Genomic DNA, 57,671 nt, shown 5'->3' on the forward strand with positions numbered 1-57,671 from the left:
TGCAGACTATTACTTAGCACCTGTGTACGCTTGCTGTTTCCTTTAAGCCCTGTTACAGCAATATGACCGCTCGGCAACTCACGTACTGCGGCAATTTCTTTACCTGATCCCAAGTCCAGATGGATGTCACGGATATCGCGACCATATACATCTGCTTGTACCCCCACGGGACCATCTGAGCTGTTCAAAAGCGCATAATATCCATTGTGACTGCCGACCAGCCAACCCGAGGTCACTCCGGCCGTCGTTCGATTCCATTGTATATCGCCAGTTTCAGTGTATTTGAGTACAGTGAAGGACTGTTCCGCAAGGTTCAGATAGGAGACCAGGAAACCGCCATCCTCCAGTGGCTCCAAGCCAACCTGAGAATCCTCCCCATGAGATATCAAGCCATCTGTGGGTAATGTTTTGGACCACAAGGTGTTTCCATCCTCGTCCAATCGTGAAGCCTGCAACTCTCGTATTCCGTTCGGTTTTGTATATTCAATCAGAAACAGCAAGCCACCATCCGACGTCTCCCGCTGGACTCCCCTGCTGCTTGTTCCAGGCTGTACGTTCAGATCCTGCTGATGTTTCCATACAGCCTCCACAGAACTGTCCAGCTTGCCATATGTGACGTGTACTACACTTGCTTCTGTATCGTCCTCGACGTTCAGCGTTAAAAACCCACCATTTGCTGTGGGTTGAATGTAATTGTGAGCGTTTCCTAAATCCTTAATACTGCCAATGGCCGCACTTGTTTCGATTTCGGCTTGTTTGGGCACAAACGCCTCGGACACCTCGGAGGCATAGGACGGTGCAGCACTATATCCCATCAAGCATGCCGCCAAAGCAGCTCCTGCTGCCCATGTATACACACGTGTACGTAAAACTCTACTTTGCTTAACCTTCAAGCGTTCCAGCTCCCTTCATGACTTCCTCAGAGATGTTGTATGAACCTTAGATGTGATAAAACTAGAGACGGTTTCGCTTCAACTTGTAATGGTGTCACGTGGGCACGGAACTTTGTATGATGCTATGACGATTTATATATTTACCTCTTCAAGTCCGAACCTAAACATCCAAAACTCCAAAATTTAGAGACTACTCAGAGACTTTCTGTCGATGAATATACGTATAGATTTATTATCCCAGCGCTTGGTAAACTACGTGTCACATGCTTTAACGCAGGAATTTGATAAAAGTTTTCTTTTTTTACAAAAAAAATAAAGCCCTGCCAAGGCGAAGGCATAAATACAGTAGTTCGTATTCTGCCTTCCTGCCTGTGCAGGGCTTTTAAAGCGTACGTTAAACGATATCTATAGATCGACTGTCTGAAGCGCTTGGCTACGCTCTGTATCCCGTTCAAGGATCGGCTTTAAGTATCGACCTGTATAGGATTCTTCGACTTTCACGAGTTGCTCCGGTGTCCCGGTAGCCAAGATCGTTCCACCGCCACTTCCGCCTTCCGGTCCCAAATCAATCAGATAATCGGCTGTTTTAATCACATCCAGATTATGCTCAATGACCAGCACCGTCTCTCCTGAATCAACCAAACGATGCAGCACCGTCAATAATCGATCAATATCGTGAACATGCAGACCAGTTGTCGGCTCATCCAAAATATAAATGGTTTTGCCTGTGCTGCGACGATACAATTCGGAGGCCAACTTCACACGCTGTGCTTCACCGCCAGACAAGGTAGTCGCAGGCTGACCCAGCTTGATATACCCCAAACCTACATCCATCAGCGTCTGGATCTTGCGATGAATCTTCGGAATATTTTCAAAAAACTCCGTCGCATCCTCTACCGTCATCTCCAGCACATCGGCAATACTTTTTCCTTTGTATTTAACCTCCAGGGTCTCCCGGTTGTAACGCTTGCCTTTGCACACTTCACATGGAACATACACATCTGGCAGAAAATGCATCTCAATCTTGATGATGCCGTCGCCTCTACAAGCTTCACAACGACCTCCCTTAACGTTAAAGCTAAAGCGGCCTTTCTTGTAGCCTCGTACTTTGGCCTCGTTCGTCTGCGAGAATAAGTCACGGATATCATCAAATACACCAGTATACGTTGCAGGATTGGAACGCGGTGTACGGCCAATTGGCGATTGATCGATCTCAACAACCTTTTCGATATGCTCTAGCCCGCGAATTTCTTTGTGCTGCCCTGGACGCACTCTCGCCCGGTTCAGATCACGCGCCAACGTTTTGTACAAAATTTCGTTGACCAGCGTCGATTTTCCAGAGCCGGATACACCAGTAACAGCCGAGAAAACACCCAACGGAATTTTGACATTCACATTTTTGAGATTGTTCTCCTTAGCTCCGCGAATCTCCAGCCACTTATCAGCAGGCTTGCGCCGCTCGGTATTGACCGGAATGAACTTGCGTCCGCTCAAATACTGCCCGGTTAAGGAATTCGGGTCTTCCATAACTTCCTGCGGGGTCCCCTGCGACATAATCATCCCACCGTGGATTCCAGCTCCCGGCCCGATATCAATGATATAGTCCGCCGCCATCATCGTATCTTCATCATGCTCCACCACGATCAAGGTATTGCCAAGATTCCGCATATGCTCCAAAGCACTAATCAGACGATCATTATCTCGCTGATGCAGCCCGATACTAGGCTCGTCCAAAATATAAAGCACACCCATCAGACTGGACCCGATCTGTGTCGCCAATCGGATACGCTGTGCCTCACCGCCTGACAACGTGCCTGCCGCACGGCTTAAAGTCAGGTATTCCAGACCCACGTTAACGAGGAATCCCAGTCGGCTGTTAATTTCTTTTAAAATGAGATTGGCAATCGACTTCTCCTTCTCACTCAGCTCCAGTGTATGGAAAAAGTTTGAGGCTTCACCGATAGACAGGGCTGTTACATAAGCAATATTGCGCTCTTGAATGGTTACCGACAGGCTTTCTTTTTTCAGTCGATGTCCCTTACAGGTGTTACATGGCTTTGCACTCATAAAGCCTTCAATAAATTCACGTATGCCCTCAGAAGCCGTATCACGATACCGACGCTCCAAGTTGGGGATAATCCCCTCAAAGGTCACATAGGCTTCCTTACGTTGACCAAAATCATTTTCATAGCGGAAACGGATCTTCTGCTCACCCGTTCCATGTAAAATGAGGTTCATTTGTTCTGTCGTCAATTGACTAACAGGAATGTCCTGTGGAATACCGTAGTGCTCGCATACTGACTGTAAAAATTGAGGATAATAAGTGGAAGTTCCCCCACTCCAAGCCTGAAACGCCCCATCTTCCACACTTTTTTCAGGATCGGGAATGAGCAAATCAGGGTCAACCACCATTTTAACTCCTAACCCATCGCAATCCGGGCAAGCGCCGAACGGACTATTAAAGGAAAACATCCGCGGAGACAGTTCATCTATGCTGAATCCACAAATAGGACATGCAAAGTTGGAGCTGAACCGCAACTCCTCTTGCCCCATAATGTCTACAAGCAACTGCCCGCCTGAAAGATTCAATGCCGTCTCAATAGAGTCAGACAGACGCGCACGCACATCTTCCTTGACAACGATGCGGTCTACGACCACTTCAATCGAGTGCTTCTTATTCTTTTCCAACTCAATCTTCTCAGACAATTCACGCAGTTCGCCATTCACACGTACCCGCACAAAGCCCTGCTTGGCTATATCCGTAAACAGTGTTTTATGCTCACCTTTGCGACCCGATACCAATGGAGCTAGGATTTGCAGTCGTGTCTTCTCAGGATACTGCAAAATGCGGTCTACCATCTGTTCGACGGTCTGTGACGTGATTTCAATGCCATGTTCAGGACAATGAGGATGACCCACCCGGGCAAACAACAACCGCAGGTAGTCATAGATTTCGGTAACTGTTCCGACAGTAGAACGCGGATTCCGACTTGTTGTTTTTTGGTCAATGGAAATGGCAGGAGACAGACCGTCAATCGAATCAACGTCCGGCTTCTCCATTTGCCCGAGAAATTGACGGGCATACGCAGATAAAGATTCCACATACCTCCGCTGCCCTTCCGCATAGATCGTATCGAAAGCCAGCGACGATTTACCTGAGCCGCTAAGCCCTGTCAGGACGACGAACTTGTCCCGTGGAATCGTCACGTCAATATTTTTGAGATTATGCGCGCGTGCGCCTTTGATGATGATGCTTTCATTCGCCAAATGTTTCATCTCCTTAGCCGTAGTTCACGTCATGCTATATCGCATTGGATTATCCCATGGAAGTGATATATCGCAAAGAGAACGACCACATAGGCCGCCCTCACTATTTTTAAAAGCAAAGCAATCAAACATTTTATTTTCATATGTTTTGCTTCTAGCTTATTCTCAATGTTTAATCAGCTCGCAACTCCAGCAAAGCATCACGCAGCTCGGCTGCCCGCTCGAACTGTAGGTTCTTGGCGGCGTCTTTCATCTCTGCTTCCAGACGCTGAATGAGTGATTGGCGCTCCTTCTTGGAAAGTTTACCCGTCTCATTAGGAAGGTAATCATTCTTCGATTCTGCCACCTTAGTTGCTTCAATAACATCACGAATCTTTTTACGTATGGTTTGCGGGGTAATCCCATGTTCTTCATTATACTGAATTTGAATCGCACGCCGACGTTCCGTTTCCTTTATCGCTTTATCCATAGAATCGGTAATCTTATCGCCGTACATAATAACACGACCGTCACTGTTCCGTGCTGCCCGTCCGATTGTCTGTATCAGAGAGCGCTCAGAACGCAGGAAGCCTTCTTTGTCTGCATCCAAAATCGTGACCAGAGATACTTCCGGCAAATCAAGACCCTCCCGCAAAAGATTGATCCCGATTAGCACGTCGAAGGTCCCTAGACGAAGATCCCGCAAAATAGCCATCCGCTCCAACGTCTTAATCTCGGAGTGCATATACCGGACCTTGATGCCTACTTCTTTTAAATAGTCAGTCAAATCTTCGGACATCTTCTTCGTAAGTGTGGTCACCAGCACCCGTTCTTCACGTTCTATGCGAAGCCGTATTTCATTAATAAGATCGTCAATCTGCCCCTTGCTCGGACGCACCTCAATAATCGGATCAAGAAGCCCGGTAGGACGAATAATCTGCTGCACCATCGTTTCGCACTTCTCCATCTCATAGGGTCCTGGAGTAGCTGATACATAGATAATCTGACTTACCTTGTCCTCAAACTCTTCAAACTTCAACGGGCGATTATCCAATGCAGACGGCAAACGAAAACCATGATCCACCAGTACATTCTTACGTGCTTGGTCACCGTTATACATGGCACGAATCTGCGGCAATGTAACATGGGACTCGTCAATGACGATCAGCATATCATCCGGGAAATAATCCATTAGCGTATATGGTGTTGCTCCTCGCTCACGGAATGTCAGTGGACCTGAATAATTCTCGACACCGGAACAAAAACCAACCTCTTTCATCATCTCGATATCATAGCGGGTACGTTGCTCCAAACGTTGCGCTTCTAACAGCTTCCCTTGCTCCTTCAACTCTGCTAACCGCTCTTCAAGCTCACGTTCAATGTTGACCAATGCTACCTTCATCGTATCCTCATGAGTAACGAAGTGAGATGCCGGGAAAATAGCAATATGATCACGTTCACCGATCAATTCACCTGTAAGCACATTAATCTCGGTAATTCGTTCAATTTCATCCCCGAATAGTTCTACACGTATAGCATGTTCCCCATGGGAAGCCGGGAATATTTCAACAACATCCCCCCGTACACGGAAAGTACCCCGCACGAAGTTGATATCGTTCCGCTGATATTGAATATCGACCAAGCGGGACAAAATCTGATTGCGGGGTTTCTCCATGCCAACTCTAAGCGAAAGCAGCAGGCTTGAATATTCTTTCGGCGAACCCAAACCATAAATGCAGGAGACACTCGCTACAATAATAACGTCACGACGCTCAAACAGAGAGCTTGTCGCTGAGTGGCGAAGTTTATCAATCTCCTCATTGATGCTGGAATCCTTCTCAATATACGTATCGGAAGACGGGATATATGCTTCCGGTTGATAGTAATCATAGTAGCTGACAAAATAATCGACGGAGTTATTCGGAAAGAACTCTTTAAACTCACTCGCCAGTTGAGCAGCCAAAGTCTTATTATGTGCAATAACCAGCGTAGGCCGATTTAACTTGGCAATGGTTTGTGCGATGGTAAACGTCTTACCTGTTCCCGTAGCACCCAATAGCGTTTGATGCTTCTTTCCTTCTGCAATTCCCTCTACCAATTCAAAAATGGCCTGGGGCTGATCGCCTTGAGGTTGGAATTCCGACTGAATTTCAAAAGTCTTATCGCTAACAACGATATCACTCATTGCCCTGCATCACCCTTATCGTCTAAAATGGAAACATCATGATTTTACACCAGTCGAGCTTTAACGTCTTTACCTGTAACTCTATGTCGATATTTCCCGAGCAATGATACTTGGGAAATATGGTTAGATAAGAATGTTTGTTCCCGTATTATACCTCTTTCTTACCGCGGATGCAAACGATAAGTCTTGAATAGGAGTGAATTAAATTTTGGATATCACCATCGTATTGGGCATCATCGCAGGAATCATAGCATTAATCGGTGGCTTCTTATGGGAAGGCGGCGAATTTACCGGGCTGCTTCAAGGTACATCGGCTCTCATTGTATTTGGGGGAACTTTCGCCGCAGTTGTAATCAGCTACCCCGCTTCCAAGCTGAAGACGATCCCCACCGCTCTACGGATGGCATTTAGCCGTGAGGACAATCCTACGGAGCAATATATAGAAGATTTGGTTTCCATGGCTGCCACCTCACGCCGATCCGGTGTGCTTGCGCTAGAGCGTATTTCGTCAGAGCATCCGAATGCATTTTTGCGCGAAGGTCTTCAGTTGGTCATCGACGGCACCGAGCAGGAACAGATCAAACAGATTTTAGAGCTTGAGTTAGATGCCATTGAACACAAACATGAGGGGTACGCCAAAATATTTGAATCCGCAGGCGGTTATGCCCCTACGATGGGGATTATCGGTACTGTCATGGGCCTGATCCATGTACTGGGCAGCCTGACCGAGCCTACTGCGCTTGGTCCGTCCATTGCTGTTGCCTTTATCGCAACCCTATACGGCGTTGCTAGCGCCAATCTGATCTTTCTGCCCATCGCATCCAAAATAAGAGCAGCCAGTGAGAGTGAAATTATCACGATGGATTTACTGCTGCAAGGTATTCTGGCTATCCAAAACGGAGAGAATCCAAAGCTTGTACGCAAAAAGTTGGAGTTCTTTATCCGCTCAGAGCAAAATATAGATCGCAAACCGCCTCGTCGCTCACGCACTGAGGACGCATCTCCAAAGGAGGACTTCCATGAGAACGCGCGGTAAGCGCCGTGGGGGTCAAGGAGGCGGCGGAGACCATCGTGACCGCTGGATGATTACCTATGCCGATCTAATCACCCTGCTGCTCATATTTTTCGTTGTGATGTATGCCATGAGTAGTTTGGATGCTAAAAAATACGATGTCGTTGTTCAATCCCTTCAGGATACGTTCCACAAGGGAGATTCTATTTTGGAGCAAGGCTCGGGCATTACAGGTACTGCCGATCGTTATACCAGCAAGAATCCACCCACGACCAAGCAACCAGCAGCCGATAAAAAGGAAACTGGATCGACAAAGCTTACCGAACGTGAACAAGCATTCCGCACGCAGGAAAAAGAGCTGCAAAATTTAATGGGTGTCATTCAAGAATATATTACGGACAACAAACTGGAAAATCAGATTTTTGTGTCAGACCAGCCGCGTGGTATTGTCATTACGCTGAATGACCGCTTTTTATTCGATCAAGGTAGAGCTGCACTCAAGCAAGGCTCTGCCAACACACTATCCAAGTTGGCCAGTCTATTTCGAGATTTGAAAACACCGATTAGCATTGAGGGCCATACGGACAACATTCCGTTCACGCGCTCATCGAACTCATCGATGTATAAGGATAACTGGGAGCTTTCCGGCGCACGGGCACTGTCTGTACTCCGATTCTTTCTCGACCGAGAGCAACTTTCACCCTCAGGATTTCAGTATGCAGGTTATGCAGATACCCGACCGGTTGGTGACAATAGCACCGAAGCTGGACGACAAAAAAACCGCCGTGTCGAAATCACCGTACTACGCCAACTTCAACAGTAAAACCCAAAAACCTCCTGAGTCACGTAATAACGTGAATCGGGAGGTTTTTTTGATACATATTCATCATTAATACATGGCTTCCGCCTGATGTAGACGCAGAACAATAAACCGTACGAACAACGTGGATAAGAGCAGCGTACGAGATGCAATAGAGATTATTTTGTTTATTCTATATCCCACTATGTATTAGAAGCCCTGGTGAAGTTAGATTCTATCTTGTCATGATGCTTGAAGATTAATAAGATAGGACAAGCTCGTGTTGCTTCTCTTGTATTTGTGAACTTTGGGGGATGCTCTGTTGTCTACGATAGCTATATTTCCAGTCGCTGTATTTATTAAGAAGTCGATCTAACTCCATGGACTTGATTAACACCCGCCGATCCTTCAATCCCACCTCATTCGCCAAATCATTTAGTTCCTTCCGCTTTTCTTCGATGCATTCCTCCAATTGTTTCCATTTCACATCAATAAACCTCCTGTTCGGTGTGGTATTTACATTAGTTTACAAGCTGATACCTTCCCCACAGGTTAAAAATATAATAAAACCCAATTCATCCCTTTAACGGGATAAATCAAAAAAGCCAATCCATAGGAATTGGCTTCGAGAACGGTGGTTCTCTTCTATGAATTATACACATCTATACAAATTCAACCCATGCCATGATTAAATAATATAATTTCATTAGAACTTTCTACACTGCTTGGATTATAGAAAGGGAATATACTAAAAAATAGAATACCTAAGGCTAGTACCACTAAATAACCTTTTTTCATAGATATTCACCTCCTTAATTATATTTTCGTATCTCTTTGTTTGTTCATAAGTAGCAAATTCTCTGTAAACCTCAAACAACGCAACACATTGTTTAAAGTCACTATCATTCCGACTAATCAATGAAAGTGCAAGACAGTCTAGAACATAGTTTGTTCCTTTCTCCAAGCTATTACTTCTATACTCATAAATTGCCCTTTGATATAAAAAACAACAATAATAGTTTCTATTCTTTACATCATCAAGAAACTTGAACTGATCAATCTCTGCTGAAAAACTTTCAAGTACATAATCTACCGAGAAGTTATATTTGTTAGCTGATTCCAAGATAGTTAAAAGACCAGATAATTTTTCTTCCGGATGTTGATTGAGAAAAGAAATATATTCTACTAAAACATCTCTTTTTCCTAAAAGCATATCAAGTGTATAAGAGTTTGCCTTTGCCCAAAGGCTGAACATCTTTACATATTGCTCACCTTCTGAGTTAAGTCCTTTGAACCAACTTAAATCCGCGTAATATTTAATATAAGATTGTGCTTCCTCAAATTTCTCCATTTTTTGGAGAGCTGTAGATTTAGATAAATATCCGTAGCCGTAATAGAAAACAAGATTTTTCTCTGTTTTAAATTCGTCCTTAACACGTCTTTTAGTATTATTATTTTCATATCGATTTAAATAAACAGTTTTGGCGAGAGTACACAACTCATCTCCATACTTCTTAACGCTGTCCCATTTATGTAGATAAAAATATATATTGATAATTTTTAAAAGCCCATCTAGCTGATAACTCTCTGGTAAGCGATTACGATAAGGAATAAATCTCAGAACAGATTCCAAATTTTTCTCCAGATCTTGACCCACAGAAGCAACAAACAATTTATAATGGCTTATCGCCAATCTCTCAGAATGCTGATACTTTTCATTTTCAATGACACATTCATAGAAAGGAATTGCCTCTTGCAGCTTCCCCCCTTCGTATAACTCCTCTGCCAAAGCAAAGATCGTTGGAATGTGGTTAAGATCTTCCATTAAGCGTGAAAGCACTTTCTCAACACATCGCAAGTTCCCCACTTCAACACAACGAATCAGGAACGGCTTGACCCTTTTCCAATGTGGTCTTCCATCATAAAAACATTCATCCACATACAGGTCGTATAACCAGCCCTCTGGATAATTAAAGGCTTTGGTAATCAAGTCCATTTGTCTCACAGAAATAGGTTTAGGTGGATTTCCGTTAAGCATCGCACTAAATATGCCCCGGTTAAGCCCCGTAGCTTGTCCAAAACTATTAAACGTGTAGCCACCAAGTTTTAATTCTTTCTCAATTTCCGAACGAATCGTGGTTGCATTTTCCAATAAAAACACCCCCGGCATATTCAGATGATTTTAAAAAATCACCCTCCTCGATAATCAATTACAATATACTAGAAATTATATGAATAAATTGGATGATGGTCAACCCCTTTTCTACACTGTTTTATTATATTATGGTATTTGATGCTTTTTAAATAGTCCTCACAGAGACTAAATATATATTAATTTAGGCAATTTAATTACCTCCACGCCTGATCTAGCTTTGTCTACACTCATACTATAGGAGTGTGGAGGTCTATGGAAACGACGAAACTTATAGGAACGAAGATTCGCCAATTTCGAAAATTGCGTGATATTACTCAAGAACAACTGGCAGAAGCATCCGATTCAACAGGCTCCTACATAGGGAAGTTGGAACGCGGTGAAGTCAATGTACAGATTAAAACATTAGAGAAAATAGCAGAGGCGCTGAACACAAACGTATTTGCATTTTTTAACTTTAATTCATATGAAGAACTCAAAAGCCAGCCCTGGATATGGGGATGTATTCATATTCTTTCCCAGCAGAGTGAAGCGGAACAGAATAAAGCTTATCGCATTCTAAAGGAGCTTTTCTCGACAGAGAATGAGCTTTCTGAAAATAACTCTGATGATTCCAAAGGAAAAGGATAAGTTTAATATTGTTCTCTATTAGCCATCTAGGCTAAGAAAAATTAAAAAAGGCTACGCTGTTCTGCTCAATTAAGTAGCAAAATACGTAGCCTTTTTGTAGTTCAAGGAAGCATGTGTTTCGCATTATACTGTACTTCTTCAAGCAATTTTCCATATTCCTCCTGTTGTTCGTATGTGGAATGATCTTTATACTTTTCAAATAATAATGTAATAGACTTGATATAGTACGCTTTATCATTCAATTGAGAAGATGCTTTGAAGCTCTTCAGCATACCGTCCATAGCTTTCGAATAAGCTCCTGTATTGAAATAGTAGCGACTAAGCTCAAGAAAAAAACGAGAATAAGTGACCAGATTATAATTCGTATGATAGTAAGAAATATTTACATTTAGTTCTCTGAATTCATCAATTTTTTCAGCAAAGAGAATTAAAATATCATCTATTGGATAATTGTAAATATTAGCTGACTCAACAATAGTCAGTAGCCCATGTAATATCTCCTGGGAATTATCTCTAAGAAGCTCAACATAGGCAGGCAAGCTTTCCATATTCCCCATTAAGATTTCCATACTCAACTGATTTGCTTTTGCCCACACTTTAAATTTTTGTGCCTCTATTTTTCCTATATCGTCCAGTCCTTCAAAATCAGTTAAATCTGCATAGTAGGGGATAAATTCCATAGCTTTTTTATATTGCCCTTGTATCTCGTAGGCATTCCCTTTCAGTAAAAAGGACTGACCATAATAAACGATTAGACGTCTTTCTGTATTTAGAGGCTTAACTTCACGATTTTTTAATTTTCCTCTAACCTGCTGTTGATAGATACTCGTAGCTAGTACTCTTAGTTCTTCAGCATACTGTATAACCGTCTCACAATCATAAAGTTGAAAATAGGCATTAGCCAGTTTTAATAAAGCGTCTAATTGGTAATTTTCAGGAAGATTCCTTCGAAACGGGGCAAATTTTATAGCTGCTTGACGATTATTATCCAAATCAGTATTTAGAGAATAACAAAACAAACGATATTGGCTGATCGCCAGCCTCTCCGAGTGGTAATATCTTTCGTTCTCTACCACACATTCGTAAAAAGGGACAGCTTCTTTTTCCTTACCTGCTTCGTGTAGTTCTTCTGCAAGCTCAAATATCATCGACACATAGGACAAATCCTCGGTCAGTCTCGACAATACCTTTTGAATACAGTCTACCTTTCCTAACTCTACACAACGCAATAAAAAAGGCTTAATCCGTTTCCAGTGCCCTTTTCCCTCGTGAAAGCATTCATCTATGTATAACTCATACAACCAGCCTTCGGGATATCCTAATGCCTTAGTAATCAGGTCCATCTGCCGAACGGAGATTGGCTTGGGCGGGTTACTGTTCAGCATGGTACTGAATGTACCACGGTTAATACCAGATATTTTACTAAAGCTGCTAAATGTATATCCCCTTTGCTTGAGTTCGGTCTCTATCGTCGAGCGGATCGTAGGTGTATGTTTCATTTCAATCCCCCTCAATATAGTTGCAGTTATATCGTAAGTCATACTTAACATGTGATTTTGGTCGTAAAAACTTCATTTCATTACAAAATAATTAAAATAGTGAAATATATGGTCTATAAAGTCATTTTATTTTATGATGCCTTAGAAGGAAGCCTTTTTTTTACGAATTCCGTGATAATTGAAAAGTTGAATGAGGTACATCTGGAGAACCATTAAAAACAAACTTCAAGTTTTTTTATTTGAATGTCACAAACGCATACCTTTTTCAGTTATATAGGCAGAAAGGAGGGACGTTAATGGAAAAACTAAATACAGATAATCAAAACGCAGACATTAATCTTGTCATAGAGCAGATCCAAGCAGGCGACAAACAAGCATACACACATATCATACGGCGTTATCAACAACAGATCTTTTTATATTGCTACTATTTACTTAAAAATCGGGAAGAAGCGGAAGATGCTGCTCAAGAAATATTCATTAGAGGGCTAGAACATTTACATCATTTTGTACCTACCGTCTCTTTTTCAGCTTGGCTTTACAAAATCGCTCAAAATCATTGTACTGACCTATTAAAAAGAAACGCTAGAACATTCAAGTCCTTCATTCAGTACAGACTGAATCTAAAGCAACAGCCCATACATGAATATACAAATTTAATTCACGAGTTACTGGACCAGCTAACATTAAAAGATCGCCAGATTTTATTATTACGTTCGCTTGAGGATTACAACTACGAAGAGATTGCTACAATTATGGGACTGAAATCATCCACGATCCGAAAAAGATATGAGCGACTCCGTAAAAAGCTAATTAACTACAATGAAAAGGGAGGAAAACAAATTGAGCATTCATTTAAACCCGGAAGATAAAGAAATCGAGCACTTACAAAAGCTTATTCGGAATACTCCATTACAAGTGGATTTAATAGATAGAACTATGGAACGCTATAGCAATATGAAAACAAGACGTTATAAGCGCTCTAACTCTCGTTCAAAAAGAGTTCGCAATGCCTTTTTCGGAACCTCCGCTGCACTTGTAATGGCGTTTACACTTGTCGTTAGTACTGGATTCATTTCACCAACAATGGCTGCATCCTTAAAACAAGTTCCAGGTATGAATTCTATATTCCAGCTAGCTGGTGATCTTGGTTTACAAACAGCGGACGAAAAAGGGCTACTATCCAAACCAAATCTTAGTGACACTCACGATGGCCTGACTCTCAGCGTACCGGAGGTCATGTTTGATGGAACACGTGTATCCATTGCCCTAGAACGACAAACCACTGATAAAAGATTTACAAATGAAACGGTATCATCACTGATCAACGATGTAATACTTACTATTAATGGAGAAGAAATAAACTCCTATGCACCTGCTAACACTAGCAACTCCATTGATCCTTATACGATACCTGGGAAAAATTCTAATTCAACAATTATACAATTTTCAGATTTACGTAACCAGGGAGGGAAGCCTTTCCCAGATAAGTTTAATTTGACAGTCTCCATGCCTGTCTCCGGCATTAAGCAACCATTTAAAATAGAAATTCCTGTGGAAAAGAACACCAAGAATAACTTGGTTTTTACACCGTCTCTTAAGCGAAAGTATTCAAACATTGACTATACCCTAGAAAAAGTTGAGCTCACACCGATTACAACCAGCATCACTACTCGCATAAAGCTACCTACTAATTCGAAAATTTCGTCACTTCCTTTTTTGGAGTATGAAATTTACGATGATAAAGGAAAACAACTAAAATTTATAAGCAACAACGGTTGGAGTGCTACGGATGGAAACGTTCTGATAACTGATTCACGTTTTGAACCTTTCACCTCTCTCCCCAAATCAATTACTATAAAGGTCGACAAGGTTATCTTAAGAAAAGATGATAAGAGCAAATTTGAATTAGACAAAGATGGAAATCCAAAAATAGAGTATTTCCCTGATCTAGAGATTACTTACCCGATTAATCCATGATAATAAATAAGTGAAGGAAGTGAAGCGTACTTCACCTCCTTCACTGCATATAAGTACTATCTATCTTCTAACATCAAAAGTATAAACTCCAAGCTTGTCTCCATTAGATTTATATGCGGCTACTTGGGCTGTTCCATAACCGATCATCTTAGCTTTATTTCCATGAAGTTCGACAACATCACTTCCATACAAAATCATCCAGTTAGAACCTTCCATAGCATATGAGCTACCTATACCTAATTTAAGTGGGGGAGTATCTTGCTTTGTAATAGGTGGCTTTTCTCCATTGGCAGGACTAAAGGTTACGGTTACTTTTGCTGGAGCTCCAACAGATATTGTTGAACTTACTGGTGAAGCCGAAGCTACTCCCCCTAAAGATAAAGCTAACGCGGAAATTGATAGTGCTAAGATTGCTTTTTTCATTTGTCATTTCTCCTCTTTAATAGTCTTCTTTAAAAGTTCTTAAGCTACTAAACACCTTGCTTTATGTCTGTGGCTACGTTTCTGTTACATTTTCCAACCCCCTTCCTTCTAATTAATTCCATTCTAATTCTTGATATGTTACAAAAAGAATAGAAATAAACATATCATTTCATTTTTTACAAAATAATCATATAGATGGCTTCTCGTATAAAAAAATGAGCAGGTAGGATACAAATCCCCCTGCTCATTTCAGCGATAGTATTTATATCATTTTAATTAGCTGTCGGTTCGGTTCCCCAAACAAGTACCCCATTATGATACAACGTAGCTTTCGTATGATCGGCGAATGAAGTTTGCGTGCCTTTATACGAGTAATCGTCACTTTCGTTATAGTTCGACCAGTCTGTTTTATGAATACGAGTTTGAATTCCGCCCGTGCTTCCTCTAGGTGCTAACACGCCTGCATCTGAGTTGAAGCTGACTTCCAAATAATAATCAGCACCGGTTGCAGCCTTATCCATTTTAACCAGTTTACCATTCAGCTTTGAGCAGCTCAGCATTGCATAGTCGCAGTTGAATGTCTGCTCACGGTCACCGTCGATCGTGTAGTAGTAGCGAATTTTCAACTCGTTGATCGGTACGGAGGCTGTACCTTTGTTTACAATTTGGAAATGCGGGTTCAAGTGATTGTCGTTCACATTTGTATCCGCTGTGCGATACTGGAGCACCAGTCCCGTTGTCGGCTGCTGAGTATCCGCTTTCGGTGCTGCGCTAGCCGTGTTCGAAAGCGTTTGACCTGCATCGTTCTTCGCTACGACTTGGTAATAGTATATCGTGTCTGCCGTTACGGCTGTGTCGGTGTAGCTGCTTTCGTATACATCGCTCGCTACGGTGGCGAACGTACCGTTTTCAGCCGTCGAACGCTTCACTTCATAGCTTGCGGCATTCGCCGATGCTGTCCAGCTCAGCTTTACTTTCGCCGTTTCGCCCGCTGCGTTCAGCGTGAAGCTGCCCGGTACTGATGGTTGCTCGGTAATGCCATACGTTTTTAAGTTAGTCGGGAGCTTTTCAAGCGTAATGACGTTCGGATGATTATACACTTTTTTCAGATGCTCCAGACTGTTTTGTTTGCCGTCTCTCAGGAAATCCCCATACCATGTAGCGAACCAGCTCCAATGGGCTTGATACGCCTTCATCAGATCAGGGTCCGGGATAGGTCCGTTTTCGCTCATGGCAACTAACTTTTTGTCCTTGCCCAATGTAACAAGGTCTTCGTATTTTGCAATCTGCGGGCTGTAGTCGCCTGCTTGCGGATAAGAGTCAAAGCTCAAAATATCCACATACTCATCTCCCGGATACCAATCCGGAGCAACAGAATTCCATACCCAAATCAAATTGTTCAGTTTGTGCACATTCGTCAAACGGTCATGCATCAAAATATACAATTTTTTAACAGGCTCAGGGCCTTTGGCGCCCCACCAGAACCATTTGCCTTCCGCTTCGTGCAAAGGACGGAACAGCACAGGAACTTTCGCATCCTGCAACTTCTTCAATTGCCCCGCAATTACATCGATGTCGCGAATAAGCAATGTATAATCTTCGGACTCTGGATGATTCATCGCATATTCGATATCGAATGTAGTTGAATCGGCATAAAAGCCTCTCCACCATTCTTTTCCCTGCGTATCGATCAGACCTTTTGGCGCATTCCAATGCCATGCAAAGGTAACAATGCCCCCTTGCTTATCCCATGCAATCGCCTTTTCCGTCTCTGTGGAACTAAGACCGTGTTCCACTCTGCTTGGCGAATAGTCGATCAGGTCAAGCGCTGCAATTGCTGGTTTTTTACCTACCTTGGCTTGAAGCCAATCAATTTCGTTTATCTCCTCCTGACCAGAGAGCATATTCTTCCCGTATTGATCAACCAGGTAGTTCATCAATGCTCTTGCTTCTACCGTCGCATTCGGATTAATGAGCGTTTTGGTTACCGCATGCGGTGGACGGTCAGTAGCTGGCTCCAGCTTGACATAGTCGATATCATACCAACCCCAGCCTGTTTCAAAACCGATCGTATTGGCCCCTGCATTCAACAGAACCTTACCACCGGACGTCTCTTTAAAATCAGCCGTTTTCCAAAGTACCAGCTCGCCAGACGCTTTGCCGTTTAAAGAGAAGTTCGTGCGTTTGTCATCATGAGGAGAACGGTAGCCGATTGTAAGATTGTACAAGCCTACCGCCTCTGCCTGAATCGTCATCGTCAGGGAATCTCCCGGATTGTGGAAATTAGTTACATAACCAGTACCTGAGAAGCCAGTCCCGCTGGATTCCACAATGGTTCCCTTCAGCGTGCCCTCTTCGGCTTCATAGCGATTCGATCCGTCTACAGGCGCTCGAGGAACCGCTTTCAAAACATTGGATTCGCTCATTCCCGCCTTTGTTTTTGCGGTTATTTTATAATAATAAGAAGTGCCGTTCGTTACGTTGGTATCTGTATAAGACGTTTCGACCAAGTTGGATGCTACAGCAGTAAAAGGACCGTTTTCATACGTAGCCCGCTGTACACTGTACCCTACAGCTCTGCTGGAAGCGTCCCAGGATAAATAGACTTTCCCATCGCCAGCCTCAGCCCTCAGCGCAAAGCTTTCAGGACCTTCCACAGGTGGCACAGACGTATCATTGCCAGCAGTCAAGACGATATGATAAGCCGTCAATGGTGGTACTGTATAGGTAAAGCGGTTGCCTGAAATTTGCGTGATTGGTGCGGATTCCTTAATTTGCGAGCTATTTTTGTCGAAGCCCCATACTTTACCGGAACCGTAAGTCGTCTCGCCGGAAAGATCAAATTGGGCGTCGAATGCGCTGTCCATGCTTTTATTCATGACAACGAGGTGCAGTTCTTTGTAGGATGCATCTGTTACGGAAGCATGCACCGAGCTATTAACAATATCCGACGTTTGCGCGTTAACGCTGATATCACCGAAAGTAGAGCTTTTTCCGTCATAATTGCGATAAAGCTTGTAAGCGGCACTAACGTAGTTGTTGGCACCCTCCTTTAACTTCCAGTAGTTTGCCATATAAACGTCGTTTTTGCCCAAGATGCCCAACACATCGGCCATAGCGATACCGCCAGAAATATCATTTTCGCCGCCATAGCTATACTCAGTCAAAGCCAGCTTGGTTCCTGGATAATATTTATCCACCGACTGCTTTAATCGAGGCAATAAAGGCAAGAATTCACTGTTCCATTGAGCGATCCAGCTATCTTCCTTGTAGGTCGGATCCCACAAAGTACGAGGCGCCTGCATTCTGGCTTTCTTCGTTTCGTCATTGCCTACCTCATTCGTAATTCGTATGCCTCCGCCCATCGCTTCGGGATACCAGTGGACGTCGAAAACATCCAGCAATCTCTTGCCTTCGGCTTGCGAACTGAGGCGCATTTGATCCAGGTAATAGTCCACGAACCAGCTGTAGTTGCCTTTTACAGAGCTCCAATCAGGTGCGGTTTGAAGATCTGTATAGGCGCCAAAACCGTAAAGAACGGGCCCAAAAATTTCCGCACCCGCGTCAACCGCTTTAACAGCTTTGGATAAACTTACCGACCGCTCTACCAACTCTTTCGCTCCGACCTTTTCACCATGAATGCGCGGATGCGTATGCGACCAGAGAGCGGGTTCATTGTCGAGCGCATATCCTTTCACGCCCGTCTTTGCTGAAGAAACGCCGTACTTTTTCACTAAAAAGTTGACGAATTCATCCGCATAAACCTGATTGTCATTCAGATCGGGCTGTAGTTGGAACGGCGCATTTTTAGCGTTTACGACCTGATCCCAACGAGCAGAAGGAGCCTTTTCACTTTCCTGCACACTTCCGTTTCCATCCTTGGCCACATAACCGGCCATCGGCAGCGTAACTAAAGAATAAGTGCCTAGCTTCAGCGATTGATCATGGAACGAAGTCGTTACCGCCCCCGGCTTTTCACATTCTGCTTTTGTCAGACCGCCATTGCTGCATAAATAGTCATCGCTAGATTGCAGCCAATCGCTTCCTGCATTGGACATATTGTTTTCCCAGTTGTATCCGGTCATTCGATTGCCACCAAGTCGTCTGGCAGTCAGATTCTCATCGCCTGCCAATTCCTGATTCGTACCGTAAATATAAGGGCTAATCGGCTTACGATCCTTGGATGTATCGACTTTAATGGTAACGGTCTTTGCCGTTTGACCGTGAACTACGGTTGGAGTCGGTAGAGCGCCCCCTGCTATCATCGTGCATGCCATGACGACAGCCAGCCATTTGGAACGTTTGGACCAAATATTACTACTATTTTTCGCCTTCATGCCGCTTTCCTCCTTTAAGTTTGAAAAGAGCGGCACCCATACGAGTGCCGCTCTACAAGGCTTTAAGGCTCCTGATTCCAAACGAGTTTATCGTTCTGGTACAGCGTCATATCCCTGCTTGAAATGTTCCAGCCGAAGACAACACCCTCTTTCTTTGAAACTGGATTTATAATATTACCTTAACACAAAGGTATATTGACATTTTTAACTATTGTTTTAATTAGCTAGTATTAATTTCTTAAATAACCATATTGCTTGAGTATCCCAATAGCTCTTGCTTATCCACACTCGTCTTTCCTACCGTACTTTATCCTTTTGAATAAGCTTATAATAGATGCGCGCAGGCTCTGATTCTCCAGTGGATAAAATGTATTCTGCCAAAGGTGCGCACAGCTTTTGGAGGTAAAAGGAGTATAGTAGCTCGGCCGTGTCAAAATGAATTTTCAATACCTGCTTCATCAAACCTTCGAATTTGGAGTAATCCAGTTCTTCCGGGGTAATATCAAACGGGTACTCAGGAAAGGTTTTTTTCTGAATTTCAACAAACTGCTCCCTAAGCTTCGGTTGATTGCCTGAACGGGCAGCCGAGAAATTCATCATAAAAAAAGATACAAAGTCCGTCTCACGATCACTTAACTTATAGTACTCACACCAACGCATGAATATCAGTGGTTTTACCATATATAAATCTCCTTTAACAAAAGTTCAGATTTATCATGAATCTTACAAAAATCTAGTGGGTTCCATCTTATGTAATATATAGGTTAAGCCCCATTTTAAAATATGATTCCTTAAATGAATTTTGCTTTTTAACATATCCCCTTCTTATATATCTATGAAAGTGGACAACAAAAAAAGACCGTTTCAGTATCTTAATGACGCTGACCAAGTCTTCTCATAATCATCCGTATAATCGCATTCGTATTTATTCTAATCTTCTACATAGCTGCAAGGTTACAGGCTGCACGTGAACACATAAGCGGGCGGGACATTGCAGTTTACCTTTTTAATCTGAATGTCAGCAAAAAAGGTGCGGAAAAAATTGTGTTTGACCTTGCTGTACTGGAACGTAATAAATTTGCCTTCCTGGCCCAAAACCTCAGCCGTTTGTCCCAAAATAAGGCTAGATAACGCGCCTGGCAGGCTGGTGAAAGGGAGCCCTGATACGACATAATCCACTTTTGGAACCTCATACTGTCGTATATACTGCGCTACATGCTCAGCCGATCCATGAATGATGTGTACCTTCTCCAAGTGTCCGTACTTGCTTTGTAGCGTTTTGTAAAACGATTCATTAGCTTCAATCACTAAAAGTAGCGTTTCTGGACGCTTGTTCAAAATCAGCTCTTGCGTAAACACACCGGTCCCTGCACCATATTCAATAATGCACGATGCTTTGTCAAAGTAAATCGGTGTGGCAATTTGTTTGGCCAACTGTCTTGAGCTGGGTATAACAGCGCCTACGCTGCGTGGATGCCTGATGTACTCTCGAATAAAGTGAATCGCGTTCATCTTTTCCTCTCCCTGCTTGACACACATGATAGACATTCGGTTCATCGACGCTTCTTATTACATATTCATTGTATACCGATCAGAATATTGATTTCAAGCAGGCTACTGTCGGCATATAAAAAGAGCGTAGCCTTATTCGACTCTAATCAAATAATGACTACCCTCTTAGTGTAACATCTATTTGTTCATGGTATCCAACTGTGTACCCTCTGCCTGCGATGCCTGTCCAGCTTTACGTCGCCGTGCGCCTATATGCATGGCAACAATCCGATAGATGGAGGCCGGCTGTAGGGATACGGCCCAGCTCGCGTCTGCATCTGGTGCAAGCACGACCCCTAGCTGGTGATGATCGCCATCGTACATGCCTCGCTGCACAAACTTGCTCTCGCCTTGCAGATTGCGTACTTCCAGCTTGCAAAAGGCAGAATTGATCCGCAAGGCCTGGTGTAACTCGGCACGGGTATTCACAATAACTCCATTCACGCGGTAAATGGCCTCGCCCGGCAGTATGCCCATGGCTGTCGCCGGACTGTCTGGCAGCACAGCGAGCACACGCATCCCTTGCTCCGGATGGACAAACATCGGGCTAAGACGACTTTCCTCCATATTACCATACCAGATCAGTGCCTCATGAGCCAGAAAAGAGAATAACGCTGCTAACAATATCAGCGGACTCCACCATGCAGCCAGCAAGCTCAGCAGAAGTAAAGCCACACTGTACAGAAGCAAGCGGTTCGAAGTGAGTACCGCCTTCTGTCGTGGTAGCTGGCCTAGCGTCACGCTGCTGAAGCCCATCAGGACTGGTAAGGCTGCCAGCATATACCCGGTTCCGGCATCGCCGCCGAATAACGGTGTCCAGGGAAGCATGAATCCTCCCTGAGTGGGTACCAGCAATAACAACGGAATGGGCCAAAGGTCTTCCATACGATAACCGCCAACCAATCTCCCCCGTTTGCCCTCGACAAACAGTGGAGTGGCAGCTTTCCCCCCTTGCCAGCGAACCAACAGCGCCTCAGCCACATGCAGCACGGCGACCAACACCAACAGTGCTGGAATATCCAATCCGCGGATAGCCGTTACTGAAGTTCCAAGCGCTCCCACAGGTTGCCAGCCACTGGCCACATTTAGGAAAAATTGAACCACACCTAGCAGACCTACCGAATAAGCGAGACACAGGTAACGGACGCGTACCAGCATGAGCAGTAATGTTGCTACCCACAGGCACACGATGGAAGCCGGGTTCAGATGCACGCTGACGAACATTCCCAGAGCGGATAGCGCCATTCCAGCAAGCAAACCACTCCATACGACACGCCAGGTCTCTGAGGCCCAGCTATGCATTTTAGTATGAAATAGCTTGCGCTCCAGCAGCATTTGCCGACGATAACCAAGTGCGACAATGAGTATTGAGATATAATAAAACGGCTGCATAAGCAGGTATAAGCAAGCATTCAAGACGCTCCATCCCCATTGTAATGCCCATTCCAAGTCCATTCACACTCCCTTATGCCCCTGGCCCGCTGTATAGCGGATCACGTACACTTCATATCCATTTATTCTATATGAAATTGCCAACGTAGGGAAGACAAACCGACAGACTGCAAATAAATCCCAATATAAAAGGAGGCTGTTTCCAGCCCCCTTGTTGTAGCCTCACTATTATTTCGCTACGCTTGTCTTCATTTCCTTCCGAATCTCTTCAATCCCCTGCTTGAGTTGATTATCATTTTTCGGATCACGAATTTTCTCAATCAGCTTGGCTTCCATCGCTGCTGCTGTCTTCGCATCAATGATGCCACTAGCCGTCAGCTTCGCTTGTTTTTGAAAAGCAATAACAGAGCTTTCAGTTACTTTGTCAAAATAGCCATCCTCGCGACCTGGTTTGTAACCCAAACCTTGCAGAATGATTTGTGCATTTTTCACATCACTGCTATTCATATTGTATTTCAAGGACTTTTCCTTGTTCAGCGGTGCTGCTGTGAAGTATTCAGGCTGTTCCACCGCGATGTTCGGCTTAATCCCTTTTTTATGAATCCACGTTCCATTTGGCGTTAACCATTTGGCAATCGTGATTTTGAGCAGGCTACCGTCACCCATTTGCTTGTCATAGCTGGTTTGTACAGTACCTTTACCAAAGGAGTTTTCCCCGATCAACACAGCACCTGCTGATTGCTGGAGAGCACCTGCCAGAATTTCGGACGCACTTGCGCTACCTTTATTCATTAGCAAAGTCACAGGGTAATTTTTACGTGAACCTTTGGATTTCTCTTCTTCACGCTTCTGATTCTTGTCTTCCACTTGTACAATCGTTTTGCCGGAAGGTACAAATTGCTGCGCAATCTCAATGACAACGGAAAGCACGCCGCCCGGGTTATTACGCACGTCAATGACGAGCCCTTTTAGCCCTTGCTTCTCGAGCTTCGCCAACTCTTCCTTGAATCGTTCTGCTGTATTCAAGGAGAACTGGGTGATCGTGATGACGCCTACACCGTCGCTTTCCATATGAGCTGTTACAGTTTCCATATCAATATTGTCACGGGTAATCGTGTATTCGAGCGGATCAGGAGAGCCACTGCGCTGAATTTTGACTTTCGCCTGACTGCCTTTAGGTCCACGGATTTTGGAAACGGCCTTGTTCAGATCCAATCCGTCCAGTGTTTCACCATTAACAGACAAAATAATATCCTTAGAGCGTAGCCCTGCCTTTTCAGCCGGCGAGCCTTTAATTGGCGTGACTACAACTACTTTTCCGTTTTCAGCCGCTACTTCAGCTCCGATCCCGGTAAAAGAGCCTTCTATAGATTGCTCGAACTGTTGTGCAGTTTCTTTACCCATATAAGAGGAATACGGGTCGCCGAGCGACTCCATCATACCATTGATGGCGCCATCCACCAGCTTGGTACGATCCACATCCTGATAATATTGTCCCTGAATCAGGTCCATCGCCGTCTCGATTTTGCGGATATCACTTCTGGAGGTAGAACTGCTACCTGTCACACTCGCCAGCAGTCCTTCGCCCAGAGCGCTGTTCCCTACTGTAGTCGTTCCAGTATAGGCAAAAGTGAGCAGACTGCCGCCAAGCAGCCCGATCACCATCAAGAGTATCGCTGTACTTTTTTTCAACATCTAATCGTCCACCGCCTTCTCGTTATCTTGTATCCTATTGCCTTACAACGCATATCCATCCACGAAGTATACGTCTAGCTTGTACGGAATATGTTAATTGTATCCTACTCCGTGTCTCAATGCACATGTTCTTCATCGGATATTAACCATTACAGCAAAGCCCTATCTACAACCGTAATGGCTATAAATAGGGCTTACCTTATTTACTATAAATAGTTCATCGGATTTACAGGTTTGTTATTTTCGCGCACCTCAAAATGACAGTGAGGTCCCGTGGAATTGCCCGTCGAACCAACTTCTGCAATTTTTTGACCACGTTTCACAGTCTGCCCCGTATGAACCACCGTACCGCCATTGCGAATGTGTCCGTATAGGGTCCATAGTCCGTCTCCATGGTCAATTACAACTGTGTTTCCATAACCACTCCACCACTCGGCAACAATGACAACACCGTCTTCAGCTGCATGAATATCAGTTCCCTGCGGAGCCGCCATATCAATACCTGTGTGGCCTTTAAGCTTGCCAGTAATCGGATGTACCCGCATGCCAAAAGTAGATGAGAGTCTGTAATGAGATACAGGTAAAGCCAACGTACCTGATCCACCCGTATACGTACTGGCTGCCGCATGGCTGGAATTCGAGGCAGCGCCTGAGGAAGAAGATGCATATCGTTTGGCTTCAGCCGCACGTGCAGCCGCTCTGGCGCGTGCTGCTTTGGCAGCCTGCTCCGCTCTGAGCTTGTTCTTCTCCTGCACCAGACCCACACGTTTGTTCGCGAGGGCTACCAGCATGTCATTTTGCTCTTCGCTGATTTCATCTGACTCCGCAATATCATGATCATAATTGGAAATCAGTCTTTGCTTCTCTTTCTCCTTCGAATTCAGTTCTGCTTTGGCGCCCTGCTTGAGCGCATACAGCTTCTTGGCATTTTTATATTCCGTATCCAGCTGCTTCTTCTTACTTACGACCAGAGCCTTGTCCTTTTTATGCTCGTCCAACAGGATTTGATCCTGCTCCACGATCGTTTTCAGGGAATCTACCCGGCTAAGAAAGTCACTAAAACTGGACGAAGACATCAGCACGTCCATATATGAGACGGTTCCATCCGTATACATCAAACGCACACGAGTTTCCAGCATTTTTTCCCGTGACTGGATACGATCAATGGCCTCAGCTAAATCTTTTTTAGTCGCACGCAGATTATCTTCCGTTTGATCAATCTGAACCGCAACACGAGTCAGCTGATCACTGACACTGTTAATCTGAGCAAGCACAATTTTTAGGTTTTGCACGGTTTTATTTTTGTAATGTTGGGCATACTGTTTATCTTGAGCAGCCTTTTCCTGTTGTTGCTTGGCAGATTGGGCCTGCTTTTCCAATTTGTTCAGCTGCGAATTGATCTCACTCATGCTTTTGGCATATCCGTCAGAAGGCTGGATTAGCAATGCGGCTACCAAGGTAGCGGCCAACACAGATCCTGTTTTTTTCAACTTGCACTCCCCATCCTTTATCGCAAAATAACACCGGGCTTCCCCGTTCTATTAAATCGACCACGACGTCATCCAGCGCTTCTTATACTTTTAAGAACTTGCGCATGGACAGGGTACTGCCAACAATTCCGACCAGCATCCCCAAAATAATCAACAATGCACTCAACTGAATCCAAATGCCTTCAAGTGGCATAAGCTTCAACATATTCAGAGCTATATCGCCCTGAACGGCGGTCAGCAAACGCTGATATCCAGTAAATAAAATACCCACGGTAATCAGGGAACCAATGAGACCAATAAGCGCTCCTTCAATAAAAAACGGCCAGCGTATAAAAAAGTTGGTCGCACCGACCAGCTTCATAATGCCAATCTCTCTTCGTCGTGCCAATATGGTCACGCGAATCGTATTCGAGATGAGGAACATGGACATGATCGCCAGTCCAGCGACGAATATAAAGCCTACATTACGAATGAGCTTCGTAATCGTAAAGAGCGTCTCTACGGTGCCTTTTCCATAACGAACCTTTAAAATCGGTTTCTCTGGATGCAACGTATTCAGCTTCTCAATCTTTTCGGCCACAAATGGAACCGTTGTTGGTTCAATAACCTCTACCACAATTTTGTCCGGCAGTGGATTGCTGTCCTTGTCAAAACCCTCCAGCAGCTCCTTGCCGCTGTCACCCAAATCTTTGCGCAGCTCTTCCAAACCCTGAGCTTTAGTCACAAAGGTCGTTTTGCTGATTTCTGGCATCGCCGCGATTTCCTTTTGCAGTGTTTCACGCATGTTTTGCTCTACATTCAGCTCCAGAAATACGTTAACCTCCACCTGACTATCTGCCTGATCAGCCAGGGAATTGACGTTGAGCACCAGCATGATAAATACGCCCAATATGAGCAGTGACACAATAATCGAGGTGACGGATGCCACGGACATCCAGCCATTGCGGAATATGTTTTTGAAACCTTCCCGCACATGACGTAAGAAGGTGTTAAAAGTCATATCCGTACTCCCCTCTTACCTGATCCCTTACGATGTTGCCATTTTCAATGGCAATCACGCGTTTACGCATAGAGTTCACGATGTCCTTATTGTGGGTCGCCATCACAATGGTCGTGCCTCGAAAATTAATTTCGTCCAGCAACTGCATGATCTCCCACGATGTTTCCGGGTCCAGATTTCCCGTAGGTTCATCGGCAATGATCACGGAAGGATTGTTTACGATGGCCCGTGCAATCGCTACACGCTGTTGCTCCCCACCGGAAAGCTGGGCAGGCTCACGATTCATTTTTGTTTTCAAGCCAACCAGTTCAAGCACTTCGGGTACCCGTTTGCGAATCAGCTTCTTGGGAGCTTCAATAACTTCCATAGCAAAAGCCACATTCTCATAAGCCGTCAAACGCGGCAAAAGCCGGAAATCCTGAAAAATGACTCCGATGTTACGACGAACGTAGGGAATTTTACGCTGCTTGAGCTTCCCGATATTAAAACCATTGACTGAAATTTGCCCCTTGGTAGGTACTTCTTCTCTATAAATAAGCTTCATAAAAGTCGATTTCCCCGCTCCAGACGGGCCGACTACGTATACAAACTCATTGCGGTCAATTCTGACCGATACTCCTTGAAGTGCGTGGGTTCCGTTAGTATAGGTCTTCCACACATCCTGCATTTCAATCACTCGATCACTTCCCGTTGCTTAATCATATTACGCATAACCTAATATCCATTCGACATATTCCATGCATTTCCTTTAAAAACTTCTCTATTTCATCATACCGTTTATCATTGTAACAAATTTGTTACCTAAATAGTACCGAAAGTTTTCTGCTTTTGGCACATATATATGAATATTATGGCACACGAGTACGCTATCAAGCTTATCAGACAGGAGACATCTGCATTATGAAAAAAATTCATTTATCTGTCATTTGGATATGGTCTGGTGTTCTGGCGCTAGCCATGTTGTGGGGAGGACTTCATCTGTACGCCGACAGACAAACACTGCCGGAGGGAGTGAGGGTCGGAGGAATTAACGTAGGAAGCATGGATCACACAGCCGCTCTTCGGCTGGTGGATAAAAAATTGGATGCATTGAAGCAACGTCCACTACTTCTGACGGACAGTGACAGCAGTGCACAGGATATAAAAATTACACTCGGGGAAGCAGGAATTCATTATAAAGCGGAGGCATTTCGGAATGCCGTGACGGCACTCAGCTCGGAGCATCTATGGACTCGTGTGCAGACACGTTTTAGCTTCGAGAAGGAATGGTCTATCACATCTTTCCGACAGGAGGAGATATTAAGGGCCCAATTCGGAGCCGATTGGGAGGAGCAACGATATGGCATGCCTATCAATGCTGTGCGACAGATTGACGGGAATGATCAGGTTCGTTATATTCCGGGGCGCTCTGCCCGACGCCTAGATTGGCCCAGATTGGACGCCGCACTAGATAAGGCGCTGCCCAAGGATTTTACCGCTTCGGAAGAGCCCGTACGAGTGGAATTACCTTTCCGTCAGCTGGAGCCGAAAATTTCAGTAGACAGTCTGCGTAACGAAGGGATTGAGCGCAAAATCGTCCAGTTCTCCACCAGTCTAGGCAGCAGCTCGGAAGGACGCGTGTACAACGTTAACTCAGCGGCAAGCACCGTTGATGGTTTAATTCTCAAGCCTGGCGACATATTCGACTACGGCCAATTGATTGCCAAGGCTGAGCGCACTCATGGCTTTCGTGAAGCTCCAGTGATCGTGAACGGTCAGTTGGAGTCCGGTATAGGCGGCGGGATTTGTCAGGTATCCAGCACGGTGTATAATGCAGCGCTGCGAGTCGGTTTGGACATTGTTGAGCGCCGCAACCATTCCTTGCCGGTCAGCTATCTGCCCAAAGGTCAGGATGCGACTTTCGCTACGGGGTCCATTAATTTCCGTTTTAAAAACAATACAGGCAAGCATTTGTTACTTCGTGCGGCTGTCCAAAACCGAACACTTACTGTTAAATTTTTTGGTACATTTCCGTCCAATATTTCGTATGAACTGGAATCCCATACGGTTCGCGTACTTCCCATACCGGAGAAAAGACTCCGTAATGACTCACTTTCCCCCGGCTTCTATCAAGTACTTCGGCAGGGCAAAGAAGGGTATGTGGTAGAAACATTTCGAGTAAAAAAGGTAGACGGAAAAGCCGTAGATCGCACCCGAATCAGCCGCGATACGTATCGAGCGCAGCAACGCATTATAGCTAGTTATGGCGGTGGCACATCGTCTGAGCCACAAACACGTGAACCCGAGAAGTCTATTGTCGAGGATGGTATAAGCGAATAAACGAAAAATCCCCCTTCCATTGTCGGCTGGACTTGTTCCAGACAGAATGAAAGGGGGATTTTAGCTATAAATTACTCGCTGCGTTTACCCAAAACAGAAATTTCTACAGGCTCACTTTCGTTACCGTCTGCATCTTTAGCTTTGATTACCAGTCTAACCGTTGCTTTTTGAGTAAGCACACTGATACTAAATGTGCCATCATCTTTGGCTACTGCACTACCGATAGGCAGTTCGTTGGAATAGGCGGTTACTGTGGAACCTGCTTTAGCTGTCCCCGTAATTGTACTTTCTCCGTCATACACATCGTTGACTTTCAGTACTCCCGTAGTTGCAACTGTGTCTGTAGTGCTATCTGTAGTCGTATCCGTAGTTGTGTCTGCATCTGTGTTGGTATCTATTGTTGTAGAGTTGTTCGTAGTCGTGCTATCTGTGCTGGTATTTGTGCTGCTATCTTCTGTTTCGCTGCCAGAAGTAGTCGACGTGTTACCATAAGTGGAATCTGTCACGTTGCTGTATGTGGAATCCGTTACCGTTCCACCAGGAGTCGTCGTCAGATTATCAACAGGGCTCAGGTTGTAGCCGGAAGCAGCGTCCAGAATAGCAATTGCCTCTGCACGAGTCAGCGACTTCAGTGGCTGAAATTTACCATCCGGATAACCGTTGATGATTTTTTGCTCCGCAGCTGCCGCTACACTTTTCTTTGCCCAAGATCCAATTTTGTCGGAGTCAATAAATTTAGTAACATCTGCTGCGTTACCCGCAGTGAGTCCAATAGCTTTGCCTACGATAGCCGCAGCCTCTTGACGTGTTACCTTACCATTTGGTTTGAGCTTGTTACCTGCATAGCCGCTTATGTAACCTGCATTCACGGCACTTGTCAGCTCGTTGTATGCCCAGTGAGAAGCTGGTACATCTGTGAACGTTCTGCCTCCATTACCGTTTACTTTTACACTGTCCGCATACGTTACGTCTGTCACAGCTGGAGTATCCTGCGTGAACGTACCCAAGCTGCGGTTCAGAAGAACAATAAATTCTGCACGTGTGATTGCCGCATCCGGTTTTACCGCGCCGTCCAATTGTCCTGTGGCTGACCAGCGTTGCACCTGATCTCCTGCCCAATGTCCATTTGTAGTTTGAGGAGCAGCTGCCGCTGCGCTGAATGCGCTAAGAATAAGACCTGTACTCAATACACCTGTAACTGTATTTCTTAACTTTTTTCCCATGCTATAAATTCCTCCTCTGATTGGATTCATCATTCTTTTTTAAACACTTTACCAGAAATCAAACCCAAATAACCCCCAAATTAAAAAAATCGTCCCATATAACCATACCCCCTCCTAATGTAGGATAAATAAGAAACGGGACTTAATACCTAGTCGCTCACTTGGATATGTATATTTAGACAGGCTAAGGTATACTGAATGAATACTCAGTCATATGCTGAACACCGCAATGAGGTCACAAACCCCTAGGAAAAGAGGTCTTCTTATGGCTCTTATTCAATGTCAGTTTTATTCGGAAGTTCTTGGTCTGAGCACATCCATGAATGTTATTCTTCCTCAGGCAACCCGTTCACAAATTGGACTAGAGGGCAAGCAAGGAACCGGGTCACATCCGACGCTGTATTTGCTGCATGGCCTATCGGACGATGATTCAACCTGGTTGCGTCGAACCTCCATTGAACGCTATGTGGCCTCATTGGGCCTGGCTGTCGTTATGCCCCAAGTACATCGGAGTTTCTATACGAATATGGAGCAAGGAGCGGCTTATTGGAGCTTTATCAGTGAAGAATTGCCGGCTTTGGCACGTTCATTCTTTCCTCTATCCGACAAGCGTGAGGATAATTTTGTAGCCGGACTTTCTATGGGTGGATATGGTGCTTTCAAACTGGCACTCCAGCATCCAGAGCGGTTTGCAGCCGCTGCCAGTCTTTCGGGAGTCATGGATTTACACGCATCACGCACCGATCCTATGCAAAATGCGATGAGTCCAGCGGAATGGCTTAACATTTTTGGGCCAGATGAAATACGCGGAACAGATCACGACTTGCTAGAGTTGCTACAACGTCATGCTGCCTTGGGGACCTCACTCCCCCGACTCTACCAATGCTGCGGTACGGAGGATTTCTTATATAAGGGGAATCAGACTTTTCGTGAAACATGTAGTACCGTCGGGGTTCCGCTGACCTACGAAGAAGGTCCTGGAGCGCATGAATGGGGATACTGGGACGCGAAAATTCAGGATGTTCTGGCATGGCTACCGCTCAAAGAGCACTAAACAGGTTAAAAAAATCCCCGTAGCTTCTCTCATCGCACCATGGCGAAGGGATAGGCTCGGGGATTTATTATATGCACATTAGGGATTTGTTGTGGTCTCCGTTGATGGAGATTCTTTAGTTAGTGACTTAGGCAGTACTTTATACAGGCGCCACTCGCCATTAAACTCACGTTCAAGCTGAACCCATGGGGCACCATGTTCATATAAGTTCGGATATACCATATTGATCTTACTCAGTGGCATGCCTGACATGATCTTAGGTACAAGGATATAATCCACATGGTGATCCTGCGGATAACTTAATGCCTTATTGAACGAATAATCGCTGGTGATCAGGAAGCGTTTAGGATGTTGGCTGTAAACAATCATGGTGTAGGCTGAAGCCGAATCGGTCATAATGGTAGACTTCGGCAGATGCTCATCCAACCAAACGGCAATCCTACGATCTGACTCCTGTCTCACATAGTTCACATTACCTGTCCGTGTGAGAAAGCTGTTCTCATCCGGTGCAATATCCGGGCGAGTCAACGCATAGGAAAGTAATCCAGCGGTAAGCAGCAGACTGACGGATACCAGGCCAAAGGCTGCCCTCCGCCATCGTCCCTGAAGCTGGCTCAACTCATAAGGCAACCAGGCTATGGTAATTGGGAATACATACATAAAATAACGAAACCATCCATACGAAGATTGCTTCATCATAAGTAAAAACTGCAATCCCGGCACTGATAGGAACAGCAGCAAAATAATCAGGGTTCCCCATCGGAACAAGCGTCCACTCAACAGACGAATGAACAGAATAGCCAACAACGGTACCGAATACCAAAGTGTTTTGGAAGCAATAAATTTCAAGGCTACCAGCGGATTGGAGAAAATCTCTACAAACTTATCATCATTCAGCAGCTCTGCCGATTGGGCCGTGTTCGAATACTCCGAATTCAGGAAGTAAAAAGCATTCCCCATAATGAGATAGTTAAAGAAAATCCATAACAGCCCGGAAAAGACCACGGGGAGCAGAAGCAGTAACCACGTTGCCTCGACCTTGTGCAGTTTTTCTCGCAAGGCCAGCTCGCGTCTGCCCATGTTTCGATGGAGAAACAAAACCGCCAAGACCACGCCACCTGCCATTGCCACGCCCAGAGGAACCGCTTCATAACGAGTCCAGAACGCCATGGCAAGCGCTAATCCAGAAACAATCAGACTTGCCGTCATGCGATCCTTGAGCCACAATGCAAACTCAATCACCGTCATCATAATGAAATATATGTATAGCGAATCACTCAGCCCATTGGCACCAAACAGTAAAATAAACGGATTCAGTGCATACAACAAAGCCAGCAGCAAGCTCATACTAGAGCTGAGCCCTGTTCTGACACCCGCCCGATATAGCAACATAGCGGTCAAAGCAGAAAAGGTAGCACTCAAAATAACAGCAGCCAATCCATAGGTGGCTAATGCCGGAAAGATTGGATACAGCAGTAGAATCACCATTTCCAGAAGACTGGGTAGTGGATTCCAGATAAATCCGATGGCGCCCAGATGCGGGTCGCGGCTGTACAGCACGTAAAATGCGTTAGCTACGCGACTGAGCGCGTCTGTGTGCATATATCCCAGAACATAGCTGAAATAGATGCCCGCAGAAAGTTCCAATGCAAGTATAAATACAAACAGACCTATAGCCATCCATCTGCTTGCAGACCATTTGCGAAAGGACATTCCTCTCGTTCCCCCTCAAACTTCTTGCGGTGATACAGCTGTAGCCCACTCACACCCTACAGCTGTATTCTTCCCTCCGCTACGATGCACTAAAATATAATAATTATTTCGATTCTTCATGCTCTATTTTGTACAGTCGCCACTGCCCGTCAAAGTCATGTACCAACGAGGCCCACGGCGCTCCCTTTTCGAATAAATCAGGATAGCTCCGGTTTACCTGATCCAGCGGTACCCCATCCACCAAGCGCGTGACCAAGACATAATCCACCTTGGAAGCAGGCAGATCTATTAAAGATTCCCCAAAATCATAATCACTCGTAATCATAAACTTCTTCGGAATTTTGCTGCTCAAAATGATCGGATAGGCGGCATAAGAATCTGTCAAAATAAGAGATGAACCATAATACTCATCCAGCCACGGCGCTATTTTCCGCTCAATAATTTGACGTTCGTAGCTTTCATTACCACTATGCGTCAAATAGCTGTGTTCATCTGCTGCAATCGCGGGGTTCGTCAGTGCGTAGGATAACAAGCCTGCTGTTACCAACATCCCTGCCGTTACCAGTGAGATTCCGATCCCCCGCATTTTCCCCTTCAACAGACTAAGCTCATACGGCAGCCAAGCAACCGTAATCGGGAATACATACATAAAATATCGGAACCAGCCAAACGAAGAATGCTTAAACATCAGTAAAAGCTGAAGCCCGGGTACCGATAAAAAGATTGCTAATAGCGTAAGCGTGCTCCAACTCCACAGACGTTTGTCCAATAGGCGTATAAGAAAAATGGAAATTAACGGAGCCGCATACCATAAGGTTCGTTGCCCGACAAACTTTAGCATCAGCACAGGGTGAGCAAACATTTCTACAAAGCGCTGATCCTCTAACAAAGCCGCTGATTGTGTGGAATTGGAATATTGCGAGCGTAAAAAGTAAAGCGGGTCGCCCATGATAATCCAGTTAAAAAAGAGCCACAGCAAACCGGAAAAGACAAGCGGCAGCAACAATAGAAGCCATGTCGCTTCTACCTTGTACAGGCGCTCTTTTAAAGACAATTGCGTTCTAACGCTCTCTCTGTTTGTACGCCACCGATGCAGAAAAAAGATCGTCAGCAATACACCCAAAGCCATCGCAACGCCAAGCGGAACCGCTTCATAGCGCACCCAAAAAGCGAGTGCAAGTGCAAAACCGGATACGATCAAATTCGCCGCCTTGCGATCCTTCAACCACATACAAAATCGACTCACTGTCAACAGGATGAAAAAGATATATGGCGAGTCACTTAAGCCGTTGAAGCCAAACAGAAACATAAATGGATTCAGTGAAAATAATAGCGCAATCAGCAAGCTGGTTGCACCGTGAAGCCCCAACTGTTTGCCCGTCGCATACAATAATGCCGCGCTCGCCCCTGCAAACAGGCTGCTCACAATCACTGCCGCCAGCCCGTGGGAAGCGAGTACTGGAAATAAAGGATAAAACAACAGCACGATCAGTTCCATCAAACTGGGCAGCGGATTCCATACAAACCCGATAGCACCCAAGTGTGGATCACGACTGTATAGCACATAAAATGCATTAGCCACTCGACTGAGCGCATCGGTATGCATATAGCCAAGATGCCATGCAAAATACACACCCACCGCCAGTTCAAGAGCAGCAATAAAAGCAAACAATGACAGCAATTTTCCGTGTTTTCTTAAAATCATGAAACCTCTTTCTGACGCTGTTGCGGAACGGAGAAGATCCAGTAGCGGTTCCAGAAATAATTATGAACAGGCACGATGATGGTAGTTAGTACTTCACCGATCAGATACGACCAACCGATCCAGTGAATGGTCGCGTACATCAGGGCGGCATTTAAGAGTAAGCCACAGGTACAGACCAATAAATATTTAAGAAACTGGGTGCGGCTTCCCTCACCGGTAGGCTCGAACGTCCAGTTTCGGTTCAGCACATAGGAAACGAGCAGCGTAACCACGAATCCTATTGTAGTAGCCATTACTGCAGGTACCGTAAACAGCTCCACCAGCAGCACAAGTACACCAACATGGATACCTGTACCCAGCAGTCCTACAATACCGTATTTAATGATTGGATACTTTAGATATGAACGTCTGATCATGTTGATTAAACTCCCTGTCCACCCACAATCGGTCAGCATTCGCCCGTTTATCTGCTATCAGATAGCGAGGTCTAGCTTTGACTTCGTGATATATGGCGGCAATATATTCTCCTACTACTCCGATCGACAGCATGAGTACACTGCCGATAATCAAGAGCAGCAAAATGACAGTGGTAAAACCGGTCACAGCGTCACCCATTAATTTACGCATTAAGGTCTGAATCCCCAATACGACTGAAATCAGCATAAAAATGAGGCCCATTAGACTTACAACCCGCAATGGTACTGTCGAAAACGAAACGATCGCTTCTGCTGCCAGTCGAGTCAGCCCTAACGGACTCCAGCGGCTTGGACCCTCTTCGCGTGGAGCCACTCGGAAAGAAATCTGGGTTTTACGGAAACCGAGCCAGGCCGTCATTCCGCGAAAAAACGGCATCCGCTCTGGCATCGCCATCCAGGCATCCACCACTCGTCGATCCAGTAGCTTATAATCGGAGGCATCCTTGAGATTAAAGCCCGTCAAGCGGTTCAAGGTCGCGTAGAACAAAGAAGCTCCAAGCTTTTTGCCCACCGACTCTTCTCCCCGGAATTCTTTCACACATTCGACCAAATCATAACCTTCATTTTGCCATAAACGCACCATTTCTCCAATCATCTCAGGAGGGTGCTGCAAATCACCGTCCATGACAATGATTGCATCGCCAGAGGCATTTTCCAGACCTGCGCACAACGCCAGTTCCTTACCGAAGTTCCGACTCAACCGGAGCGCGAGCAAAGAGGGCATTCGATGGGATAATTCAGACAATTTAAGCCACGTATCGTCCTTGGAACCATCATCTACAATGATGAGTTCATAGCGTGAGGTGACAACAGACAGTACCCCATCAATCACCTTAAGCGAACGCTCAAGATGCGAGCTTTCATTGTACATGGGAATGACGACGGATAAAAAAGGTGTTTTTGTCTCCATTCTTGCTCCTTCTTTCTTCATATTCAGGAGGACTGTGCCGGGGTATCATCCAAGTCGTGCATATCGGTCAGACCATGTGTCGTCTTTTCCCAATAGAACGGCTTGGTAATGAGCTGCCAAGCTGCTTTCACCGCAGCTATACTCATTAGTACCCAATATAACGGCGAGAGTAGCCCATATTTGACCATCGCGTATGAAAATGTTCGTTCACCGCGCTCTTCCAGTTCCCCGATGACCCAATACATTCCGGCCACGTTACTGAATACGAACAGAAAGTTACCGATATAAAATTCCGCGCTGGCCAGGTAATACACATATCCCGGGAACAGCTTGGGAATAAAGGACAATTCCCAGCCAAACCATAAAATAAGCAAGCCCCAAAAAATCGGATTCAGCAACGGCAACATTGGAGTTGCCAAAATCATCACCTGAAAGCCGAAAAAACCTTTCCAGCCCACTTCGCGCACCAGCTTCACCGGATTGCGCATATGAACCAGCCACGTCTGCATATACCCCTTGATCCAGCGTGACCGCTGACGAATCCAGTTGCCCACGCGGCTGTTAGCTTCCTCCCATGTACGGGAATCGACAATAGCAGTTTTGTAGCCGCCTTTATACAGACGTATGCCCAGATCGGCATCCTCGGTTACATTATAGGGGTCCCACGCATTAATATCTTTCAATACAGATACCCGAAAATGATTGGATGTGCCACCTAAAGGAATTGGGGTATCTAACTGCATAATACCCGGCAGCAGTAGCTCGAACCACATACTGTATTCTTGAGTGAACCAGCGGGTCAGCAAATTTTGTGTACTATTAAAGTAGTTGAGCTTCGCCTGAATACACGCATAATGCTCAGGGAGTGAATCGAACGCTGCAATGACCTTTTTAAGCTGATCAGCGTCGGGACGATCCTCAGCATCGTAAATCACGACAAACTCGCCACGTGCCCGAATAAGTCCATAATTACATGCCTTCGGCTTGGTTTTCGGCAAACCGTCTGGAACGACCAGTGTCGTGTAATAGGCCGGCAGCTTCATTTCCCGAAGTAGCTCGATCGTCTCAATGTCATCCTCTTCAATCAGCAGCCGCACGTCCAGCTTGGACTTGGGATAATCCAGCTGCTCCAAATTTCGCAACAACATCGGAAGCACGCCCGCTTCCTTATACATAGGTACAAGAATGGTATAGATCGGCAGTTTCTTTTCATCCATGGCGTCAACCTCTTCCTTCGTAAAACGAAGCTGCGCCCCACGCCGGGAACCAAGATAAATAATGCCAAATTTAAATAGCGTCATCGCAAAATAAAACAGCTGAATCATCATATTGATGATCAACACCGTTTTCCAACTGTTCCAGAAGAGACCGAGCAGTGTAATCATACCCATGGCTGCGAACACCCAAAGTTGTCCCTTTGTAAAAGTCGTCCGCGCCGAATTGTGCGGTTCTTTTTCCAACAGCCCGGTCGTGCTCTCCTGCATCATTTCTTCACCGTAGATTTTACCCCAGAGCTGCTCCATCTCTTCCTTCGTAGCAAGCACCTGCTCTACCGGCATACCCAGAATTTCCTCCAGCTTCAAGCGTCGCTCTTCTGGCAGCGGATCGCTGACCGCCACAATATATCGGTTCATATATTGATGGATAACGACCACGCCATAAGCCATTGCCACTTGCTCGGGTAGTTTGTACGCCGCATCCAGCGCGAGTTCCTCACCAATACGCCCGATCCGGTTCTGTGTAGCAATCGCGCGGTACAAATCCGCAGGTTCCAGCATTTGCAATGACAGCAAGATGTCGCCCAGCAGCCCGCCGCTCTTCGCCTGGAACTCCAGTGCGCGTTCCAGTTGTTCCGGCAATATATAACCGGAACGAACCAGCATATCGCCTAGGCGCTCCTTGGACTCGTCGCCGCCAACCTGTTCCTGTAGCTGCTCGGCTGTAATGAAGCCCATTTCTACAAGAATATCGCCCAGCCTACCACCGTAGCGCTTCTGGTTGCGGATGGCATCTGTCAGCTGATCGCGGGTGATCATCCCGTTCTCCACCAGTTGATCCCCCAGACGGGCCTTGCCGTTTCGGCCGCTCCGCGTTCCTGTTGCGGCCTCTTCGCCTTCCGTACCAGGGATACTGGAAGCAGTGACCATAGCAGCTCCTGCTGCTGTCTGTTCCTGCCCAGATGCATATTGGACTTGAGCCTCCTGCGCCTGTCCATCCTGTATCCCTTCATCCAGCAATTGTTCCACAGCTGCTGCTGTATCATTGGCGTTCCGTATAGCCTGGATACGAAGTTCTGTATCCTGAAGTCGCCGTTCCAACTCTTCGATATGAAAATCAAGCTTGTACAGCACCGGAGCCTGCTCTGACCGCTGAGCCTCTAGCTGTTGTTGCAGTTGTTCGATTCGCTGACGCTCTTCTTTTATTCTTCTCTTGGTTTGGCGAATTGAAACTCCTCCAACCTGCCACCTAAGCTTGTCACCCATGAATTCCCGCCCTTTCAATCCAGCGCCGCTCTTCCGCAAGCGCATCTGCAAGCAGCTGCTTTAACTCCGCATCCCGCTGCTTTTTCCGTTCCAGCGCCGCGTGAAAAAGTTCCCGCTCCTCGCGCAGTAACTCCTCCGCTTGTATCCGTTCCTCATGCAATGAAGATATCAGTTGATCGGCTTCAGAAGCGCGATAACCGATCCAAGCGCTCTTTAACTGACGCGCCGTCCTTTTAGTTCTCATAATACCTCCCTGAATCATCCCGACTCTGCCTATTGCTACGTCACTACTTTAAAGCATATACATGCCGTTCTCCCAAAACCAGGACATACCTCTATTCTCATTCAAGCCCTTCATTTACACATTTATGAAATTCACTTGACCAAAAGAGCCCCTAGTAACTTGACATTTATTTATTGAATATAGTTCTTGTCCTATTGAATTGGTAATTCAATGAAAAACTTAGTGCTATTCTACCATAATCACCGTAGACGTAGTATACAAAAATGTAAATTCTAGAAACTTTCACACTAGTGTAGTAATAGGTATTTGGAACTATGAATTAATGCCCCAAAAAGCACAAAAGACACCGCGAACGGTGCCTTAGAATCTTTGATTGCTAATTCCTTAAAATTTGATTTTACACAGTATACCGCTACTGTGCAAGAGAATAATATCTTTCTTTACTGATTAATTTTTCGGCTTGTGCCCTTCAAACCATGTTGATGTATTCGCCAGGAGCTGTTCACTGCGCCCAATGGCTGCCTGTACCTGACCGGTAGCGGTTCCACCATATACATTCCGTGCATTCACTACCGCTTCCGGTTGAAGTACCTCATAGATACGCTCATCAAACAAATCCGAAAACTGCTGAAATTCGTCCAGTGTCAGATCAAGCAAATATTTTCCATGCTGGATGCAATACAGTACGGTTTTGCCAATGACCTCATGCGCCTGACGGAACGGAAGCCCTTTGCCGACCAAGAAGTCCGCAATATCCGTTGCATTGGAGAAGTCCTGGTTGACCGCTTGACGCATGCGATCCTTGTTCACCTTCATCGTGGCGATCATCGGTGCGAACAGTTGCAAGGCTCCTTCCAGCGTGGCAACGGTATCGAACATCCCTTCCTTGTCTTCCTGCATGTCCTTGTTGTATGCCAGCGGCAAGGATTTCAATACAGTCAACAAGCCCACGAGGTTTCCATAGACACGTCCGGTTTTACCACGTACCAACTCCGGTACGTCCGGATTTTTCTTCTGCGGCATAATGCTGCTGCCTGTACAAAAAGCATCATCCAGCTCGACAAAACCAAACTCCGTGCTGCTCCATAGCACCAATTCTTCGCTCAGACGAGACAAATGCGTCATAATCAGCGAGGCGCCAGCCAGGAACTCTACGATAAAATCCCGATCGCTGACGGCATCGAGGCTATTTTCATATACGCCATCAAATCCCAGTTGCTCGGCTACAAAATGACGGTCGATCGGAAAAGTGGTCCCGGCCAAAGCACCCGCGCCAAGCGGCAACACGTTAATCCGCTTGTAGCTGTCTTTGAGTCGGTCAATATCACGCTCCAGCATAGACACATACGCCAGCAGATGATGTGCAAATAAAATAGGCTGCGCACGCTGCAAGTGTGTGTATCCAGGTACAATCGTGTCCAGATTATCCTTTGCTTGGCCGATTAATGCAGCTTGTACATCATGCAGCATACCCACCAGCGATACCACACGTCCACGCAAATACAAGTGCATATCCGTTGCTACCTGATCGTTACGGCTACGCCCAGTGTGTAGTTTACCCCCCACTGGACCAATAGCCTCGATTAGATTTTTTTCGATATTCATGTGAATATCCTCATCCGAAACGGAAAATTCAATTTCCCCACGGCGGATACGCTCCAGAACGGTGTGCAGTCCTTCCTTGATCGTGTCTGCATCCTCCTGCGGAATAATTCCACATTTTCCTAGCATGGCCACATGAGCCAAACTGCCTTGAATATCTTCTTCCGCCAACGCCTGATCAAACCCGATAGAAGCCGTATATTCCTCTACCAGCTTGTTCGTTTGCTTCGTAAACCGTCCGCCCCATAGCTTACTCATTGTATGATCCCCTCTCTGCAATACAAGCCGCCCTCGTCGTTTGGACAAGAACGGCCCGCATCCCGTACATTTTTTAGGTTACATCATTATTTATGATTTTGTGTTACACCCGCGTTAACCTTCAAACGCAGAGCATTCAAGCGGATAAAGCCTGTTGCATCGCCTTGATCGTAGGCTTGTGTCGGATCGGCTTCCATGGTCGCAATGTCCGGGTTGTACAAGCTAACCGGACTTTTAACGCCTGCGCCGATAATGTTGCCTTTGTACAGCTTCACACGCACGGTACCACTGACATTTTTCTGACTCTCATGAACCAGAGCCTGCAAAGCGACACGTTCCGGTGCGAACCAGAAACCGTTGTAAACCAAGGTAGCATAACGGGTAATCAGACTATCACGCAGATTCATAACCTCGCGATCCATCGTGATGGATTCCATTTTGCGGTGAGCTGTGAACAGGATCGTACCGCCCGGCGTCTCATAGACTCCCCGACTTTTCATACCAACAAAACGGTTTTCCACCATATCCACGCGTCCGATACCATGCTTGCCGCCGAGCTCATTCAGTTTTTCCATCACTTGCAATGGACTAAGCTGTTCTCCGTTCAAAGCGATGCAGTTACCTGCTTCAAATTCCAACTCCAAATATTCTGCTTCATCAGGAGCGTCCTCAGGCGCGTTACTGAGCAAGAACATTTCTTTATTTTCAGGAGCACTTGGATCAAACCAAGGGTCCTCCAGCACGCCGCTTTCATAGCTGATATGCAGCAGATTACGGTCCATGGAGTATGGCTTGGCTGCAGAAGCAGTTACCGGAATGTCGTGTTTTTCCGCATAGGCAATCATTTCTGCACGGCCCGGGAACTGATTGCGGAACTCTTCCAGCCGCCAAGGTGCAATCACCTTGATATCCGGCGTCAACGCCGCCGCGTTCAGCTCGAAGCGTACCTGATCGTTACCTTTGCCTGTTGCCCCGTGAGCAATGGCTGTTGCTCCCTCGGCAATCGCAATATCGACCATCCGCTTAGCGATCAATGGACGTGCAATACTCGTTCCGAGCAAATATTGTCCTTCATATAAAGCACCCGCCTGAAACATCGGATAGATAAAATCCTTGGCGAATTCATCACGCAGATCATCAATGTACACTTTGGAAGCCCCTGTAGCGAGTGCTTTTTCCTCCAAACCGTCCAGTTCTTCTTTTTGACCAATATCTGCGGTGAAAGCGATGATTTCAGCATCATAAGTTTCTTTGAGCCATTTCAGAATAACCGACGTATCCAGACCGCCGGAATATGCGAGTACGATTTTTTCTTTTGCCATTGTTAAAGTCCTCCCCGAATGCTTCTAGCCCTTATCTTCTTTACCTATCAATACCTATCAATCTTATGCCATTAAAGCAACTAACAGCGCTTTTTGCGCATGCAGACGATTCTCCGCTTCATCAAAGATGACCGAATTCGGACCATCGATTACGCCTGCACTCACTTCTTCCCCACGATGCGCAGGGAGACAATGCAGGAATAAATAATCCGGCTTTGCCAGCTTAACCAGCTCCTCATTCACCTGAAAGTCGGCAAAAGCAAGCTCCCGCTCCTTCTGCTCTTCCTCAAATCCCATGCTCGCCCACACATCTGTGTAGATCGCATCCGCATCTTGTACTGCTTCCTGCGGACTTTGGGTTATAACGATCTCACTACCTGTCTGTTTGGCAATTTCACGGGAAGCTGCGACCACACTCGGGTCAGGCTCGTATCCAGCTGGACTTGCAATCGACACATGCACTCCAAGCTTCGCCCCCCCAATCAAGAGAGAATGAGCCATATTGTTACCGTCTCCGATGTAAGCCAATTTGAGCCCTTTTAGCTCACCCTTTTGCTCATACAAGGTTTGATAATCTGCTAGCACTTGGCACGGATGCGCCAAATCACTCAATCCATTGATCACAGGAATGGACGCATAACGTGCCAACTCTACCACATTATCGTGTCCAAAGGTACGAATCATAATGCCATCCAGATAACGTGACATGACTTGGGCCATGTCGCTAATCGGTTCGCCGCGTCCCAGTTGAATGTCATTTTTGCTGAGGAAAAGGGCATGCCCACCCAATTGATACATACCGACTTCGAAAGATACCCGTGTGCGGGTAGAGGATTTCTCGAAAATCAGTCCGAGCGTTTTCCCTTTTAGCGGCTGATAGGTTTCCCCGTTTTTATGCTTACGCTTAATTTCAACAGCGAGATCAATTAAATACTGGATTTCCTCTGGCGAGTAATCGTCCAGCTCCAGGAAGTCCCGTCCTTTCAAATTCATCTGCTGCAGTGCGCCGCCCTGGCTCATGCTATCGTCTCCTTTTACACTCTAGTCTGGGATGATTTGATCTTTACACTAAGCCACATGCTCCCGAATCAATTCAGCAATCCATGTTACAGCCTGATCTATTTCGTTTTTCGTTACATACAAGTTAGGCAACAGGCGAATCACATTCGGTCCTGCTGTAATGAACAGAATGCCCTTCTTCTGTCCTGCCAAAACAAGCTCCGCTACCGGCTCTGCACACTCAATGCCGACCATCAAACCTTTTCCACGGATATCCTTTACAAAAGGACTATCTCCAAGCTGCTTTTGCAGGCTATGGAAGAGGTAATCTCCCATCTCTGCTGCACGTTCTGGCAGCTTGTCATCAATAATCGTTTCAATAGTAGCTTGAACCGCCGCCATAGCAAGTGGCGTACCTCCAAAGGTAGAACCATGACTGCCCGCTGTGAACGCTTCACGCAAATATCCTTTGCCTAGCATCGCACCCACAGAGAAACCACTGCCCAGTCCTTTCGCCAATGTAAAGATATCTGGCTCTATACCATAATGCTCAAAGGAAAACAGCTTGCCCGTCCGTCCCATACCTGTTTGCACTTCGTCAATGATCAGCAGCAAACCATGCTCGCGGCATAGCTTGGTGATCACGTCTACGAAAGCAGGGTCTACCGGATACATGCCGCCTTCGGCCTGCACCATTTCCAGCATAATTGCCGCCGTATTCTCACTGATGGCTGCTTCAAGCGCCGTCTGATCATGAAGCGGAACGCTTTTGAATCCGGCGGGAAGCGGTAAAAAGCCTTCTTTCACTTTGTCCTGACCCGTAGCGGTCAAGGTTGCCAGCGTCCGTCCGTGAAAGGATTGCGTGAACGTAATGATTTCGTAGCGACCGGTCTGCTTTACCTTCTGGTGGTAACGACGCGCCAGCTTAATTGCAGCTTCGTTCGCTTCGGCCCCGCTGTTGCAGAAGAACACGGCATCTGCGCTGCTATGGGCTGTCAGCAAGGCAGCTGCCCGTTCCTGCCCCGGTATATGAAACAGATTGGATACATGCCACAATTCATCGATCTGTTTTTTCAATCGTTCAGCTACTGCTTGAGGCGCATGGCCCAAATTAGTAACGGCGATGCCTGACATGAAATCCAGATAACGCTTGCCCTGATCGTCCCACAGCCAGCTTCCTTGCCCTTTCACCAGTGTAAGCGGGTATCTTGCGTAGTTTGGAAAAAGAGAGCTATTTGTCTGCGCTTTTGCTGACACCTTTTCCGTTTGCACTTCGCTTCCATCCGTACTTGGCATTTCCTCGCTCACCAGCGTATTCGGTTCCTTACTCATTATGTTCACGCTCCTTTATCGTTTGGTTATATAGGTCGAGCTATATATTACAATTACTGCATACGCACAATGCGTGTTCCAATCGATTCTCCGCCTAGCACACGACTTAGTACCTGCGGTTCGCTACCGTTCACAATGACGACTTCCTTCACTTTGCCGTGGATACAGGCAATAGCCGCTCTCACTTTCGGGATCATACCCCCATATATTTCACCTGTGCTGATCATATCCTCAATTTCCTGTACGGTGATAGAGTCCAGCACTTTCTTTTCTCCGCCATACTTCTTCAATATGCCTGGTACATCTGTAACGACGATCATCCGACTGACCCCCAGATGAGAGGCTACCGCACCCGCCGCCGTATCCGCATTAATGTTGTAACGCTGACCAGATCGATCAATCCCGATGGGGGCAATAACAGGCATATAGTCCATATCCAGGACACCTGTAATAATCGAGGCTTGAACAGATGTTACCTCTCCGACCCAACCGACCTCAGCAGCATTCGACACAGGCTTGGCTTCGATTAAATAACCATCACTACCTGACAACCCCAACGCTCGGCCCCCATGCAGTCCTATTCTACGTACAATCTGCTTGTTAATGCTACCCGCCAGTACCATCTCCACGACATCCAGCACGGGTTCGGTCGTTTTGCGTAATCCATGAATGAACTCTGTTTCGATCCCCAGCTTCGCCAAGTTGTCGGAGATCGCAGGGCCACCGCCATGTACAATGACAGGTTGAAGACCTTCCGACTGCAAACGCGCCAAATCTTCAAAAAAGGAATCAGGTAACGCAGCCAGCGTACTTCCTCCGCATTTCATCACAAAATTACGACGTGCCACTCCCGCATGATTCGCTTGATCCGCGTGTTCCACTGCCGATTGCATATCATCTCTCCTTTTCTTCTCCGCATATCCGTGCAATTTTTAAATGATGCTGGACTTATATCCGCTCTTTGCTTCTATTAACTACTATCCTTATTCAATCCGTATTTTATTCGGGTATCTATGTCCGATAAGCTGCGTTAATCCGCACATAATCATAGGTTAGGTCACAGCCCCATGCTGTAGCGGTTCCGTCCCCGTGATGCAAATCAACAATAATTTGCACCGTATCTCCCCGCAAATAGGCTAGCGCCTCTTCTTCATCAAAAGCGACCGGACTTGATTGGCTTAGCACAACAATATCACCCAAGCGAATATCTACCGTTTCTGGATTAACTGGCTCTCCAGCACGCCCTACGGCCGCAATAATCCGTCCCCAATTCGCATCTGCTCCGAAGACGGCTGACTTGACCAGACTGGACCCAACCACCGTCTTGGCTATCGCTTGAGCGGACGCATCGCTTACCGCTCCGCTTACAGACACCTCTACTAGCTTCGTAGCACCCTCTCCATCGCGAGCAATTGCCTTCGCCAGTTCTCGGCAGATATAGGTGAACGCCTCGGCAAAAGCGTCCCAATCGGGATGCCCTACGTGCAGTTCACGGTTGCCAGCCAGCCCACTTGCCATAGCAATCAGCATATCGTTCGTGCTCGTATCCCCATCCACCGTAATCATATTAAAGCTGGTATCCGTTGCCTGCTTTAATAGTTGATGAAGCGCCGTCTGTCCGATTACTGCATCACAGGTCATAAAAGCGAGCATCGTTGCCATATTCGGATGTATCATGCCCGATCCCTTGGCCGCCCCGGCGATGTGCACGGTCACACCGTCCACTTCAACCGCCACACATGCTTCCTTTTTAACCAAGTCCGTTGTCAGAATGGCTTGGGTAAATTGCTCTGCTCCATCGTTTGCCCCGTTCATACGGTCAGGTAAGGAGGATATACCTTCAAGCACACAATCCATTTTCAAATGCTCGCCGATCACGCCTGTCGAGGCGACGGCTACATTGCTCTCAGCAACACCCAGTTCATGAGCCGCAGCCGAACGCATAGCGTAAGCATCCTGCTCTCCTTGTTGTCCCGTGCAGGCATTGGCGTTTCCGCTGTTCACCACTACTGCCTGCAATCGACCATCTGCCAAGCTCTCGCGGGTCACCTTCAGCGGTGCAGCCTGAAACACATTGGTGGTGTACACCGCAGCAGCTGTCGCTTCTACCTCACAACGAATCGCGCCCATATCGTTGCGGTTCGAATTTTTTAGCCCGCAGTGTAATCCTCCGGCTGTAAAACCACGCGGAGTTACGATGTTACCCCCGTTTACTACTGTAAACTCTACTTTGCCCATAATTATGTGCCCTCGTTCGCAACATATTCGATGAATGACAGCTGTTTGTATTCCAAATTCCCGCTCGCTGCCGTTATCCGTATCCATGTTGCAGTTACTTGCTACTTACGGATATACCGGTATGAAGCCTAGCCCGAGGTTCTCCTCCCATCCCATCATCAAATTTAAATTCTGAATCGCCTGCCCAGCGGCACCCTTCACAACATTATCAATGACAGAAATAATCGTAAGACGCCCGGTTCGGGCATCTGCTGCAAAACCAATGTCACAGTAATTCGAACCCATTACTTCCTTCGTTGCTGGCCATATACCCTCGCCACGTACACGGACAAAAGGATGGCCTTTATAATAATCCCGGTATAACCCGATAAGATCTTGATCTGTATGCTCACCCTTCAGCGTGACATAAATCGTACTCATAATTCCTCGGGTCATAGGAACAAGTTGTGTTGTAAACGTAATCGTAACGTCCTCGCCCGCAATATCGCCCAGTACCTGTTCGATCTCAGGGATGTGCTGGTGCTTATTCACCTTATAAGCCTTAAAATTCTCGTTCATTTCCGCATAGTGCGAAACGAGGCTTGTTCCCCTACCCGAGCCGGATACACCGGATTTGGCATCCACAATCAGCGACCGATGGTCGATCCAATCCGCTTTCAGCGCAGGAATAATCCCCAGTAATGTTGCAGTCGGATAACAGCCTGGATTAGAAATAAAAGAAACGCCCGCCAGCTTTTCTGCATACACCTCACTGAGTCCGTATACTGCTTGCTTGAGATACTCGGGTGAAGCCGCAGGCTTTTTATACCATGCTTCATACGTTTCTCCGCTTCGAAGCCTAAAGTCCCCGGAAAGGTCAATGACCTTCAGTCCGGCATTAAGAAGCTGCGGCACTAACTTAGTACTAACGCCCGATGGCGTAGCAGTGAAAACCAGATCGGCCTTGGCAGCAATTTCGTGGACTTCGACACCGTCCAAATCCTGCACCACAATGTCCGTCAGATGTGGAAACCCGTCACTGATTGGGACACCCGCGCTGGATGAAGAAATAACAGATACAATCTCTACTTGCGGATGATGAACCAAAAAACGAATCAGCTCCACCCCGCCATACCCGGTGGAACCGACAATTGCCACTTTTAACTTGCTGCTCACAGACCTTCCTCCATTCCGTTCCTATGAAATATGTATTATTATACGACTCTATTCATATAAATACAACACCTCATGTCATGTTATTCCTCTAAATTTAAAATATGCGCTCTTACCTATTCTTTTGACGGGCAGGCTGTACGGGCTATAATAAAGGAAATAAAAAATAGACAGAGAGCCTCTTGAATACAGTCTGCCGTTTTGCATAAAGAAAAGGGGGATATTCCCTTTAAATTATTTCACATATTGGTATTCATCTCGATTGGTCATTTGCTGCACTTTATGAACTTGTTGAACATGAAGGGAAGTACACGTAGCACTACACACAAGCAAATCACATGGGCTGCATCTAGTGAATCTGCGCAGAGGAGCCGCTAAAGCGGATAATTGGGGTCGAAAATAAACCAAAACGTTAGGAGTGCTACACATCGAAACATATACAGCGAATATCGTTATAGATGCAAAGGCAAAGTTAGGCGAGGGTCCCAGCTGGGATCAGCGGTTTCAACGGTTATTTTGGGTCGATATTGAAGGTTTTCAACTGCATATCTACGATCCTTCTACGTGCACAGATCGTACAATAGAGGTTGGTGAACATATTGGTGCAGTTGTACCTTATCTCAAAAATAAAGTGATCGTAGCGCTGATTAGCGGTCTATATTGTTTGGATATTGAGACAGGGGCCAAAGTATTAATTCATGATCCTGAGGAAGGTAGACTAGGTAATCGTTTTAATGATGGAAAATGCGATCCTGCAGGACGTTTTCTAGCAGGAACAATGAGCTTAAATGACGAACACGCGCAAGGAGCATTGTATAGTCTGAGCACTAAAGGCCACGTCTCCTTACTGGTTGATAAAGCCTCCATATCTAATGGATTAGCCTGGAGCGCAGATCATCGTACAATGTATTACATTGATACTCCAACATTGGAGGTCGTCTCCTTCGATTACGATGTGGCACAAGGCACTATTAGGAATAAGCAACTGGTGGCTAGATTGGATGAAAGTGAAGGGTATCCAGATGGCATGACAATCGATGCAGAGGGCATGTTGTGGGTCGCGCGATGGGGCGGTAAACGTGTCTCCCGTATCCATCCTGCTCATGGAGAAGTGATTGCTGAGGTGTCGCTCCCCGTCAATTGTGTGACTTCGTGTGCTTTTGGCGGTGAACATCTGGATGAGTTATATATTACGACTGCTCAAGATGATGATAGTGCCGATCAACCCTTAGCAGGCGGTCTATTCATGGTCAAAACAGGGGTGAAAGGAACGCCAACCTCGTATTTTAATCAAGGACAACCTGCAAATTGGCTTGAACGATTAGTAAAATGAATCTAGTAAAGCCATACTGAAGAGAGAAGAGCCTACTATATTAGTGGGCTCTCCTGCATTGATTCAGTTAAGAGCATGCCTCAGACAGGCCCCTTTGTTTCAGCTTTCCTTCTTAAACCCTTCACCCAATACCTCACGAGTATTACTAATAATCACAAAAGCCTCCGGGTCTACCAAACGGACGAGCGTTTTAAGGCGAGTTACCTCGTTTTGTCCGACTACAACCATAAGCACAGGACGTTCTTCGTTCGTGTAACCGCCCCGTCCCGCCAGTTCTGTCAATCCCCGGTCCAAATCCTGCAAAATAGCCTGCGTGATCGTTTCTTTCTGATTGGATATGATGTAAGCCACTTTGGAGTAGCCCAATCCCATTTCCACGGCATCAATGACCTTGCCCGTTACAAACAAGCCGATCAACGCGTACAACGCCCGTTCTGGCGAGAGGGTAAAACCAGCCAGTGTAATCACCGTGCCATCCATCAACATGACACAGAGAGAAAGACTAAAACCCGTATATTTTTGAATAATCTGCGCCAAAATAGCCAGTCCACCCGTCGAGCCCCTGCCCCGAAACACGGTACCCAAACCCAACCCTACTCCGATTCCACCATATAGCGAAGCCAGCAACGGATTGGTTGTCGGAACTGCCCAGTCCTTCGTAACATAAACGAATAGCGGCAGCATAATACTTCCCAGCAAAGAACGCAAACCGTATTTTTTCCCTAACAGCAGGACCCCTGCTATAAATAACGGAATATTCATTCCCCACTGCGTATAGGCTGGTTCCAGGCCAAACAGCTCCTCGCCCAAGATAGACAAGCCCGATACCCCCCCGGATGCAATCCGGTTTGGGAGCAAGAACATGTTAAAGGTCAGCGCTGTAATGAAAGAGCCGAGTATAATCAGCAAAATATCGGTCACGTTGCGTGCGGGTCCGCTGGCGGCAATCAGAGGCTTGCGTCGTCTTCGGCGAGCAGCGGGAGGATTCAATTGAGGCATCATTCGTGTTCTCCTTTAATTAAAAAATACCGTTACACAAAAATTCCTACAGTCTGCAGGCACATGGTCTGCGGACTGTAGGAAAACGTACAGGCTATTATTCTGCGTCCAGCTTAATTTGGCTGCGCAGGTAACCATCGATGAAGGGATCGAGATCGCCATCCATGACAGCCCCTACGTTGCCAGTTTCCACGCTAGTACGGTGATCCTTAACCATGCTGTATGGATGGAACACGTAGGAGCGAATTTGGCTGCCCCATGCAATATCGGACTGTTCTCCGCGGATTTCATCCAAATGCTGACGCTGCTCTTCGATCTTACGCTCGTAGAGCTTGGAACGGAGCATCGTCATGGCACGCTCTCGGTTCTTGATCTGGGAGCGTTCATTTTGACAGGTCACGACAATACCGGAAGGTAAATGCGTAATCCGAACGGCTGAATCGGTCGTATTAATATGCTGACCGCCCGCACCACTGGCCCGGTACGTATCAATTTTAAGATCTTCCGTGCGGATCTCAACGTCCACATCATCCGCAATTTCAGGCACCACATCACAGGATACGAACGATGTATGCCGACGGCCGGAGGAATCAAATGGAGAGATACGAACAAGCCGATGCACGCCTTTCTCCGCTTTCAAATAGCCATAGGCATTATAACCTTTGATCAAAAGTGTTACACTCTTAATTCCTGCTTCATCACCCGCTAGATAATCCAGGGTCTCTACCTTAAAGCCCCGTTTTTCAGCCCAGCGAGTATACATCCGTAGCAACATTTGTCCCCAGTCTTGGGACTCCGTTCCGCCTGCTCCCGGATGCAACTCCAGGATGGCATTAAGTTTGTCATACGGCTGATTCAAAAGCAATTGCAACTCAAACTCCTGAAGCTTGCTCAGCAGAGAACTGACACTATTCTCGATTTCTCCAGCCAGTGTTTCATCGCCTTCCTCATCAGCCAGCTCAGCCATCATGCCGGCATCTTCGTATTCCTGACGAAGCTGTTCATAGCTGTCTACTGAAGACTTAACAGCGTTCATTTCTGCAATTACACCTTGGGCTTTATCATTATCATCCCAAAAGTCAGGTGCAGCCATCTTTACTTCAAAGTTTGCGATCATTTCCTGTTTGAGATCTAAGTCAAAGAGACCCCCTAAGGTTTGTTAGTTTCTTGCCTATTTCTCGCAAATCATGCTTTACACTTGGATCAATCATGCTGTCATTCTCCTTTTAATATATGGTTAGGGGAAGTAAAAGCGTTGTGAGTTACGGCTGGGTGAAGAGACGCTGCGCGAATGATTTGATCTTACGATCGCTGTTGCAGCGAGATGCCCTTGATTGGATTAACACATTCAAAGGTGGGCATCTCACTGCAAAGGCGAACGCTGACGCTTCTCCAGATTCAAATCCTTCACTTCGCTACCGACCGCCGTAAAGTCAAACGACTTATAGATAATCGGCTCAGGTATGTGAGCCGAGTCAAGAGCTGAATTAACTGACAAGCAAGCTAAGACCCGCTTGCTTGTCATAATTATAGAAATAGGGACAATCTTCTCAAGAAAAAAATATTCAAACTGATCCTCCAACAAAAACACTATAAGCTGAAAACATCAGTGCATCCCCTGTATGGCACAAAATGGCCGACGGTCAGTGGTTGAACTGCCGCCTGCCATTATATGCACTGCAGGGAATAGTGTATCTCAAGACTCTCCCTTAATTTCAATCCGTTATTTTCTACGCGGACGCGAAGGAGCGGATTTCTTTTTAGGAGCAGCTGGTTCACCACTCGTCGAGATTTTGTCTTCGTCGATGACAGCCTGACGCTCTTGATTGGATTCAATTTGTGCTTTCATGATGTATGTCGCTACTTCCTCTTGGATGCTAGCAATCATAGCATGGAACATTTCGAAGCCTTCAAATTGATACTCGCGCAGAGGATCGGTACCGCCGTAAGCACGCAAGTGAATACCTTGACGCAATTGATCCATAGCATCAATATGGTCCATCCATTTGCTATCGACCGCACGCAGTACGATAACTTTCTCGAACTCGCGTACCATATCTTCGCCAATCATTTCTTCACGGCTGTGGTATCTGTTGGTAACTTTTTCGAAGATCATATCCACGATCTCCTCTTTTTCCTTGCCCCACAGGTCGTCACGTGTAAGTGTATTTTCCTCAAGCAGGTTGTTATTCACATACTCTGCTACTTCTTCAAGTTCCCAGTTTTCAGGAATGTCATCCCCGCAATGAGCTTCCACTACACGCTCAATGACAGGCTTGATCATGTCAAACACAATTTCCTTGATGTTCTCTGATTCCAGCACCTCACGGCGTTGTTTGTAAATAATAGCACGCTGCTGGTTCATTACATCATCATACTGGAGAACGACTTTACGCTGATCAAAGTTGTTGCCTTCGACGCGTTTTTGAGCTGATTCGATAGCACGTGTAATCATACGGCTCTCGATAGGTTGGTCTTCCTCGAAGCCCAAACGCTCCATCATATTCAGTACGTTGTCCGCACCAAAACGCTTCATTAACTCATCGCCCAGCGATAAGTAAAACTGTGTGGAGCCCGGATCACCCTGACGTCCTGCACGTCCGCGAAGCTGATTATCAATACGACGGGATTCATGACGTTCTGTACCGATGATGTGCAAACCACCAAGTTCTGATACGCCTTCACCCAGTACGATGTCAGTACCACGTCCGGCCATGTTGGTAGCGATGGTAACTGCGCCTGCTTCACCTGCACGGGAAATAATCTCAGCTTCCTCAGCATGATACTTGGCGTTAAGCACTTTGTGACGAACGCCTTTGCGTTTCAGCATTTCAGAAAGAAGCTCCGAGTTTTCAATAGAAACCGTACCTACTAATATCGGCTGGTTCTTTTTGTTACGCTCCAGGATTTCATCTACCACAGCATGGAATTTGCCTTTCACGCTCTTGTACACTATGTCAGGCATATCTACACGCTGGTTAGGCTTATTCGTCGGAATTTGGAGCACTTCCAGACCATATATTTTTTTGAATTCTTCTTCTTCTGTTTTAGCTGTACCCGTCATACCCGCCAATTTGCGGTACATACGGAAATAGTTTTGGAATGTAATTGTCGCCAATGTCATGCTTTCATTTTGTACAATGATGTTTTCCTTTGCTTCAATAGCTTGATGCAAACCATCACTGTAACGACGTCCAGCCATCAAACGACCTGTAAACTCATCGACAATTAGGACTTCACCGTCAGCCACGACATAGTCCACATCCAAACGCATAATAGCATTAGCTTTCAATGCCTGTACAATGTGGTGATTGATTGTAACACTTTCCTGATCGTACAAGTTTTCAAGACCAAAGAAATTTTCAGCTTTGGATACGCCGTTTTCGGTCAAAGCAACCGACTTCACCTTAATATCCAGCGTGTAATCTTCTTCAACATTCAGGCTCTTCACAAAACGGTCAGCCGCAAAATACAGCTCGGTCGATTTCTGAGCTTGTCCTGAAATAATCAATGGTGTACGAGCTTCATCGACGAGAATGGAATCCACTTCATCAATGATACAGAAGTACAACGGACGTTGTACCATCTGCTCTTTGTAAAGCACCATATTATCACGCAGATAATCGAATCCGAACTCGTTGTTTGTACCGTATGTGATGTCACAAGCATATGCTGCCTGCTTGGCGGCATGATCCATGTTGGCCAAATTAAGCCCTACGGACATTCCTAGGAAGTTATAAATTTGTCCCATTTCTCCGCTGTCACGTTGCGCCAAATAGTCATTGACCGTAACCACGTGCACGCCTTTGCCCAACAGAGCATTCAAATAAACCGGCAGTGTTCCTACCAGTGTTTTACCTTCACCGGTTTTCATTTCGGCAATTTTACCTTCATGCAGCGCAATACCGCCGAGCATCTGTACGTCATAATGACGTTTACCCAGCACCCGTTTGGACGCTTCGCGAACAGTAGCAAAAGCTTCTGGCAAAATTTCTTCAGCCGTAGTCCCTTGTTCGACCCGAGCTTTAAATTCCACCGTCTTCGCTTGCAACTCCTCATCCGAGAGCTTTTCGAAATCCGGCTCTATCTTATTGATCAGTTCAACCGTCTTCATTAAACGCTTGACATCACGTTCATTGGTATCTCCGAAGATTTTCTTAACAATTCCTAGCATGGTTTACCCCTTTCGCGCAAAACAATTAATAGAATCAATTTCACAATAAGAAAGGGTCCATGATGAAATTGATTCCCGATATGTTTGACAGGCCCGGCTGTACCAGCCCATCGTGCGATGTTCTTTGCATAAATTGTAACAGTTTGTAGGACATGCCGCAACACAAGCAGCCTCCAGATTTGCATCCGGTTAAAGATACCAAAACAATTGACGCACGAAATACACAACTTGATTACACTTATCCAAGTTTAAATTTCCTTACTTTCACAAAAAAACATATAAAAGAGCCTTATCCCGCCAGGTTCGCAAGGATAAGGCTCGTGTTGTTTTCATTTTCCTAATATCCATGAAGCATGCTTCAATCGAAATCGTTCTATTCATTTTAAAATGTGAAAAGTTCCTACTTCACAGGCTATTGCCGTTCGATCAGACCGTATTTACCATCATTGCGCTTGTAAACTACGTTAACTTCTTCGTTGTCAATATTGGAAAACACAAAGAAATTATGTCCAACCATGTTCATTTGAAGAATAGCTTCTTCCACATCCATAGGTTTCAATAAGAAACGCTTGGTGCGGACAACTTCCAGCTCATCCAGTTCTGCATCTTCAGCAACAGCCACGCCACCTGCCGGATCTTCCACAAAAAGGGTTTTCAAACTGCCTTCTTGACGGAATTTTCGGTTTAGCTTGGTTTTGTGCTTGCGAATTTGCCGTTCAAGCTTGTCTACCACGGCATCAATGGATGCATACATGTCATCGCTCTCGTCTTCGGCACGGAGTACAAGCCCCGGCAAAGGAATGGTTACTTCTACAGTGTGCAAATCTCTGGTTGTGCTTAACGTTACACTTCCATCAGACGTCGGGGGTGCATCGAAATACTTTTCAAGTCTGCTGAATTTCTTATCAACGTAGTCCTTCAAAGCGTCGGTAACCTCGATCTGTTGACCTCGTACTGTTAAGTTCATAGGGCACGCCTCCTTTGCTCCTTCAGTATAGCACATATGTTAACGCCAAGTAAAAAAAGAGACCAACATTTCGAAGCTATTTTACAAAATCCCTCTTTTTTCGCTAAAACGCTTCCCATAACGTCATTCTTTGAAAACAGGTATGTTTAAAATCGACTTGCATACATATGTGAATAATGAGTGCATATACGAATATTGCTCCGCTGACGTCATGACAAACAACTATTTTGGGCTTCATGCTAAGCGATTTTATCGAAAAAGGGGGTGTCCCTTTCCCGCTGGACAGGTACATGGACTTGTGCGGTATGCAAGGCCTGGTTACAACCCAGACAATTTATACGAAAGGATTATTACACCCAGCCTAGCTGGCTCTTCCTATACGGAGATCTCAAGATAACAGATTTGGAAGAGATGGAAAGTAGGAAGCTAATCCATGGCTTTTATTCAGCGTTACGTAACGAACCAGACGGGGGCTGTCACCTTTATAGGGAATACACTTGGGCTGGCACGTTCTAACTCGGTAGGAGTGCCGGGAACAGCGACCAGCATTGGCGCTTTCATCACAACCAATACAGCCTCTCGCTTCGGCACGTATCCATTTGGCACGACTTCTACCTTTACCAGTAACTCATCGACAGCATTCCTTGTGCTCCCTGCGGGCAGTACAGTGCTGTATGCTGAGCTTATTTGGGGAGGAAGTTATGCCAACGGCAGCACCAATGTATTGTCCAGCGCCAGTAACCCGGTCACATTTCAGACACCTGCTTTATCTACCACGGTCAGCCCTGAATCTGCAACATCAGTCAACGTCACCAGTATCAGTACCTATGTGAGAACAGCGAATGTCACAAATCTGGTCATTCAAGGCGGCGCAGGGGCATACACGGTCGGAAATGTGACGGGCACCATCACGGTTCCTGATTCCACCAATACCAACCATGCCGGCTGGACGCTCGCTGTGGTGTACAATAACCCATCTCTGCCCTTCCGTAACCTGTCGCTGCGTGTAGGCGGTGAGGGGGTCAGCAGTGCTACTGGCTCAGTCAACGTTGTAGTGAGTGGCTTTGCCACGCCTGTACAGGGGACTTTGCGCGGTAGGGCGCTGATTAGCGCCCAAGAAGGTGACGTGGACATTACTGGTGACCGTGCGTTGTTTGGACCTACCACATCCAGTTTGACTGCGCTGTCTGGGCCTAATAATTTTTCAACTAATTTTTTCGCTTCCCAAATAAATGGAGACGACGGTACATTGGTCACGACCGGGACCTTCGGAACAACTAATGCCGTAAATGGCTCACCTGGAACGCAGGTGACAGGCGGACGGCAAGGCTGGGACATTACCAATGTCGATATTTCCTCCACGCTACTCAACAGCCAGACCACGGGTGTCCTTCAGCTGACAACCAATGGCGATATTTACACTGTAAATGCCAACGCCATTCAAATTGATATCAATGCTCCGCTGGTGACTCTGACCAAAACGGCCAGCTCTACGGGCTTGGTTATTGGCGATACAGTGACCTATACGGTTAACATTTCGAATACGGGGCTCGTTAGTGCTTCCAACACAGTACTTACCGATACCATACCAGCCGGGGCTACCTTCGTACCCGGCAGTGTTGTTGTCGCGGGCACAGCCCAGCCAACAGCTAATCCCACTACAGGTATCACAGTGGGTAGTGTAGCTCCTGCTTCCACGGTGACCATTACATTCCGGGCAACCGTCACTTCATTGCCAGCAAACACCCAGCTGGGCAATCAAGCATCAGCATCCTTTTCCTTCCAAACCGTACCTGGAGGACCTGTCATTTCCGGCAACGTTCCGTCCAACACTGCGAGCACACCGATCTACCAGCCTGTCATCGGTATTGTTAAAAGTGCCAATACAACGGCTGCTACAGTTGGAGATACGATTACGTACACGTTTCAGATATCCAACACGGGCAGCATTGCTGCAAATCTCAGCTTTTCGGAGAGCATTCCCACCGGATCATCCTTCATAGCCGGTAGTGTGACCATTGGCGGTTCTTCCGTGCCTGCTGCCAATCCCGCTACTGGCTTTTCAGTAGGAACAATTAATACAGGTGCTACTATACCCGTGACCTTCCAGACCCTGGTCAATGTGGTTCCCGCCTCTGGTAATTTGACCGATCAGGCGGCTTACACGTATACCTTCACACCACCTGACGGACGTGTATTGAACGGAAGCGGGACGTCCAACACGCTCACCATTCCCGTCTCCTCACCAAATGTGACCGTGACAAAGGCCTCTTCTCTGGCAGCAGCCGCAGTCGGAGAGACTGTTCAGTTTACCCTAACCGCCACAAACAACGGAATCGCCAATGTGACCAATGTAGTCGTTACCGATCCGCTGCCAAACGGAGTTGCCTTTGTACCTGGCAGCGTCACTGTGAACGGAACTGCTTCTGCGAGTGCTACACCTGTGAACGGCATTCCGATCGGCACTTTAGCTCCAGGCGCATCGGTTACGGTTGTATTCCGGGCAGCCATTAATTCTCTGCCTTCTCCTGCACAGATCAACAATCGTGCAACTGTCAGCTTCACTTCCGGGGCCTTTACCGGATCATCTTTGTCCAATCTTGTAACCATACCAGTCGTTATTGCAGCCCCGACGATTACCAAAAGCGCAAGCTCCAACCGTGCCAGTGTTGGCGGGACGATTACTTATTCATTTCTCATCGCTAATACCGGAGCAGCCGTATTAAACACGACCTTGACGGAAACCGTACCGACAGGCTCCACCTTTATTCCCGGAAGCGTCATTGTCGGCGGATCCTCAGTGCCAGGCGCCAATCCTAATACGGGAATTTCAGTGGGCACCGTAAACCCTGGTGCACAAATTACAGTCTCATTCCGGACGACA

43 protein-coding genes (2 of these 43 only partly in view) are annotated in these 57,671 nt (G+C 46.1%); 9 read left to right on the forward strand and 34 right to left on the reverse strand.

Annotated elements, in window-relative coordinates:
- The 3 genes from MHH57_RS22585 to uvrB all read right to left on the reverse strand — a co-directional run.
- Positions 1 to 893 carry the 5' portion of a hypothetical protein gene (locus tag MHH57_RS22585; RefSeq protein ID WP_029514534.1) on the reverse strand. The gene continues 319 nt to the left of window position 1, outside the view, so 893 of the gene's 1,212 nt are visible here — the first part of the coding sequence; the start codon lies at positions 891 to 893; its stop codon lies off the left edge, out of view.
- Between the two features lie 405 nt (positions 894 to 1,298).
- Positions 1,299 to 4,160, reverse strand: coding sequence for an excinuclease ABC subunit UvrA (gene uvrA, locus MHH57_RS22590; protein ID WP_029514535.1), 2,862 nt, complete (start codon positions 4,158 to 4,160; stop codon positions 1,299 to 1,301).
- A 172-nt stretch (positions 4,161 to 4,332) separates the two neighbouring features.
- Positions 4,333 to 6,324, reverse strand: a complete 1,992-nt coding sequence (gene uvrB, locus MHH57_RS22595; RefSeq protein ID WP_029514536.1) for an excinuclease ABC subunit UvrB — start codon at positions 6,322 to 6,324, stop codon at positions 4,333 to 4,335.
- 208 nt (positions 6,325 to 6,532) lie between these two features.
- On the opposite strand from uvrB, the gene MHH57_RS22600 reads away from it, so the two are divergent.
- Both MHH57_RS22600 and MHH57_RS22605 read left to right on the forward strand, forming a co-directional pair.
- Positions 6,533 to 7,360: a flagellar motor protein gene (locus MHH57_RS22600; RefSeq protein WP_029514537.1), complete on the forward strand. Its 828-nt coding sequence runs from the start codon at positions 6,533 to 6,535 to the stop codon at positions 7,358 to 7,360.
- Positions 7,344 to 8,159, forward strand: coding sequence for a flagellar motor protein MotB (locus tag MHH57_RS22605; protein WP_039271420.1), 816 nt, complete (start codon positions 7,344 to 7,346; stop codon positions 8,157 to 8,159). Before MHH57_RS22600 ends, MHH57_RS22605 begins: the two co-directional genes overlap by 17 nt.
- Before the next feature lie 235 nt (positions 8,160 to 8,394).
- Here MHH57_RS22605 and MHH57_RS22610 read toward each other — a convergent pair whose 3' ends face one another.
- Complete coding sequence (locus MHH57_RS22610; RefSeq protein ID WP_023990607.1) at positions 8,395 to 8,622, reverse strand: aspartyl-phosphate phosphatase Spo0E family protein; 228 nt, start codon at positions 8,620 to 8,622, stop codon at positions 8,395 to 8,397.
- Between the two features lie 261 nt (positions 8,623 to 8,883).
- On the reverse strand, positions 8,884 to 10,287 hold the full coding sequence (locus MHH57_RS22615; protein ID WP_185156346.1) for a DNA-binding protein: 1,404 nt from the start codon (positions 10,285 to 10,287) through the stop codon (positions 8,884 to 8,886).
- A gap of 255 nt (positions 10,288 to 10,542) precedes the next feature.
- Here MHH57_RS22615 and MHH57_RS22620 point away from each other — a divergent pair, with 255 nt between their 5' ends.
- Complete coding sequence (locus MHH57_RS22620) at positions 10,543 to 10,917, forward strand: helix-turn-helix transcriptional regulator (protein WP_165146326.1); 375 nt, start codon at positions 10,543 to 10,545, stop codon at positions 10,915 to 10,917.
- A gap of 101 nt (positions 10,918 to 11,018) precedes the next feature.
- Here MHH57_RS22620 and MHH57_RS22625 read toward each other — a convergent pair whose 3' ends face one another.
- A complete protein-coding gene (locus MHH57_RS22625; protein ID WP_342434545.1) occupies positions 11,019 to 12,416 on the reverse strand; it encodes a helix-turn-helix transcriptional regulator in 1,398 nt (465 codons plus the stop codon).
- Positions 12,417 to 12,712: 296 nt separating this feature from the next.
- Here MHH57_RS22625 and MHH57_RS22630 point away from each other — a divergent pair, with 296 nt between their 5' ends.
- Both MHH57_RS22630 and MHH57_RS22635 read left to right on the forward strand, forming a co-directional pair.
- Entirely contained in the window at positions 12,713 to 13,288 is a 576-nt protein-coding gene (locus tag MHH57_RS22630) for an RNA polymerase sigma factor (protein WP_069010691.1), read from the forward strand.
- Positions 13,260 to 14,396 carry a DUF4179 domain-containing protein gene (locus MHH57_RS22635; RefSeq protein ID WP_340933353.1) on the forward strand — a complete coding sequence of 379 codons (1,137 nt, stop codon included), beginning with the start codon at positions 13,260 to 13,262 and terminating at the stop codon, positions 14,394 to 14,396. The genes MHH57_RS22630 and MHH57_RS22635 overlap by 29 nt, the downstream gene beginning before the upstream one ends.
- A gap of 60 nt (positions 14,397 to 14,456) precedes the next feature.
- On the opposite strand, the gene MHH57_RS22640 is transcribed toward MHH57_RS22635, so the two are convergent.
- From MHH57_RS22640 to ftsE, 9 genes are all read right to left on the reverse strand, one after another.
- Positions 14,457 to 14,819, reverse strand: a complete 363-nt coding sequence (locus MHH57_RS22640) for a hypothetical protein (protein WP_029514544.1) — start codon at positions 14,817 to 14,819, stop codon at positions 14,457 to 14,459.
- A 272-nt stretch (positions 14,820 to 15,091) separates the two neighbouring features.
- The gene (locus MHH57_RS22645; RefSeq protein ID WP_342434546.1) at positions 15,092 to 19,156 is read right to left on the reverse strand and encodes a glycosyl hydrolase; all 4,065 of its coding nucleotides are present in this window, start codon (positions 19,154 to 19,156) and stop codon (positions 15,092 to 15,094) included.
- A gap of 297 nt (positions 19,157 to 19,453) precedes the next feature.
- A complete protein-coding gene (locus tag MHH57_RS22650; protein ID WP_029514546.1) occupies positions 19,454 to 19,837 on the reverse strand; it encodes a hypothetical protein in 384 nt (127 codons plus the stop codon).
- A 273-nt stretch (positions 19,838 to 20,110) separates the two neighbouring features.
- A complete protein-coding gene (locus MHH57_RS22655; RefSeq protein ID WP_029514547.1) occupies positions 20,111 to 20,668 on the reverse strand; it encodes an rRNA adenine N-6-methyltransferase family protein in 558 nt (185 codons plus the stop codon).
- A gap of 177 nt (positions 20,669 to 20,845) precedes the next feature.
- Positions 20,846 to 22,162 (reverse strand): PDZ domain-containing protein, encoded by a 1,317-nt coding sequence (locus MHH57_RS22660; protein WP_069010688.1) that lies wholly within the window; start codon positions 22,160 to 22,162, stop codon positions 20,846 to 20,848.
- A 165-nt stretch (positions 22,163 to 22,327) separates the two neighbouring features.
- Positions 22,328 to 23,794, reverse strand: coding sequence for a S41 family peptidase (locus tag MHH57_RS22665; protein ID WP_029514549.1), 1,467 nt, complete (start codon positions 23,792 to 23,794; stop codon positions 22,328 to 22,330).
- A 206-nt stretch (positions 23,795 to 24,000) separates the two neighbouring features.
- Positions 24,001 to 25,284: a M23 family metallopeptidase gene (locus MHH57_RS22670; RefSeq protein WP_029514550.1), complete on the reverse strand. Its 1,284-nt coding sequence runs from the start codon at positions 25,282 to 25,284 to the stop codon at positions 24,001 to 24,003.
- Between the two features lie 82 nt (positions 25,285 to 25,366).
- On the reverse strand, positions 25,367 to 26,284 hold the full coding sequence (gene ftsX, locus MHH57_RS22675; RefSeq protein WP_013312238.1) for a permease-like cell division protein FtsX: 918 nt from the start codon (positions 26,282 to 26,284) through the stop codon (positions 25,367 to 25,369).
- Positions 26,274 to 26,960, reverse strand: a complete 687-nt coding sequence (gene ftsE, locus MHH57_RS22680; protein ID WP_023990620.1) for a cell division ATP-binding protein FtsE — start codon at positions 26,958 to 26,960, stop codon at positions 26,274 to 26,276. The genes ftsX and ftsE overlap by 11 nt, the downstream gene beginning before the upstream one ends.
- Positions 26,961 to 27,184: 224 nt before the next feature.
- Here ftsE and MHH57_RS22685 point away from each other — a divergent pair, with 224 nt between their 5' ends.
- Positions 27,185 to 28,603: a VanW family protein gene (locus tag MHH57_RS22685; RefSeq protein WP_029514551.1), complete on the forward strand. Its 1,419-nt coding sequence runs from the start codon at positions 27,185 to 27,187 to the stop codon at positions 28,601 to 28,603.
- A gap of 71 nt (positions 28,604 to 28,674) precedes the next feature.
- Here the strand turns inward: MHH57_RS22685 and MHH57_RS22690 are convergent, their stop codons facing one another.
- Complete coding sequence (locus MHH57_RS22690; protein WP_069010686.1) at positions 28,675 to 29,826, reverse strand: S-layer homology domain-containing protein; 1,152 nt, start codon at positions 29,824 to 29,826, stop codon at positions 28,675 to 28,677.
- Between the two features lie 265 nt (positions 29,827 to 30,091).
- On the opposite strand from MHH57_RS22690, the gene MHH57_RS22695 reads away from it, so the two are divergent.
- A complete protein-coding gene (locus MHH57_RS22695) occupies positions 30,092 to 30,880 on the forward strand; it encodes an alpha/beta hydrolase family protein (protein ID WP_069010685.1) in 789 nt (262 codons plus the stop codon).
- Positions 30,881 to 30,958: 78 nt separating this feature from the next.
- On the opposite strand, the gene MHH57_RS22700 is transcribed toward MHH57_RS22695, so the two are convergent.
- From MHH57_RS22700 to argC, 13 genes are all read right to left on the reverse strand, one after another.
- On the reverse strand, positions 30,959 to 32,593 hold the full coding sequence (locus MHH57_RS22700) for a glycosyltransferase family 39 protein (protein ID WP_342434547.1): 1,635 nt from the start codon (positions 32,591 to 32,593) through the stop codon (positions 30,959 to 30,961).
- 103 nt (positions 32,594 to 32,696) lie between these two features.
- Positions 32,697 to 34,298, reverse strand: a complete 1,602-nt coding sequence (locus tag MHH57_RS22705; RefSeq protein ID WP_342434548.1) for a glycosyltransferase family 39 protein — start codon at positions 34,296 to 34,298, stop codon at positions 32,697 to 32,699.
- Positions 34,295 to 34,714: a GtrA family protein gene (locus MHH57_RS22710; RefSeq protein ID WP_342434549.1), complete on the reverse strand. Its 420-nt coding sequence runs from the start codon at positions 34,712 to 34,714 to the stop codon at positions 34,295 to 34,297. The genes MHH57_RS22705 and MHH57_RS22710 overlap by 4 nt, the downstream gene beginning before the upstream one ends.
- A complete protein-coding gene (locus MHH57_RS22715; RefSeq protein ID WP_029514557.1) occupies positions 34,677 to 35,684 on the reverse strand; it encodes a glycosyltransferase family 2 protein in 1,008 nt (335 codons plus the stop codon). Before MHH57_RS22715 ends, MHH57_RS22710 begins: the two co-directional genes overlap by 38 nt.
- Before the next feature lie 23 nt (positions 35,685 to 35,707).
- A complete protein-coding gene (locus tag MHH57_RS22720; protein ID WP_318627920.1) occupies positions 35,708 to 38,167 on the reverse strand; it encodes a glycosyltransferase family 2 protein in 2,460 nt (819 codons plus the stop codon).
- Entirely contained in the window at positions 38,160 to 38,411 is a 252-nt protein-coding gene (locus MHH57_RS22725) for a hypothetical protein (RefSeq protein WP_029514559.1), read from the reverse strand. Before MHH57_RS22725 ends, MHH57_RS22720 begins: the two co-directional genes overlap by 8 nt.
- Before the next feature lie 447 nt (positions 38,412 to 38,858).
- On the reverse strand, positions 38,859 to 40,271 hold the full coding sequence (gene argH, locus MHH57_RS22730) for an argininosuccinate lyase (protein WP_013312248.1): 1,413 nt from the start codon (positions 40,269 to 40,271) through the stop codon (positions 38,859 to 38,861).
- An 86-nt stretch (positions 40,272 to 40,357) separates the two neighbouring features.
- Positions 40,358 to 41,593 carry an argininosuccinate synthase gene (locus MHH57_RS22735; protein ID WP_069010680.1) on the reverse strand — a complete coding sequence of 412 codons (1,236 nt, stop codon included), beginning with the start codon at positions 41,591 to 41,593 and terminating at the stop codon, positions 40,358 to 40,360.
- 63 nt (positions 41,594 to 41,656) lie between these two features.
- Complete coding sequence (gene argF / locus MHH57_RS22740) at positions 41,657 to 42,613, reverse strand: ornithine carbamoyltransferase (protein WP_165146279.1); 957 nt, start codon at positions 42,611 to 42,613, stop codon at positions 41,657 to 41,659.
- 48 nt (positions 42,614 to 42,661) lie between these two features.
- Positions 42,662 to 43,924 carry an acetylornithine transaminase gene (locus tag MHH57_RS22745; RefSeq protein ID WP_318627922.1) on the reverse strand — a complete coding sequence of 421 codons (1,263 nt, stop codon included), beginning with the start codon at positions 43,922 to 43,924 and terminating at the stop codon, positions 42,662 to 42,664.
- Positions 43,925 to 43,977: 53 nt separating this feature from the next.
- Positions 43,978 to 44,817: an acetylglutamate kinase gene (gene argB / locus MHH57_RS22750; protein WP_029514564.1), complete on the reverse strand. Its 840-nt coding sequence runs from the start codon at positions 44,815 to 44,817 to the stop codon at positions 43,978 to 43,980.
- A 118-nt stretch (positions 44,818 to 44,935) separates the two neighbouring features.
- Positions 44,936 to 46,162, reverse strand: a complete 1,227-nt coding sequence (gene argJ / locus MHH57_RS22755) for a bifunctional glutamate N-acetyltransferase/amino-acid acetyltransferase ArgJ (RefSeq protein WP_069010676.1) — start codon at positions 46,160 to 46,162, stop codon at positions 44,936 to 44,938.
- 105 nt (positions 46,163 to 46,267) lie between these two features.
- Positions 46,268 to 47,317 carry an N-acetyl-gamma-glutamyl-phosphate reductase gene (argC, locus tag MHH57_RS22760; RefSeq protein WP_342434550.1) on the reverse strand — a complete coding sequence of 350 codons (1,050 nt, stop codon included), beginning with the start codon at positions 47,315 to 47,317 and terminating at the stop codon, positions 46,268 to 46,270.
- A gap of 415 nt (positions 47,318 to 47,732) precedes the next feature.
- On the opposite strand from argC, the gene MHH57_RS22765 reads away from it, so the two are divergent.
- Complete coding sequence (locus MHH57_RS22765; RefSeq protein WP_342418963.1) at positions 47,733 to 48,647, forward strand: SMP-30/gluconolactonase/LRE family protein; 915 nt, start codon at positions 47,733 to 47,735, stop codon at positions 48,645 to 48,647.
- A 99-nt stretch (positions 48,648 to 48,746) separates the two neighbouring features.
- Here the strand turns inward: MHH57_RS22765 and MHH57_RS22770 are convergent, their stop codons facing one another.
- The 5 genes from MHH57_RS22770 to raiA all read right to left on the reverse strand — a co-directional run bounded on the left by MHH57_RS22770 (position 48,747) and on the right by raiA (position 54,787).
- Positions 48,747 to 49,646: a YitT family protein gene (locus tag MHH57_RS22770; RefSeq protein ID WP_069010671.1), complete on the reverse strand. Its 900-nt coding sequence runs from the start codon at positions 49,644 to 49,646 to the stop codon at positions 48,747 to 48,749.
- Positions 49,647 to 49,743: 97 nt separating this feature from the next.
- Positions 49,744 to 50,857 (reverse strand): peptide chain release factor 2 gene (prfB, locus tag MHH57_RS22775; protein ID WP_141695457.1). Its coding sequence is split into 2 segments (ribosomal slippage): positions 49,744 to 50,784 and positions 50,786 to 50,857, totalling 1,113 coding nucleotides; the frame shifts between segments, so codons are not numbered across the junction.
- A gap of 152 nt (positions 50,858 to 51,009) precedes the next feature.
- Positions 51,010 to 51,228, reverse strand: coding sequence for a hypothetical protein (locus MHH57_RS22780; protein WP_342434551.1), 219 nt, complete (start codon positions 51,226 to 51,228; stop codon positions 51,010 to 51,012).
- Positions 51,229 to 51,369: 141 nt separating this feature from the next.
- Positions 51,370 to 53,820 (reverse strand): preprotein translocase subunit SecA, encoded by a 2,451-nt coding sequence (gene secA, locus MHH57_RS22785; RefSeq protein WP_039271459.1) that lies wholly within the window; start codon positions 53,818 to 53,820, stop codon positions 51,370 to 51,372.
- A gap of 412 nt (positions 53,821 to 54,232) precedes the next feature.
- On the reverse strand, positions 54,233 to 54,787 hold the full coding sequence (gene raiA, locus MHH57_RS22790) for a ribosome-associated translation inhibitor RaiA (protein ID WP_029514571.1): 555 nt from the start codon (positions 54,785 to 54,787) through the stop codon (positions 54,233 to 54,235).
- Positions 54,788 to 55,220: 433 nt separating this feature from the next.
- Here raiA and MHH57_RS22795 point away from each other — a divergent pair, with 433 nt between their 5' ends.
- A protein-coding gene (locus MHH57_RS22795; RefSeq protein WP_342434552.1) for an adhesin crosses the window boundary here: on the forward strand, positions 55,221 to 57,671 show its 5' end (the start). Its footprint extends 8,625 nt past the window's final position; 2,451 of the gene's 11,076 nt are visible here — the first part of the coding sequence; its start codon is at positions 55,221 to 55,223; its stop codon lies beyond the right edge, outside the window.

Origin of the sequence: Paenibacillus sp. FSL H7-0442 (genome assembly GCF_038593105.1) — a bacterium.
Classification (GTDB): Bacteria; Bacillota; Bacilli; order Paenibacillales; family Paenibacillaceae; genus Paenibacillus; species Paenibacillus polymyxa_D.

Bases quoted from the DNA above. Each gene is read 5' to 3' on its own strand.
- MHH57_RS22630 (WP_069010691.1), top strand. From the start codon at position 12,713: ATGGAAAAACTAAATACAGATAATCAAAACGCAGACATTAATCTTGTC.
- secA (WP_039271459.1), bottom strand. From the start codon at position 53,820: ATGCTAGGAATTGTTAAGAAAATCTTCGGAGATACCAATGAACGTGAT.
- MHH57_RS22710 (WP_342434549.1), bottom strand. From the start codon at position 34,714: ATGATCAGACGTTCATATCTAAAGTATCCAATCATTAAATACGGTATT.
- argF (WP_165146279.1), bottom strand. From the start codon at position 42,613: ATGAGCCAGGGCGGCGCACTGCAGCAGATGAATTTGAAAGGACGGGAC.
- argH (WP_013312248.1), bottom strand. From the start codon at position 40,271: ATGAGTAAGCTATGGGGCGGACGGTTTACGAAGCAAACGAACAAGCTG.
- MHH57_RS22620 (WP_165146326.1), top strand. From the start codon at position 10,543: ATGGAAACGACGAAACTTATAGGAACGAAGATTCGCCAATTTCGAAAA.
- MHH57_RS22745 (WP_318627922.1), bottom strand. From the start codon at position 43,924: ATGAGTAAGGAACCGAATACGCTGGTGAGCGAGGAAATGCCAAGTACG.
- MHH57_RS22725 (WP_029514559.1), bottom strand. From the start codon at position 38,411: ATGAGAACTAAAAGGACGGCGCGTCAGTTAAAGAGCGCTTGGATCGGT.
- MHH57_RS22735 (WP_069010680.1), bottom strand. From the start codon at position 41,593: ATGGCAAAAGAAAAAATCGTACTCGCATATTCCGGCGGTCTGGATACG.
- MHH57_RS22625 (WP_342434545.1), bottom strand. From the start codon at position 12,416: ATGAAACATACACCTACGATCCGCTCGACGATAGAGACCGAACTCAAG.
- MHH57_RS22695 (WP_069010685.1), top strand. From the start codon at position 30,092: ATGGCTCTTATTCAATGTCAGTTTTATTCGGAAGTTCTTGGTCTGAGC.
- MHH57_RS22700 (WP_342434547.1), bottom strand. From the start codon at position 32,593: ATGTCCTTTCGCAAATGGTCTGCAAGCAGATGGATGGCTATAGGTCTG.
- MHH57_RS22690 (WP_069010686.1), bottom strand. From the start codon at position 29,826: ATGGGAAAAAAGTTAAGAAATACAGTTACAGGTGTATTGAGTACAGGT.
- MHH57_RS22665 (WP_029514549.1), bottom strand. From the start codon at position 23,794: ATGTTGAAAAAAAGTACAGCGATACTCTTGATGGTGATCGGGCTGCTT.
- MHH57_RS22645 (WP_342434546.1), bottom strand. From the start codon at position 19,156: ATGAAGGCGAAAAATAGTAGTAATATTTGGTCCAAACGTTCCAAATGG.
- MHH57_RS22640 (WP_029514544.1), bottom strand. From the start codon at position 14,819: ATGAAAAAAGCAATCTTAGCACTATCAATTTCCGCGTTAGCTTTATCT.
- MHH57_RS22660 (WP_069010688.1), bottom strand. From the start codon at position 22,162: ATGGACTTGGAATGGGCATTACAATGGGGATGGAGCGTCTTGAATGCT.
- uvrB (WP_029514536.1), bottom strand. From the start codon at position 6,324: ATGAGTGATATCGTTGTTAGCGATAAGACTTTTGAAATTCAGTCGGAA.
- MHH57_RS22720 (WP_318627920.1), bottom strand. From the start codon at position 38,167: ATGGGTGACAAGCTTAGGTGGCAGGTTGGAGGAGTTTCAATTCGCCAA.
- MHH57_RS22650 (WP_029514546.1), bottom strand. From the start codon at position 19,837: ATGGTAAAACCACTGATATTCATGCGTTGGTGTGAGTACTATAAGTTA.
- argJ (WP_069010676.1), bottom strand. From the start codon at position 46,162: ATGGGCAAAGTAGAGTTTACAGTAGTAAACGGGGGTAACATCGTAACT.
- MHH57_RS22685 (WP_029514551.1), top strand. From the start codon at position 27,185: ATGAAAAAAATTCATTTATCTGTCATTTGGATATGGTCTGGTGTTCTG.
- raiA (WP_029514571.1), bottom strand. From the start codon at position 54,787: ATGAACTTAACAGTACGAGGTCAACAGATCGAGGTTACCGACGCTTTG.
- MHH57_RS22605 (WP_039271420.1), top strand. From the start codon at position 7,344: ATGAGAACGCGCGGTAAGCGCCGTGGGGGTCAAGGAGGCGGCGGAGAC.
- MHH57_RS22705 (WP_342434548.1), bottom strand. From the start codon at position 34,298: ATGATTTTAAGAAAACACGGAAAATTGCTGTCATTGTTTGCTTTTATT.
- MHH57_RS22715 (WP_029514557.1), bottom strand. From the start codon at position 35,684: ATGGAGACAAAAACACCTTTTTTATCCGTCGTCATTCCCATGTACAAT.
- ftsX (WP_013312238.1), bottom strand. From the start codon at position 26,284: ATGACTTTTAACACCTTCTTACGTCATGTGCGGGAAGGTTTCAAAAAC.
- MHH57_RS22770 (WP_069010671.1), bottom strand. From the start codon at position 49,646: ATGCCTCAATTGAATCCTCCCGCTGCTCGCCGAAGACGACGCAAGCCT.
- argB (WP_029514564.1), bottom strand. From the start codon at position 44,817: ATGCAATCGGCAGTGGAACACGCGGATCAAGCGAATCATGCGGGAGTG.
- MHH57_RS22655 (WP_029514547.1), bottom strand. From the start codon at position 20,668: ATGAACGCGATTCACTTTATTCGAGAGTACATCAGGCATCCACGCAGC.